51 protein-coding genes, 5 tRNA genes and 1 pseudogene (2 of these 57 only partly in view) are annotated in these 55,998 nt (G+C 69.7%); 34 read left to right on the top strand and 23 right to left on the bottom strand.

What is annotated here, in order from left to right; all coding sequences use genetic code 11:
* On the bottom strand, positions 1-519 hold the 5' end (the start) of the coding sequence (gene nadB, locus BM272_RS01855; protein ID WP_093427048.1) for an L-aspartate oxidase. 1,125 nt of this gene lie to the left of the window's left edge; only the first 519 of its 1,644 coding nucleotides appear in the window; the start codon lies at positions 517-519; the stop codon falls past the left edge of the window.
* 160 nt (positions 520-679) lie between these two features.
* Between nadB and rpoE the strand changes: the two genes are divergently transcribed.
* The 15 genes from rpoE (at position 680) to BM272_RS01930 (ending at position 13,322) form a co-directional block, all read left to right on the top strand.
* Positions 680-1,255 (top strand): RNA polymerase sigma factor RpoE, encoded by a 576-nt coding sequence (gene rpoE / locus BM272_RS01860; protein ID WP_093427049.1) that lies wholly within the window; start codon positions 680-682, stop codon positions 1,253-1,255.
* A gap of 51 nt (positions 1,256-1,306) precedes the next feature.
* Complete coding sequence (locus BM272_RS01865) at positions 1,307-1,915, top strand: sigma-E factor negative regulatory protein (RefSeq protein ID WP_159432989.1); 609 nt, start codon at positions 1,307-1,309, stop codon at positions 1,913-1,915.
* Entirely contained in the window at positions 1,902-2,891 is a 990-nt protein-coding gene (locus tag BM272_RS01870; protein WP_093427051.1) for a MucB/RseB C-terminal domain-containing protein, read from the top strand. Before BM272_RS01865 ends, BM272_RS01870 begins: the two co-directional genes overlap by 14 nt.
* Positions 2,888-3,358, top strand: coding sequence for a SoxR reducing system RseC family protein (locus BM272_RS01875; protein ID WP_093427052.1), 471 nt, complete (start codon positions 2,888-2,890; stop codon positions 3,356-3,358). The genes BM272_RS01870 and BM272_RS01875 overlap by 4 nt, the downstream gene beginning before the upstream one ends.
* A 4-nt stretch (positions 3,359-3,362) precedes the next feature.
* Positions 3,363-4,802, top strand: a complete 1,440-nt coding sequence (locus tag BM272_RS01880) for a DegQ family serine endoprotease (RefSeq protein WP_240307974.1) — start codon at positions 3,363-3,365, stop codon at positions 4,800-4,802.
* Positions 4,799-5,050 (top strand): glutaredoxin family protein, encoded by a 252-nt coding sequence (locus BM272_RS01885; protein ID WP_093427054.1) that lies wholly within the window; start codon positions 4,799-4,801, stop codon positions 5,048-5,050. The genes BM272_RS01880 and BM272_RS01885 overlap by 4 nt, the downstream gene beginning before the upstream one ends.
* Positions 5,051-5,093: 43 nt before the next feature.
* The gene (gene lepA / locus BM272_RS01890; RefSeq protein ID WP_093427055.1) at positions 5,094-6,905 is read left to right on the top strand and encodes a translation elongation factor 4; all 1,812 of its coding nucleotides are present in this window, start codon (positions 5,094-5,096) and stop codon (positions 6,903-6,905) included.
* Complete coding sequence (gene lepB / locus BM272_RS01895; RefSeq protein ID WP_093427056.1) at positions 6,902-7,726, top strand: signal peptidase I; 825 nt, start codon at positions 6,902-6,904, stop codon at positions 7,724-7,726. Before lepA ends, lepB begins: the two co-directional genes overlap by 4 nt.
* Positions 7,727-8,401, top strand: a complete 675-nt coding sequence (gene rnc / locus BM272_RS01900) for a ribonuclease III (RefSeq protein ID WP_093427057.1) — start codon at positions 7,727-7,729, stop codon at positions 8,399-8,401.
* Positions 8,398-9,300, top strand: a complete 903-nt coding sequence (gene era / locus BM272_RS01905) for a GTPase Era (RefSeq protein WP_093427058.1) — start codon at positions 8,398-8,400, stop codon at positions 9,298-9,300. Before rnc ends, era begins: the two co-directional genes overlap by 4 nt.
* The gene (recO, locus tag BM272_RS01910; RefSeq protein WP_093427059.1) at positions 9,293-10,009 is read left to right on the top strand and encodes a DNA repair protein RecO; all 717 of its coding nucleotides are present in this window, start codon (positions 9,293-9,295) and stop codon (positions 10,007-10,009) included. Before era ends, recO begins: the two co-directional genes overlap by 8 nt.
* Positions 10,009-10,743 (top strand): pyridoxine 5'-phosphate synthase, encoded by a 735-nt coding sequence (gene pdxJ / locus BM272_RS01915; RefSeq protein ID WP_093427060.1) that lies wholly within the window; start codon positions 10,009-10,011, stop codon positions 10,741-10,743. Before recO ends, pdxJ begins: the two co-directional genes overlap by 1 nt.
* Positions 10,740-11,117: a holo-ACP synthase gene (acpS, locus tag BM272_RS01920; RefSeq protein ID WP_093427061.1), complete on the top strand. Its 378-nt coding sequence runs from the start codon at positions 10,740-10,742 to the stop codon at positions 11,115-11,117. The genes pdxJ and acpS overlap by 4 nt, the downstream gene beginning before the upstream one ends.
* 93 nt (positions 11,118-11,210) lie before the next feature.
* Positions 11,211-13,043: a sensor domain-containing diguanylate cyclase gene (locus tag BM272_RS01925; protein WP_143613102.1), complete on the top strand. Its 1,833-nt coding sequence runs from the start codon at positions 11,211-11,213 to the stop codon at positions 13,041-13,043.
* Positions 13,044-13,070: 27 nt separating this feature from the next.
* Entirely contained in the window at positions 13,071-13,322 is a 252-nt protein-coding gene (locus tag BM272_RS01930) for a hypothetical protein (RefSeq protein WP_143613104.1), read from the top strand.
* A gap of 22 nt (positions 13,323-13,344) precedes the next feature.
* Here the strand turns inward: BM272_RS01930 and BM272_RS01935 are convergent, their stop codons facing one another.
* Together BM272_RS01935 and BM272_RS01940 are read right to left on the bottom strand one after the other, a co-directional pair.
* A complete protein-coding gene (locus tag BM272_RS01935) occupies positions 13,345-13,701 on the bottom strand; it encodes an H-NS histone family protein (protein WP_093427064.1) in 357 nt (118 codons plus the stop codon).
* A gap of 414 nt (positions 13,702-14,115) precedes the next feature.
* Positions 14,116-14,190: transfer RNA gene (locus BM272_RS01940), tRNA-Val, on the bottom strand.
* 107 nt (positions 14,191-14,297) lie between these two features.
* Between BM272_RS01940 and BM272_RS01945 the strand changes: the two genes are divergently transcribed.
* From BM272_RS01945 to BM272_RS01970, 6 genes are all read left to right on the top strand, one after another.
* Positions 14,298-14,696 carry a hypothetical protein gene (locus BM272_RS01945; protein ID WP_093427065.1) on the top strand — a complete coding sequence of 133 codons (399 nt, stop codon included), beginning with the start codon at positions 14,298-14,300 and terminating at the stop codon, positions 14,694-14,696.
* 59 nt (positions 14,697-14,755) lie between these two features.
* The gene (gene gltX / locus BM272_RS01950; protein ID WP_093427066.1) at positions 14,756-16,165 is read left to right on the top strand and encodes a glutamate--tRNA ligase; all 1,410 of its coding nucleotides are present in this window, start codon (positions 14,756-14,758) and stop codon (positions 16,163-16,165) included.
* Between the two features lie 51 nt (positions 16,166-16,216).
* A tRNA-Ala gene (locus BM272_RS01955) sits at positions 16,217-16,292 on the top strand.
* A gap of 73 nt (positions 16,293-16,365) precedes the next feature.
* The gene (locus BM272_RS01960) at positions 16,366-16,554 is read left to right on the top strand and encodes a hypothetical protein (protein WP_143613106.1); all 189 of its coding nucleotides are present in this window, start codon (positions 16,366-16,368) and stop codon (positions 16,552-16,554) included.
* A gap of 18 nt (positions 16,555-16,572) precedes the next feature.
* A tRNA-Glu gene (locus BM272_RS01965) sits at positions 16,573-16,648 on the top strand.
* A gap of 217 nt (positions 16,649-16,865) precedes the next feature.
* Entirely contained in the window at positions 16,866-19,985 is a 3,120-nt protein-coding gene (locus tag BM272_RS01970) for a bifunctional diguanylate cyclase/phosphodiesterase (protein ID WP_159432990.1), read from the top strand.
* A 10-nt stretch (positions 19,986-19,995) separates the two neighbouring features.
* Here BM272_RS01970 and BM272_RS01975 read toward each other — a convergent pair whose 3' ends face one another.
* Positions 19,996-21,357, bottom strand: a complete 1,362-nt coding sequence (locus BM272_RS01975; RefSeq protein WP_093427069.1) for a glycoside hydrolase 100 family protein — start codon at positions 21,355-21,357, stop codon at positions 19,996-19,998.
* Positions 21,358-21,493: 136 nt separating this feature from the next.
* Between BM272_RS01975 and BM272_RS01980 the strand changes: the two genes are divergently transcribed.
* Together BM272_RS01980 and BM272_RS01985 are read left to right on the top strand one after the other, a co-directional pair.
* Positions 21,494-22,372 carry a PfkB family carbohydrate kinase gene (locus BM272_RS01980; RefSeq protein ID WP_093427070.1) on the top strand — a complete coding sequence of 293 codons (879 nt, stop codon included), beginning with the start codon at positions 21,494-21,496 and terminating at the stop codon, positions 22,370-22,372.
* Complete coding sequence (locus BM272_RS01985) at positions 22,369-24,549, top strand: HAD-IIB family hydrolase (protein ID WP_093427071.1); 2,181 nt, start codon at positions 22,369-22,371, stop codon at positions 24,547-24,549. Before BM272_RS01980 ends, BM272_RS01985 begins: the two co-directional genes overlap by 4 nt.
* 7 nt (positions 24,550-24,556) lie before the next feature.
* Here BM272_RS01985 and BM272_RS01990 read toward each other — a convergent pair whose 3' ends face one another.
* Positions 24,557-25,555, bottom strand: a complete 999-nt coding sequence (locus BM272_RS01990) for a ChaN family lipoprotein (protein ID WP_205407726.1) — start codon at positions 25,553-25,555, stop codon at positions 24,557-24,559.
* Here BM272_RS01990 and BM272_RS01995 point away from each other — a divergent pair.
* Both BM272_RS01995 and BM272_RS02000 read left to right on the top strand, forming a co-directional pair.
* Positions 25,554-25,937, top strand: coding sequence for a DUF6394 family protein (locus BM272_RS01995; protein ID WP_093427434.1), 384 nt, complete (start codon positions 25,554-25,556; stop codon positions 25,935-25,937). The genes BM272_RS01990 and BM272_RS01995 overlap by 2 nt on opposite strands.
* A gap of 4 nt (positions 25,938-25,941) precedes the next feature.
* The gene (locus BM272_RS02000) at positions 25,942-27,648 is read left to right on the top strand and encodes a potassium channel family protein (RefSeq protein WP_093427073.1); all 1,707 of its coding nucleotides are present in this window, start codon (positions 25,942-25,944) and stop codon (positions 27,646-27,648) included.
* Here the strand turns inward: BM272_RS02000 and BM272_RS02005 are convergent.
* The gene (locus BM272_RS02005) at positions 27,635-28,132 is read right to left on the bottom strand and encodes a DsrE family protein (RefSeq protein WP_159432992.1); all 498 of its coding nucleotides are present in this window, start codon (positions 28,130-28,132) and stop codon (positions 27,635-27,637) included. The genes BM272_RS02000 and BM272_RS02005 overlap by 14 nt on opposite strands.
* Before the next feature lie 205 nt (positions 28,133-28,337).
* Between BM272_RS02005 and BM272_RS02010 the strand changes: the two genes are divergently transcribed.
* Positions 28,338-28,661, top strand: coding sequence for a hypothetical protein (locus tag BM272_RS02010; RefSeq protein WP_240307975.1), 324 nt, complete (start codon positions 28,338-28,340; stop codon positions 28,659-28,661).
* Between the two features lie 44 nt (positions 28,662-28,705).
* Here BM272_RS02010 and BM272_RS02015 read toward each other — a convergent pair whose 3' ends face one another.
* On the bottom strand, positions 28,706-29,392 hold the full coding sequence (locus BM272_RS02015) for a BamJ family beta-barrel-assembly machinery protein (protein ID WP_159432993.1): 687 nt from the start codon (positions 29,390-29,392) through the stop codon (positions 28,706-28,708).
* 124 nt (positions 29,393-29,516) lie between these two features.
* On the opposite strand from BM272_RS02015, the gene BM272_RS02020 reads away from it, so the two are divergent.
* Complete coding sequence (locus BM272_RS02020) at positions 29,517-31,340, top strand: cation:proton antiporter (RefSeq protein ID WP_093427436.1); 1,824 nt, start codon at positions 29,517-29,519, stop codon at positions 31,338-31,340.
* Here BM272_RS02020 and BM272_RS02025 read toward each other — a convergent pair.
* From BM272_RS02025 to BM272_RS02060, 8 genes and pseudogenes are all read right to left on the bottom strand, one after another.
* The gene (locus BM272_RS02025) at positions 31,285-32,091 is read right to left on the bottom strand and encodes a M90 family metallopeptidase (RefSeq protein ID WP_093427076.1); all 807 of its coding nucleotides are present in this window, start codon (positions 32,089-32,091) and stop codon (positions 31,285-31,287) included. The two genes, BM272_RS02020 and BM272_RS02025, sit on opposite strands and share 56 nt — an antisense overlap.
* 38 nt (positions 32,092-32,129) lie before the next feature.
* Positions 32,130-32,216: transfer RNA gene (locus BM272_RS02030), tRNA-Leu, on the bottom strand.
* 25 nt (positions 32,217-32,241) lie between these two features.
* Positions 32,242-32,326 (bottom strand) — tRNA-Leu (locus BM272_RS02035).
* 74 nt (positions 32,327-32,400) lie between these two features.
* Positions 32,401-33,204: a biofilm regulation diguanylate cyclase SiaD gene (gene siaD / locus BM272_RS02040; RefSeq protein ID WP_093427077.1), complete on the bottom strand. Its 804-nt coding sequence runs from the start codon at positions 33,202-33,204 to the stop codon at positions 32,401-32,403.
* Positions 33,201-33,587, bottom strand: a complete 387-nt coding sequence (siaC, locus tag BM272_RS02045) for a biofilm regulation phosphoprotein SiaC (protein WP_093427078.1) — start codon at positions 33,585-33,587, stop codon at positions 33,201-33,203. Before siaC ends, siaD begins: the two co-directional genes overlap by 4 nt.
* 11 nt (positions 33,588-33,598) lie before the next feature.
* A complete protein-coding gene (siaB, locus tag BM272_RS02050) occupies positions 33,599-34,159 on the bottom strand; it encodes a biofilm regulation protein kinase SiaB (RefSeq protein ID WP_093427079.1) in 561 nt (186 codons plus the stop codon).
* A 22-nt stretch (positions 34,160-34,181) separates the two neighbouring features.
* Positions 34,182-36,088, bottom strand: a pseudogene (gene siaA / locus BM272_RS02055) (biofilm regulation protein phosphatase SiaA).
* Positions 36,089-36,148: 60 nt separating this feature from the next.
* Positions 36,149-37,672: a R3H domain-containing nucleic acid-binding protein gene (locus BM272_RS02060; protein ID WP_093427080.1), complete on the bottom strand. Its 1,524-nt coding sequence runs from the start codon at positions 37,670-37,672 to the stop codon at positions 36,149-36,151.
* A 104-nt stretch (positions 37,673-37,776) separates the two neighbouring features.
* Here BM272_RS02060 and BM272_RS02065 point away from each other — a divergent pair, with 104 nt between their 5' ends.
* Entirely contained in the window at positions 37,777-38,181 is a 405-nt protein-coding gene (locus tag BM272_RS02065) for a DnaJ family domain-containing protein (RefSeq protein ID WP_093427081.1), read from the top strand.
* A 251-nt stretch (positions 38,182-38,432) separates the two neighbouring features.
* The gene (locus BM272_RS02070) at positions 38,433-39,218 is read left to right on the top strand and encodes a UDP-2,3-diacylglucosamine diphosphatase (protein WP_159432994.1); all 786 of its coding nucleotides are present in this window, start codon (positions 38,433-38,435) and stop codon (positions 39,216-39,218) included.
* A 42-nt stretch (positions 39,219-39,260) separates the two neighbouring features.
* Here BM272_RS02070 and BM272_RS02075 read toward each other — a convergent pair whose 3' ends face one another.
* The 3 genes from BM272_RS02075 to BM272_RS02085 all read right to left on the bottom strand — a co-directional run bounded on the left by BM272_RS02075 (position 39,261) and on the right by BM272_RS02085 (position 45,402).
* Complete coding sequence (locus tag BM272_RS02075; protein ID WP_093427083.1) at positions 39,261-39,842, bottom strand: thioredoxin family protein; 582 nt, start codon at positions 39,840-39,842, stop codon at positions 39,261-39,263.
* Between the two features lie 80 nt (positions 39,843-39,922).
* Entirely contained in the window at positions 39,923-43,648 is a 3,726-nt protein-coding gene (locus tag BM272_RS02080) for a translocation/assembly module TamB domain-containing protein (protein ID WP_093427084.1), read from the bottom strand.
* Positions 43,648-45,402 carry an autotransporter assembly complex protein TamA gene (locus BM272_RS02085; protein WP_093427085.1) on the bottom strand — a complete coding sequence of 585 codons (1,755 nt, stop codon included), beginning with the start codon at positions 45,400-45,402 and terminating at the stop codon, positions 43,648-43,650. The genes BM272_RS02080 and BM272_RS02085 overlap by 1 nt, the downstream gene beginning before the upstream one ends.
* A gap of 174 nt (positions 45,403-45,576) precedes the next feature.
* Here BM272_RS02085 and BM272_RS02090 point away from each other — a divergent pair, with 174 nt between their 5' ends.
* Positions 45,577-46,089 (top strand): type 1 glutamine amidotransferase domain-containing protein, encoded by a 513-nt coding sequence (locus BM272_RS02090; RefSeq protein ID WP_093427086.1) that lies wholly within the window; start codon positions 45,577-45,579, stop codon positions 46,087-46,089.
* A 57-nt stretch (positions 46,090-46,146) separates the two neighbouring features.
* Here the strand turns inward: BM272_RS02090 and ispG are convergent, their stop codons facing one another.
* Positions 46,147-47,379 carry a flavodoxin-dependent (E)-4-hydroxy-3-methylbut-2-enyl-diphosphate synthase gene (gene ispG, locus BM272_RS02095; RefSeq protein ID WP_093427087.1) on the bottom strand — a complete coding sequence of 411 codons (1,233 nt, stop codon included), beginning with the start codon at positions 47,377-47,379 and terminating at the stop codon, positions 46,147-46,149.
* 112 nt (positions 47,380-47,491) lie between these two features.
* Complete coding sequence (locus BM272_RS02100) at positions 47,492-48,850, bottom strand: sigma-54 interaction domain-containing protein (protein WP_093427088.1); 1,359 nt, start codon at positions 48,848-48,850, stop codon at positions 47,492-47,494.
* Positions 48,851-49,007: 157 nt separating this feature from the next.
* Here BM272_RS02100 and BM272_RS02105 point away from each other — a divergent pair, with 157 nt between their 5' ends.
* From BM272_RS02105 to BM272_RS02120, 4 genes are all read left to right on the top strand, one after another.
* Positions 49,008-49,694, top strand: a complete 687-nt coding sequence (locus tag BM272_RS02105) for an MBL fold metallo-hydrolase (protein WP_093427089.1) — start codon at positions 49,008-49,010, stop codon at positions 49,692-49,694.
* Positions 49,695-49,739: 45 nt separating this feature from the next.
* Positions 49,740-50,315, top strand: coding sequence for a Tll0287-like domain-containing protein (locus BM272_RS02110; protein WP_093427090.1), 576 nt, complete (start codon positions 49,740-49,742; stop codon positions 50,313-50,315).
* Between the two features lie 96 nt (positions 50,316-50,411).
* On the top strand, positions 50,412-51,689 hold the full coding sequence (locus BM272_RS02115) for an NAD(P)/FAD-dependent oxidoreductase (protein WP_093427091.1): 1,278 nt from the start codon (positions 50,412-50,414) through the stop codon (positions 51,687-51,689).
* A gap of 86 nt (positions 51,690-51,775) precedes the next feature.
* Positions 51,776-52,096: a hypothetical protein gene (locus BM272_RS02120; RefSeq protein WP_093427092.1), complete on the top strand. Its 321-nt coding sequence runs from the start codon at positions 51,776-51,778 to the stop codon at positions 52,094-52,096.
* Here the strand turns inward: BM272_RS02120 and BM272_RS02125 are convergent.
* From BM272_RS02125 to BM272_RS02135, 3 genes are all read right to left on the bottom strand, one after another.
* Positions 52,084-53,328, bottom strand: a complete 1,245-nt coding sequence (locus BM272_RS02125) for a malic enzyme-like NAD(P)-binding protein (RefSeq protein ID WP_093427093.1) — start codon at positions 53,326-53,328, stop codon at positions 52,084-52,086. The two genes, BM272_RS02120 and BM272_RS02125, sit on opposite strands and share 13 nt — an antisense overlap.
* Positions 53,329-53,556: 228 nt before the next feature.
* On the bottom strand, positions 53,557-54,738 hold the full coding sequence (locus BM272_RS02130; protein WP_159432995.1) for a cupin domain-containing protein: 1,182 nt from the start codon (positions 54,736-54,738) through the stop codon (positions 53,557-53,559).
* A gap of 55 nt (positions 54,739-54,793) precedes the next feature.
* Positions 54,794-55,998: the 3' portion of a sensor domain-containing protein gene (locus BM272_RS02135; RefSeq protein ID WP_159432996.1), read on the bottom strand. 1,405 nt of this gene lie beyond the right edge of the window; the window shows 1,205 of its 2,610 coding nt (coding positions 1,406-2,610); its start codon lies beyond the right edge, outside the window — the gene reads right to left on this strand; it ends in the stop codon at positions 54,794-54,796.

Raw genomic sequence — 55,998 nt, forward strand, 5'->3', positions numbered from 1 at the left:
ACCGGGTTCGCCGCCGCAACGGTGGTGGGTGATGAGGTCCACCGCCATGGCATGCTCGTGGATCTCGATGTTCGGCGCCGCGCGGACGCGGTCTTCCAGGGTGGTCTCGATGGCCCGGCCGGTGGCATCGGCGGCGTGGAGGATCCGCCGGCGGCTGTGCCCACCCTCGCGGGTGAGGTGGTAGGTGTTGCCGTCGTCGCCTACGGTGGTAAAGGGAACCCCCTGGTCGATGAGCCAGCGCACCGCCTCGGGGCCGTGTTCCACCACGCGTTGCACCGTGGCGGGATTGCACAGGCCGGCCCCGGCGGTGAGGGTGTCCTCGATGTGCTGCTCGGCCGAGTCGTCCTCCGCCAGGACGGCGGCGATGCCCCCCTGGGCCCAGAGGGTGCTGCCCTCCGCCAGGTCGGCCTTGGCGAGTACGCCCACCCGGAGTTCGGTCGGCAGACGCAGGGCGGTTGTGAGCCCGGCGGCCCCGCTGCCGATGATCAGGACGTCGTAACTGGACTGCGGGCTCTGCATGTTGGCGGATGACCCCTCTGCCGCGGCTGCGCTATGATGGGCATTTCGGAATTCCGTGCCCACCAGGGGTCCCAGAGTAGCCGAATGGCCGTGTCCGACGCGAATATCATCGCCCGCTTGTCCTGCGCCGCCCGTGGAGCGCGCCGGGGAGGGCCGGGCCATGTCTGAGGCCCGGAGCGATGCCGAGCTGGTGGAGCGCGCCCGCAACGGAGACACGGCGGCCTTCGACGCCCTGGTGCGCAAGTACCAGCACAAGATCACCAAGCTCGTGGGCCGCTATGTGGATGACCACGCCGAGGTCCTGGATGTTACCCAGGACGCCTTCATCAAGGCCTATCGCGCCCTGGACCGCTTCCGGGGCGACAGCGCCTTCTACACCTGGCTCTACCGCATCGCCATCAATACCGCCAAGAACCACCTGGTGGCCCAGGGGCGGCGTCCGCCGGGCAGCGATGTGGACGTGGACGACGCCGAGCAGATCGCCGGCTACGGCTCCTTCAGCGACAGCGGGACGCCGGAACGCATGGCCCTGCGCGACGAGATCGAGCAGACCGTCTTTGATGCCATCGAGGCGCTGCCGGAGGACCTGCGGACCGCCATCACCCTGCGTGAACTGGAGGGGATGAGCTACGAGGAGATAGCCGCGGCCATGGATTGCCCCATCGGAACCGTCCGTTCCCGGATCTTCCGGGCGCGGGAGGCCATCGAGAACCGACTGAAACCTTTGTTGTCGTAGAAGATGACGGGTAGAGAGAGGGTCGTCGAGCGCGACCGGGAAGGTAACCGCATGATACAGGACAAGGGCGAAGCGATTTCGGCGCTGGTGGATGACGAGGTCACCTCGCGCGAGGGGGGTTCAGCGGTGGACGCGCTCCTGGCTGACGAGGAGATGGCGGGGCGCTGGGAGCGCTACCACCTCATCCGGGATGCCATGCATCACAATCTCCCGGAGCATCCGGAGACGGAACTGGCTGCCCGGATCCGGCAGCAGCTGGAGGCCGAACCGACACCACTGCGCCCGCGCCGGCGGCCCGACTGGAGTCACGTGGGGCGCCAGGCCGCCGGCCTGGCGGTGGCCGCTTCGGTGACGGTAGCGGTCTTCCTGGGCTTCTGGCAGGGGCCGGGGCCGGCGAATCCCGGCGGCGAACCGCCGCTTTCCGCCGAGGTCGGCACCGGCGCGGGGTCCGGTGTGGCGGACCCGGGCTTCTCCCGGGTCGCCAGTGGCTCGACGGCAGAGACCACCGCGGAGGCCACCCGGGAGAGGGCCGGCGCGAGCCTGGAGCGCTACCTGGTCAATCACAGCGAATTCGCGGGCTCCAGCAGCATGCACGGCATGCTCCCCTATACCCGCGTCGTGGGCGGTGGTGAGGTCCGGGCGGTCCATGAGGGGCGCTGAGTACTTTTCCCGGGCGGGGCGCGGCCTGCTGGCCGCGCTGTTGCTTGCAGGTGCTGGTCCGGCGGTGGCCGAGGAGGGCGCTGGCCTCTGGCTGGAACGGATGTCGGATGCCCTGCACGAACTCCGCTACGAGGGGGTCTTCGTCTACCAGCACGGTGACCGCCTGCGCGCCATGCGGATCCTCCACGATACCGACAGTACCGGGGAGCGGGAGCGACTGGTGGCCCTGGACGGCGTCCAGCGGGAGGTCATCCGCAACGATGACCAGGTTACCTGCATCCTGCCCGACCGGACCTCCTTCGTACTGGAGCGCCGCGCTCCCGGGCGCACCTTCCCCCCGGTCATGCCCCATCGCGATGCCCAGCTGGATCGCCACTACGCCTTCGAACTGGGGGAGCAGGGGCGGATAGCCGGACGCACCACCCAGGAGGTGCGCCTGGAGCCGCGGGATGACTTCCGTTACGGCTACCGCTTCCATCTCGATGACGCCACCGGGATGCTCCTGCAGTCCGAACTGGTGGACGGCGACGGCGAGGTGGTGGAGCGGTTGATGTTCACCTCCATCGAGTTCCGCGACCGGATCGACCCCACTGCGCTGGAGCCGGGAATCGAGGGGGAAGAGTTCATGTGGTACCAGCACGGCCGGGAGGGGGCTCCCTCCTTCCCCGGTGAGCCGCGCTGGGAGGCCACCTCCCTGCCGCCGGGTTTCGAGCGCGAGGACTATCGGCGCCACCGGGCCGGGGAGGCGGGGACGCCGGTGGAGCAGCTGGTCTTTTCCGATGGTCTGGCCTCGGTTTCCGTCTTCATGGAGCCGGCTGGCGCCGTGTCAGCGCCGTTGCGTGGCCACTCCAGCCGGGGCGCCGTGAATGCCTATGGCCGTGGCGTGGGGGATACCCGTATCACCGTGGTCGGCGAGGTGCCGCGCGCCGCCGTGGAGCGCATCGCCAGGGGCATGCAGCGCCGGGAGGATCCATGATCGAGGAGCAGGCGCGAGTGGTGGGCCGCGAGGACCAGCGCATCCGGGTAGAGGTGGAGCGCCAGTCCACCTGTGGGCAGTGCTCGGCCCGCCACGGGTGTGGTACCGAGGTGCTCAGCCGCTATCTCGGTCGCCGTCCGGTCCAGCTGGAGCTGGAGGACACTACCGGGGCCCAGCCGGGGGACCGCGTGGTCCTGGGTATCGCCGAGGCGGCCCTGGTGAGCGGCTCGGCGGCGGTCTACCTCGCTCCGCTGGCCGCGCTGGCCGCCGGTGGACTGGCCGGCGAGAGCCTGGGGGGCGAGGTCGGCTCCATCGTCGGTGGCCTCGCCGGGCTCACCGCCGGCCTGTTGTGGCTGCGACGCCACGGCCAGCGCCTCGCGCGCGACCAGCGTCTGATGCCGGTGGTCCTGCGGCGCCTGCCCGCCGGGGAGGCGCCGGTCCAATTCCATTCCATGAATCGGGGCTGATGCCATGTCGATGAACGCACGGATCCTCCGGGTGGCGGCCCTGGCGCTGGTCACCCTCTTCCTGGTGGGCACTGCCGCCGCCCGCTCCGGCCTCCCGGACTTTACCGAGCTGGTAAAGGAGCAGAAGGACGCCGTGGTGAACATCTCCACCACGCAGAAGGTCGAGGGCGGCATCCCCGGCATGCCGCCGGGGATGGAACTCCCCGAGGGCGGCCCCTGGGACGACCTCTTCCGCCGCTTCTTCGGCGAGAACGGGGCGCCGCGGCGGGAGTTCGAGACCACCTCGCTGGGCTCCGGCTTCATCATCAGCGCCGACGGCTACGTCCTCACCAACCACCACGTGATCGCGGAGGCGGAGAGCATCCGCGTCCGCATGAGTGACCGCAGCGAGTACGAGGCCGAGGTGGTGGGCTCCGACCCGCGCAGTGATATCGCCCTGCTCAAGGTGGACGCCGAGGGGCTGCCCACCGTGGAGATGGACGACAGCGGCACGGTGGAGGTCGGCGAGTGGGTGATGGCCATCGGCACCCCCTTCGGCTTCGAGCACTCGGTCTCCGTGGGCGTGGTGAGCGCCCTGGGACGCAGCCTCCCCAACGACGCCTACGTCCCCTTCATCCAGACCGACGTGGCCATCAACCCCGGTAACTCCGGTGGGCCGCTCTTCAACCTGGACGGCGAGGTCATCGGGATAAACTCCCAGATCTACAGCCGCACCGGCGGCTACCAGGGGGTCTCCTTCGCCATCCCGGCCGACGTCGCCATGGAGGTGGTCCGGGACCTGCGCGAGGACGGGCGGGTGACCCGCGGCTGGCTCGGGGTCCTGGTCCAGGATGTGGATCGCGAACTCGCGGAATCCTTTGGCATGGAGCAGGCCGCGGGCGCCCTGGTCGCCCAGGTGGTCCCGGAGGGGCCCGCCGCCGAGGCGGGCCTGAAGCCGGGGGATGTGATCACCGAGTTCAACGGCGAGCCGCTGCCCGAGTCCGGCTCCCTGCCGCCCCTGGTGGGTCGGTCCGCACCCGATGAGGAGGCGACGCTCACCGTGCTGCGCAATGGCGAGGAGCGGGAGATCGAGGTGACCCTGGGCGAACTCCCCGAGGAGAAGGAGATGGCGCGCGCCCACGGGGGCGGGTCGGGCAAGCCGGATTCGGCCTCCAAGGGGGCCGACCGCCTGGGTCTGCGGGTGGAACCGGTCCCGGGGCAGCTGCGCCAACGGCTGGAGATCGAGGGCGGTGTGGTCATCGCCGATGTCGAACGCGGCCCGGCCGCCCGCATCGGTCTGCGCCGCGGCGATGTCATCTCCATGATCGCCGGCGAGCGGATCCGGGGCGTGGACCATTTCCACGAGGTGGTCACGGGACTGGAGGCCGGCCGGCAGGTGCCGGTGCTGGTCCACCGCGGGCAGGGGCCGCGCTTCATGGCCCTGGAGGTACCCGAGGCGGAATGAGCGAACTCCTCTTCTACAGCCGCAACGGCTGCCACCTCTGCGAGGCCGTGGAGGCGGAGATAGCCGGCCACGCCGCGGCGGCCGGCCTGACCTTTCGCAAGGTGGACGTGGATACCGACGCCGCGCTCATGGAGCAGTTCGGGGTGCGCGTGCCGGTGGTGGTCCACGGCGAGACAGTGGTGGACGAGGGCCGGGTGGAGCCGGCCCGGGTGCGGGATTATCTGGCGACGGCCGTTGGGTTAGAATGATCGTTTCCATTCCGCCGGCCGGCGGACGCAATCCGGTAGTCCCATGACCGCACAGTCGCACATCCGCAACTTCTCCATCATCGCCCACATCGACCACGGGAAATCGACCCTCTCGGATCGGATCATCCAGCTCTGCGAGGGTCTCACCGAGCGGGAGATGCGCGAGCAGGTCCTGGACTCCATGGACCTGGAGCGCGAGCGCGGCATTACCATCAAGGCGCAGAGCGTCACGCTGGACTACACCGCCGCCGACGGCGAGACCTACCGCCTGAACTTCATCGATACCCCCGGCCACGTGGACTTCTCCTACGAGGTCAGCCGTTCCCTCTACGCCTGCGAGGGCGCGCTCCTGGTGGTGGATGCCTCCCAGGGCGTGGAGGCGCAGAGCGTCGCCAACTGCTACACCGCCATCGACCTCGACCTGGAGGTCATCCCGGTGCTCAACAAGATCGACCTCCCGGCGGCGGATGCCGATCGGGTGGCCCAAGAGATCGAGGAGGTCATCGGGATCGAGGCGGCGGATGCCCCCCAGGTCTCCGCCAAGACCGGCATCGGCATGGAGGAACTCATGGAGCGGCTGGTGCGGGACATCCCGCCGCCGGCCGGTGACCGCGAGGCGCCGCTCAAGGCGCTCATCGTCGACTCCTGGTTCGACAACTACCTCGGCGTGGTCTCCCTGGTCCGGGTCAAGGAGGGCCGGCTGCGCAAGGGCGACAAGATCACTGTCATGTCCACCGGGCGCAGCCACCAGGCCGACCGCATCGGGATCTTCGCCCCGCGCATGAAGGATACCGAGGTCCTGGAGGCGGGCGACGCCGGATTCGTCATCGCCGGCATCAAGGACATCGACGGCGCCCCGGTGGGCGATACCATCACCCATACCTCGCGCCCCGCCGAGGAGCGCATCCCCGGCTTCCAGGAGGTCAAGCCGCGGGTCTTCGCCGGCCTCTTCCCGGTGACCACCGACCAGTACGAGGAGCTGCGCGACGCCCTGGGCAAGCTGCGGCTCAACGACGCCGCGCTCTTCTACGAGCCGGAGGTCTCCGACGCCCTGGGCTTCGGCTTCCGCTGCGGCTTCCTGGGCATGCTCCACATGGAGATCATCCAGGCCCGGCTGGAGCGGGAGTACGACATCGACCTCATCACCACCGCACCCACGGTGGTCTTCGAGGTGGAGACCCTGGAGGAGGAGGTCATCTACATCTCCAACCCCTCCGACCTGCCGCCGGCGAACCAGATCCTGGAGATCCGCGAACCCATCATCGAGGCGACCATCCTGGTGCCCCAGGAGCACGTGGGCGCGGTGATCACCCTCTGCGTGGAGAAACGCGGGGTGCAGAAGAACATGCTCTACCTGGGCAACCAGGTCCAGATGGTCTACGAGATGCCGCTCAACGAGGTGGTCCTGGACTTCTTCGACCGGCTCAAGTCGGCCAGCAAGGGCTACGCCTCCTTCGAATACGACTTCCGCCGCTTCCAGGCCGCCGACCTGGTGAAGACCGACATCCTCATCAACAACGAGCGGGTGGATGCCCTGTCCACCATCGTCCATCGGGACCAGGCGGAGAGCCGGGGCCGGGCGGTGGCCGAGCGCATGAAGGACCTCATCCCGCGGCAGATGTTCGAGATCCCCATCCAGGCCGCCATCGGCAGCAAGATCATCGCCCGGACCACGGTGAAGGCCATGCGCAAGAACGTCACCGCCAAGTGCTACGGGGGGGACGTCAGTCGCAAGCGCAAGCTCCTGGAGAAACAGAAGGAAGGCAAGAAGCGGATGAAGAGCGTCGGGAGTGTGGATATCCCCCAGGAGGCCTTCCTGGCCGTGCTGGACACGGGAGGCTCCAAGGACTCATGAGCCTCGATTTCCCGACCCTGCTGGTCCTGGCCACCGCCGTCACCGGTGCCATCTGGGCCATGGATGCCGCCTGGTGGGGGCCGGCCCGCCGGGCGCGCGCCGAGGAGGCCGCCCGGGCCGGCAGCGATGCCGGGACGGTACAGCGCATCCAGCGCCAGTCCACGGTGGTGGAGTACGCCCGCTCCTTCTTCCCGGTGATCCTGGCGGTGCTGGTCCTGCGCTCCTTCGTGGTGGAGCCCTTCCGCATCCCCTCCGGCTCCATGATGCCGACGCTGGTCACCGGCGACTTCATCCTGGTGAACAAGTATACCTACGGCCTGCGCCTGCCGGTCCTGCATACCGAGATCGCGGATTTCGGGGACCCCGGGCGCGGGGACGTCATGGTCTTCCGCTATCCCGAGGACCCCAGCGTGGACTACATCAAGCGGGTGGTCGGCGTCCCCGGGGATACCATCGAGTATCGCGAGCGCCGCCTCTACATCAACGGCGAGCGCGTGGAGATGGACTACCAGGGTCGCTATGACGAGGGTGGGGCGGGCAGCTCCATGACCGGTGCCCGGGTCTACCGGGAGCAGTACGGTGAGGGGCTGGACCACGAGATCCTGCTCGAGGAGATCGGCAATAACCGCGAGGTCCGGACCCGGGTGCCGGAGGGGCACTACTTCGTCATGGGGGACAACCGGGACAACAGCCGGGACAGCCGCTACTGGGGGTTCGTGCCGGACGATCACGTCGTGGGACGGGCCTTCCTCATCTGGATGAACTGGGATTCCGTGGACGGCTCCATCCGCCTGGAGCGGATCGGGGGAGGGATCCAGTAGATGGCCGCTGACGTCGCCACCCTGGCCCGGCGGCTGGGCCACGAATTCACCGATACGGCGCTACTGGAGCGGGCCCTGACCCATCGCAGCAGTGGCAGCGCCAACAACGAGCGCCTGGAGTTCCTGGGCGATTCGGTACTCAACTTCGTCATGAGCTGCGAGCTCTACGAGCGCTTCCCCGAGGCCAACGAGGGCGAGCTCTCGCGCTTGCGTGCCCTGCTGGTCAAGGGCGACACCCTGGCGCGCCTCGCCCACGGACTGGGCCTGGGGGACTACCTGCGCCTGGGGTCCGGCGAGCGCAAGAGCGGCGGCCAGCGGCGCAATTCCATCCTTGCCGACACCGTGGAGGCCATCATCGGCGCCATCTATCTCGACGCAGGCCTGGAGCGGGCGAGCCAGGTCATCCATGCCCTCTACGACGGGGAACTGGACGAACTCCCACCGCTTTCCCGCCTCAAGGACCCCAAGACCCGGCTGCAGGAATATCTCCAGGCCCGCGGCCAGGAACGGCCGAGCTACGAGGTGGTCCGGACCAATGGCAGCCACCACGAACAGAACTTCGAGGTCGCGTGCCGCGCGGCCTCGCTGGCGGAGCCGGCCATCGGAACCGGCGCCAGCCGGCGCAAGGCGGAGCAGGCGGCGGCCGAGGCGGCCCTGGAGAGGCTGGAGGGATGAGCGAAGAGAGCTTCCGTACCGGCTTCGTCGCCCTGGTGGGACGGCCCAACACCGGCAAGTCCACGCTGCTGAACCACCTCATCGGGGAGAAGATCTCCATTACCTCCTCGCGCGCCCAGACCACGCGCCACCGCCTCACCGGGGTCAAGAGCACCGACGAGGCGCAGCTCCTCTACGTCGATACCCCCGGCATGCACAGCGGCGGCAAGAAGGCCGTGAACCGCTACATGAACCGGGTGGCGCGCAATGCCGTGCGCGACGTCGACGTGGTGGTCTGGGTTGTGGAGGCCCTGCGCCTTACCGAGGAGGACGAGGCGGTGCTGGAGGCGCTCAAGCACGCCGAGGTCCCCGTGGTGCTCGCCGTGAACAAGGTCGATCGGGTCCGCGACAAGCCCCGACTCCTGCCCTTCATGCAGGATCTCACAGCGCGCCGAGAATTCGCTGCCGTGGTCCCGATCTCCGCGGAGAGCGGCGAGAATGTCGACGCCCTGGAGGCGGAGATCGCGGCCCAGCTGCCGGAGGGGCCGCCGCTCTTCCCCACCGACCAGCTCACCGACGCCACCGAGCGCTTCCTCGCCGCCGAGCTGATCCGGGAGAAGCTCACCCGGCGGCTGGAGCAGGAGCTGCCCTACGTCCTCACCGTGGCCATCGACGAATTCCGCGAGGAAGAAGAGCGGCTGAACATCTCGGCCACCATCTGGGTGGAGCGGGAGAGCCACAAGGGCATCGTCATCGGCCGCGGCGGCACCGTGCTCAAGGAGGTGGGCCAACGGGCACGCAAGGACATGGAGCGCCTGTTCGACGACCGGGTCCACCTGGAGCTGTGGGTGAAGGTGCGCGAGGGCTGGTCCGACGACGAGCGGGCCCTGAAGAGCCTCGGCTACCGCGACGATGACTGACCGGGCGGCGCTGGAGCCGGTCTTCGTCCTCCACCGCCGCCCCTGGGGCAACACCAGCCTCATCGTCGAACTCTTCAGCCGCCACCAGGGCCGCCTGGGTGCCGTGGTCCGGGGTGCGCGGCGCGGCCGCAGCCCGCGGGCCGCTCTGTTGCAGCCCTTCCATCCCCTGCTGGCCAGCTGGTCCGGTCAGGGCGACCTGGCCACCCTGGGCACGGTGGAGGCGGCAGGGCGCGGTCTCGGACTGGCGGGGGAGGCGAGCCTCATGGGACTCTACCTCAACGAACTCACCGTCCGGCTCACCCATCGCCACGACCCCCACGAGGCGCTCTTCGACGACTACCTGGCGGCCCTGGCCGGACTGGCCGAGACCCCGGGAGAGGCGGTCCTGCGCCGGTACGAGTACCGGCTCCTGATCCACCTGGGCTACGCCCCGCCGCTCACCGTAGAGGCCGATACCGGGGCCGACGTCCAGCCCGGGGCCGAGTACTGGTACCATCCGGGGCAGGGGCCGCGGCGCATCGCCAGCGGTGGCCCGCGGGTACCCGGGGCGGCCCTGCTGGCGCTGGCCGCCGACGACCTCGACGACCCGGACCATCTGCGTGCCCTCAAGCCGCTCATGCGCGCGCTCCTCGCGGAGCATCTGGGGGACCGCCCGCTGGCCAGCCGGGAACTCTTTCGTCGCCGACCGCAAACGGGAGAAGGGGAGTAATGGAGACCGACATCCACCTGGGCGTGAATATCGACCACGTGGCCACCCTGCGCCAGTCCCGGGGGACGCGCTTCCCCGATCCGGTGCAGGCCGCCTTCGCGGCGGAGCAGGCGGGGGCCGACAGCATCACCGTTCACCTGCGCGAGGACCGGCGCCACATCCAGGAGCGGGACGTGGAGATCCTCGCCTCCACCCTGGCCACGCGCATGAACCTGGAGATGGCGGTCACCGAGGAGATGATTGCCATCGCCGAACGGATTCGGCCCGCAGATTGCTGCCTGGTTCCGGAACGTCGCCAGGAACTCACCACCGAGGGCGGACTGGATGTCGCCGGGCAGCCGGAGCGGATGGCGGACGCCTGCCGACGGCTGGCCGCCGCCGGCATCCGGGTGTCGCTGTTCATCGATCCGGAGCCGGAGCAGGTGGCCGCGGCGGCCGCAGCCGGGGCCCCGGCCGTGGAGATCCATACCGGCGCATGGGCGGACGCCCCGGATGCCGAGGCGGCCCGGCGCGAGTTCCAGCGCGTGGAGCGCGCCGTGGAGGCGGGGGCCGCGGCCGGGCTCGCCGTCCATGCCGGCCACGGTCTCAACTACCACAACATCGAGCCCATTGCCGCGCTGGACCCGGTCCGGGAGCTCAATATCGGCCACGCCATCATCGCCCGGGCGATCTTCACCGGCCTGGAAGCGGCGGTGGCGGAGATGAAACACCTCATGCGCGCGGCCCGGCCGTGATCTTCGGCGTCGGCACCGACCTGGTGGAGATCGCCCGGCTGGAGCAGGGGGTCGAGCGCTGGGGGCGACGTTTCGCCGAACGGATCCTTCACCCCTCCGAGTTCGAGGCCGTCGGTGAGCAGGACCCCTCCGGCCGTTTGCTGGCCAAGCGCTTCGCCGCCAAGGAGGCGGCCGTGAAGGCCCTGGGGACCGGCTTTACCGGCGGTATCGGGCCCTGCGACATCGCCGTGGAGCACCACCCTGGAGGACAGCCGCGCCTGGTCTTCCACGGCGTGGCCCGCCAGCGGCTGAAGCTGCGCCGTATCCGGCGCAGCCACCTCTCTCTCTCCGATGAGCGCACCCACGTCAGCGCCTTCGTGGTACTGGAGGGATAGCGGTTCATTCCGGGCCAGCTACTGCGCCCACGTGCCCCCTGAACAGATATATCTGTTATACCTTACAAGGATGTAGGGGATGGGGTGTACTGCGTGGCACGGGTAACCGGGGTCCGAAAGTATCTGGCTGTCTGCGGGATCGGCGCGGCCTTTGTCGCTCTGCTCTTCCTGCGTCCGTTCTCCGGCTTTGCCGCCGCGGGGACCCTGGCCCTGGGCGTGTTCATGTTCCTCCGGCAGTACCGGCAGCCCCGACCGGAGGGCGAGCTGCGCAAGGGCGTAACGGCCCTGCTTGCGGCCGTCCCCGAGGATGATCCCTACCGGCTGCTGTTCGAGCAGAGCGCGGACGGGATCCTGCTCCTGGCCGGCGGCCGCTTCATCGACTGCAATGCCGCCGCCGTGAGGCTGCTCGGCTATGCCGACAAGGACGAGCTCACCGGCCTCGAGCCGGACTCCCTCTCGCCGGTCTACCAGCCGGACGGCCGTTCCTCCAGGGAAAAGGCGGAGGCGATGATCCGGATCGCCCTGGCCGGGGGTAGCAACCGTTTCGAGTGGCAGCATGTTCGCGCCAACGGCCATTTGGTCTGGGTGGAGGTGCTGCTGACCCGGATCGTGCTGGGAGGGCGGCCGGTGATCCACACCGTCTGGCGGGACATCGATGCCCGCAAGCGGACCGAGGAGGAGGCGGCCCGGGCCCACGACTATCTCCAGTCGATCCTGGACAATTCCCCGGTGGGCATCGTCTTTCTTAATGGAGAGCGCCGTATCGAGCGCTTCAACCCGGCCTTTCAGCGGCTCTCCGGCTATTCGGCCAACGCGTTACAGGGGTTATCGACCGAGTCTCTCTACGCCCATCCGGAAGAATATGAGCGGGTGGGCAGGGAGGCCTATCCGGAGCTCCGCCGGGGCGGTGATTTCGTTACCAGCGTCACGCTGAAAAGGGCGGACGGGAGTCAGTTCACCGCGGCGCTCTTCGGCCGTGCCATCAATCCCCAGGCGCTTTCCGAGGGATTTATCTGGGTTATTCAGGATATCTCGGATTATGAACGCCTCGAGGCGGACCAGCGCCTCCTGGCGCGGGTATTCGAGTCCTCCCAGGCCATCATGATCACCGACGCCAACGAGATCATTGAACGGGTCAATCCCGCCTTTACCCGTATTACCGGCTACAGTCCGGAACAGGCCATCGGTCGAACGCCGCGCATCCTGAAATCGGGCCGCCACGGCGCGGCCTTCTATGCCGGGATCTTCCAGACCCTGCGACAGAAGGGCCATTGGGAGGGGGAGGTCTGGAATCGGCGGGCGAATGGCGAGGTGTTTCCGGTCTGGGAGACCATCAGCCGGGTCGAGGACGATTCGGGTCAGGTGACCGAACACTACATCTCCCTGTTCCGGGATATCAGCGAACAGAAGCGGCTGGAGGCCGAGCTGGAATACCAGGCGACCTTCGACCGTCTCACCGGCGCCTATAATCGTCAGGGCACGGAATCCTACCTGGAGCGGGAGCTGGAGCGGAGCCGCCGCCACGACCACGCCATGAGCGTCGCCATGCTCGATGTGGACCACTTCAAGGAGGTCAATGATCGGCACGGGCACGACGTCGGCGACCGGGTTCTGAAGGGTGTGATCCGGCGGACCCTGGAGGCGGTTCGGGAGACCGACCTGGTCGGGCGCTGGGGCGGTGAGGAATTCCTGCTGGTCCTGCCCGAGACCGAGGCCGAGGCGGCGGAGCGATTGGCCGAGCGGGTTCGCGGAACCGTGGGCGAGGAGTCGTACGAGGGAGTGGGCCGGATCAGTGTGAGCCTCGGCGTTGCGGAGCTGGCGACCGGAGAGACCGTCGAGGCCCTGGTCAAGCGGGCGGACGAGGCCCTCTACCGCGCCAAGCAGGGGGGGCGTGACCGGGTGGAGATGGACCCGTCCCTGTCCTGAACGGTATCAAGCCGGCAGAATAGGGGGATGGATGTACCGATCTGGGAATGTACGCTCACCGACACCGGACTGTGCCGATTGTTGAGCCTCGGCGGGAATACGCCCGAGCGGCGGGTGGTGGAGATCCCGTTCCGGGAAGAGGCGACAGCGGCCCGCGAGGCTGCTGCCCTGCTGTTCCTGCTGGAGGGAGCCGGCGACGCCGGCAATCGGGCGGGTGCCCACAAGGCCCCGGCGGAGCTCTGCGCTGCCGAGGCCGTGGAGTGCCGCCGGATCCAGTAGGAATACCGGCGGCACGCCGGGCTCAATCCTTGATGCGGGTCTCTTCCAGATCCCGGCCGGCGGCGAGCCATGCCTCCACCCACTTGGGCTTGCGGCCACGGCCGGTCCAGGTCTTGCCGCTCTGCGGATCGCGATACTTGGGCGCGACCTTGCCCTGGCGGCGGCCGCCCTTGGTGCTCCCCCCCTCGACCAGCGTCTCGAGGTCGAAGCCGTAGCGCTGGGCCACCTGCTTCAGCTCCTGCTGCGCCTCCTTGCGGGCCTCCCGCTCGCGCCGCTTCTCCTCGCGCTCGATCATGCGGGTCGCCTCACGGATCTCGTCCAGCGGCAGCTGCTGGATAGCCTCTTCGATGGTCTTCAGGGCCTGGCTGGAATCACTCATGGATATTCTCCTGATCGTCTCGTTTTCGTTTCACCTTCACCGCGCACCATTCGTCCCAAAGGGCACGCGGTCTTCGTTTCCGGCGCCGAGTATTATACAAATTGCACCGCAATTCAAAAACCGGTGATGGAAAAATTGCGCGAACGGGCGGTAAGGGAACCTGAATCAAGAAGGCCATTCCCCTTACCTCTGTTAATGCGTAGGGCAGGAAATGCTGATTGACAAGGCCCAGGGAAAATTGAATGGGCAGGCCGGGCGTTGACCGCAGCGGGAAAGGGGTGAAAACGGTATTCGGTCCGCGGGCCGGTGGTGCGGAGTGGAACCGGCGTTGAGAGGTACGGCAAGCAGACAAAAAAGAAGGGCCCGCCGAAATGGCCGGGCCCTTCTTCGATCCCCGGCGGCGCCGGAGTAATATGGTGGGCGGTGCTGGGATCGAACCAGCGACCCCTGCCGTGTGAAGGCAGTGCTCTCCCCCTGAGCTAACCGCCCGCTCGGGAAGTGACGTATTCTAGGGAGGCGGCCCGCGGTCGTCAAACCCTCAACGCGCCCGCCGGCCTCTGGTAGGCTCGGGCCATAATCACAGGAGGGTCGCAACCATGTCCGGGCACATCTTCCCCTTTGAGTACCTCCCGGCCTTCATCCGTCACGAGATCGGCGAGATCCAGCGCTACTTCGAGGAGCAGCGGCAGCTGACCGTGCTCTACTTCCACCTCGACCGGGATACCGAGGCCATCCATGCCGAGCTCGAGGGGGCGCTCCGCGAGTGTGATGCCATCTTCCACCGGAAGGGAGACTTCTTTCTCGTCCTCCCGGGCACCGACAAGGAAGGGGGGCTGCACGTGGGCGGCATGATGGCCGAGGCCTTCGACCGGCCGGTGAACGAGGTGGCGGCCACCTGGCCGGAGGACGGCAACGAGGAGCACGAGCTGATGTCGGCACTGGTCGAGTATGCCCGGCATCATCACGCCCTGGATCTGGAGGAGATCCGGCCGTAGCTCCACGGCGGCACGGCTTGGTAGAATCCGCGGATTCCCGACAGCGCCGGAACCAAGCCATGACCATTCGCACCCGCTTCGCCCCTAGCCCCACCGGTTATCTCCACATCGGCGGGGCGCGCACCGCGCTCTTCTCCTGGCTCTACGCCCGCAAGCACGGCGGCAGCTTCATCCTCCGGGTGGAGGATACCGACCGGGAACGCTCCACGCGGGAGTCGGTGAACGCAATCCTCGAGGGCATGGCCTGGCTGGGGCTGGACTACGACGAGGGGCCCTTCTTCCAGACCGAGCGCTTCCCGCGCTATCGGGAGGTCATCCAGCGGCTGCTGGATTCCGGCCACGCCTACCACTGCTACTGCACCCCGGAAGAGCTGGAGACCATGCGCGAGGAGCAGCGTGCCCGTGGGGAGAAGCCTCGCTACGATGGCCGCTGCCGCCACCGCACGGAACCGCGCGACGGCGTCGATCCGGTGGTCCGCTTCCGCAACCCGCTGGAGGGGGAGGTCCTGGTGGACGATGCCGTTCACGGCAGGACGCTCTTCGCCAACCGGGAGCTGGACGACCTCATCATCGCCCGGTCCGACGGCAGCCCCACCTACAACCTCACGGTGGTGGTCGACGACCTGGACATGGGGATCACCCACGTGGTGCGCGGCGATGACCACCTCAACAATACCCCGCGGCAGGTGAACATCCTCCGCGCCCTGGGGGCGGAACCGCCGCGCTACGCCCACGTACCCATGATCCTGGGCTCCGACGGCAAGCGGCTCTCCAAGCGCCACGGGGCGGTCTCGGTCATGCAGTACCGGGAGGAGGGCTATCTGCCGGAGGCGCTTTTGAATTACCTGGTCCGGCTGGGCTGGTCCCACGGCGACCAGGAGGTCTTCTCGCTGGACGAGATGACGCAGCTCTTCGATATCGATGCCGTCCACAAGGCCGCATCGGCCTTCAATCCGGACAAGCTGGTCTGGCTCAACCACCACTGGATCATGCACAGCGAGACGGCCCACGTGGCGAACCATCTCACCCACCACCTGGGGGAGCGGGGCATCGACCCGGCCGCCGGCGGGCCGGACCTCATGGCCGTGGTCGAGGCCCAGCGGGAGCGCTGCAAGAGCCTGGTGGAGATGGCCGACAAGAGCACCTTCTTCTACCGGGAGTTCGATGAATTCGACGAGAAGGCGGCACGCAAGAATCTGACCGGCGAGACCCGTCCAGCGCTGGCCGATCTGCGGGAACGGCTGGCCGGACTGAGCAGCTGGGAGGCCGAGGCGATCCATGGCGAGATCCTCGCCGTCGCCGAGGCCCACGATCTCAAGCTGGGCAAGGTAGCCCAGCCGGTTCGCGTAGCCGTTTCGGGGGGTACCGTATCCCCCCCCATCGATGCTACCTTGGAGCTTCTTGGGCAGGACGCCACCCTCGCGCGGTTGGACCGCGCAATCGCCCACATCGATGCGGCGAACGACTGAAAAGAGGGGTTGTCAGGGACGGCAGCGCTGCTATAATGCGCACTTCAATTCGGGGCCATAGCTCAGCTGGGAGAGCGCCTGCATGGCATGCAGGAGGTCGGCGGTTCGATCCCGCCTGGCTCCACCATTTTTCGACCGAGCCGGTTTTCATGACCGGCTCGGTTTGTAAGGGGCTCCGGTCCCTCGAGGTAGTTCGGGGCATGCACCTCGCTGGAACCATTCTGGTCTGGTTGAGCATCCTCCTCATCGTAGTGGGGATGGTCATTGGTTTCGGGGGGATGCTAGCCGGCGCCGGAGAAGAGCTGGTCAAGCTCATCGCGCTGGTCCCGTGGGGGTTCCTGCTCCTGATGACGGGAACTGCCATGGCCCAGCTCTCCCGGCGGCGGTAGTCTCGAAGACCCGTCCTCGTCCCCATCGTCTAGAGGCCTAGGACACCGCCCTTTCACGGCGGCGACAGGGGTTCAAATCCCCTTGGGGACGCCATATTTCCCTCCCGTAGGGCCTTTTCGGCCCTCGTCCCATCCTTCCGTCTTTTCGGGGCTCCAGTCGGGCCCCGGTACGGTTGCCGGGGCGCGCTTTTGTGTAGTCCCCGGCGTTCGGTTTTGGCACAATCACCCCCCTTGGCTGGTTCTCGCTCGGGATGAGCGGGCCTGGAGTGTCGATGGTGGTGGAATCGGGTCCTGAAGCGCGAGCGGGTGCCGTGGATGAAGCGCTGGAGCGAATCGCCTCCGAGCTGCGCGGCGAGCGCTCCGTCGAAGAGCGGCTGGATGCCGTGCTCGGGACGTTGCGTAGCGCCCTGGATGTGTCGCGGGTCTCGCTGTGGCTCCACTGCGACCGCGGCCTCTGCCGCCGCTGCCTGGTGACCGCGCCCACCCATGCCGGCGAACCCGGCCCCGATGTCCTCGCCCGGGACGACTGCCCCCACTACGAGAACGCCCTGCAACGGGACGGCTCCATCGTCGCCTCCTCCCTGGATGCCAGCCTCCTGACCGAGCTCTCTTCCCCCTATGTCGCGGAGACCGGCGTCCGGGCGCTCATGGACGCCCCGGTGGTCCAGGAGGGCGCCATCGGCGGGATCCTCTGCGCGGAGACTACCGAGGAGGCGCGAGACTGGTACGACTCCGAGCGCCGACTGCTGACGGTGACGGCCGAACTTGTCGCCGGGCTGCTGCAGGAGGAGCGCCACGCATGCACCGAGGAGCAGCTGGCCATCACCGTCTCCCGGCTGGAAGCGCTCACGGCGGCCATGACCGATGCCGTGATCATGGAGGACACGGAGCCGCGCGTGGTCTTCGTCAACGCCGCCGGCCGGGAGTTTCTGCGGCAGACCGGGATCAATGAGCCGATAGGCATGCACTGCTGCGACGTTGTCGCCCGGGTGGCCGGGCGGAGCGAGCAGGGCGAGGGCATGGTGGACTGGGCACGTGACCTGATCGAGCGCCGGGCGATGGAACGCGAGGTACCGCTGAGCCTGGTCGACGGGACCGAACTGGAGATCGACCACCTGCCCGTGGAGGGGGAGGCCGGCTTTGTCGGCCACCTCTGGCAGATCCGCGATGTGACCGAACGTCGCCGCACGGCCGCTGCCCTGGAGCGCCAGCGCAATCTCTATCACGCGCTCTCCACCATCAACCAGGCCGTGATCCGCGGGCATCGAAACGACGACCCGCATGCGCTGCTGGGGGAGCTCTGCCGGGTCGCGGTGGAGCATGCGGGGCTCTGCGTGGCCTGGATCGGGGAGGGCCAGGCGGACGGCTCCGTGGAGCGCCTCGCCGTCCAAGGCGAGCTCCAGGAATACCTGGCCGAACTGCGCATCCGTATGGAGGCCGAGTGCCCGGAAGGGCAGAGCCCCACCGGCCAGGCCCTGCGAACCGGGGAGCCGGTCATCGTCAACCACTTCCAGAGCAAGCCGGATCTCGGCCCCTGGGGCCGCCTTGCGGTCCAGTCTGGGGTGGATGCCGCAGCAGCCTTCCCCATCCCCATCTCCGGGACGATATTCGGCCCGCTCAGCCTGAGCGTCTACGCCCGGGAGGCGGACTTCTTCGACGACGTGGTCGTGGGCCTGCTCCAGGAACTGGTGGGCGATGTCGGCTTCGCCCTGAGCCAGATGGAGCGGGACCGCGCCTTCGACGCCGCCCGCGCCGAGCGCGATCTGCTCTCCGAGGTCGTGGAGTACACCCCGGACTATATCGGCATCACCGATACCCAGGGTTACGAGGTCTACCGCAACGCCACGGCCCGGGAATGGAGTCAGCTCTCCGGCAAGGCGACTCGCAGCATCCGGGATGCCCATCCGCACTGGGCCTGGGAGCGGGTGCGGGACGAGGGCCTGCCAACGGCCCGCCGGAGCGGGATCTGGCAGGGCGAGAGCGCCTTCCTGGACCAGGAGGGGCGCGAGATCCCGGTCTCCCAGATCATCATTGCCCACCAGGATGATGCCGGTTCCGTGCGACATCTCTCGACCGTCGCCCGCGACATCCGCGACCTGAAATCGGCCTATGCCGAGATCGAGCGCCAGGCCCACTTCGATCCGGTTACCGGTCTGCCCAATCGCCAGCTCCTGCGGCAGAGACTGGAGGCGCGACTGGATGCCACTCGTCGCAACGGCTCCGCCCGCTGCCTGCTCTACGTCGATCTCGACCGTTTCAAGGATGTGAATGACTCCCTGGGCCACGGCATCGGCGATCGCCTGCTCCGGACCATCGCACGCCGCCTCCAGCGCCGGGCAGGGCGAGGGGCCATGGTGGCGCGACAGGCCGCCGACGAGTTCGTCATCCTCCCGGAGAGCGAGTGGAGCGACCTCGAGACGGCCCGGGAAGAGAGTCTCGAGCTGGCCCGGCAACTCCATGAGTGGATCGCGCGGACACACCGCGTGGCCGGCCACGGCGTCTTCGTGGAGGCCAGTGTCGGTGTGACCTGCTTCTCCGGCCACGATGAAGAGGAGGCGGAGGCGCTGCTCACCCGGGCCGATGTCGCCATGTACCAGGCCAAGGGGGAGGGCGGTGGTGTCCGCCACTTCGAGCCCTGGATGCTCGACCGCGTGCATCGCCGCCACTGCCTGGAGAGCCGGCTCCGCCACGCCCTGGAGGCCGAGGAACTCTTCCTCCACTACCAGCCCCAGGTGGACCTGCGCGACGACAGCCTCATCGGCGGCGAGGCCCTGGTCCGCTGGCAGCCGCCGGGGGAGGATCCCATCTCCCCCGGGGAGTTCATCCCGGTGGCCGAGGAAAGCGGCCTGGTCCTGCCCCTGGGAGAACGGGTCCTCGACCTCGCCCTGGGAGAGCTGCGCGGCTGGCTGGACGCCGGCTGCGCCTGTCCCCATCACGGCATTGCGGTGAATGTCAGCCCCCACCAGTTCCGCCTGGCCGACTTCGTCCAGCGGGTGGAGGCGGCGCTGCAGCGTCACGGCGTCCCGGCCCGGGCCCTGACCCTGGAGATCACGGAGGGCGCCGTGGTCCGCGACCTGGGCGACACCATCGCCAAGATGCATGCCCTGCGGGAGCTGGGGGTGACCTTTGCCATGGATGACTTCGGGACCGGCTACTCCTCCCTGAGCCAGCTCCGGCAGCTCCCCCTGGACACCCTGAAGGTGGATCGCGCCTTCATCCGCGGCGTGAACGAACAGCCGCGCAGCGCCGCGCTGGTGGGAAGCATCCTCGACATGGCGCGGAACATGGAGCTCTACGCCATCGCCGAGGGAGTGGAGACGGCGGCGGAGCACGCCTTCGTCGCCGACCGCGGCTGCGAGGCCTACCAGGGCTTCCTCCACGCCCGCCCCATGGTCGGCGAGGAGTTCGCCCGCCGGCTACCGACCCGGTAGAGCCAGGGCCTCAGCGCGGGAAGAGGTAGAGGAGCTCGCTCCCCTCCAGGAACTGGTGGGAGACGATGAGGGAGGTGGCCGTCCAGACCTGGTTGAAGTTGGCGCGGCGGCCGATGAGCCGCCCGGCCCGGCCGTCGTAGTACTCCGCCCAGTGGTCCGATTCCAGCTTGTCCGCTGCCTGCTGGTAGGCGCGCTCGGCGAGGTCGCCGCGACCGCTGCGCAGGGTGGCGGCCACGAAGCCCCACAGCAGGGCCGGCCAGTTGCCGCCGTTCTGGTAGGACCAGGCGACGTTCTTGGGGTCCGACCCGGTCTGCACCTGCCACTCCAGCCCCTCCATGGCGGGGAAGCAGATCTTCAGCGGCACCGCCCCCACCAGGTCTCCCCAGCGCGCCTCGAACAGCCGCACCGTCCGCTCCGCCTGCTCGTCGGTGGCCAGACCGAAGAGGATGGAGAGCAGGTTGCCCAGGGCGAAGAAGCGGAAGTCCATGCGCGAGGGGCCGGTGTTGCCCACCAGGTAGCCCGCCTCCTCCGGCAGCCAGTCCACCACCCAGTCCGGGATGGACTCGGGGTAGATGTTGAGCATGTTGACGCTGTCGCTGCCGAACTCCTCGGTGGAGTAGCGGTGGATCTCGTTGAGCCGCCGCAGGTCGAGCCAGTAGAACAGCCGGACGTAGTTGCGCAGGGCCTGCTCCCGGGTGGTGGCCGACTCCAGCAGCGCCTCGTCCTCGGGGCCCCGGGGTTCGATGAGCTCGTGGACGCTGCGCAGGACGCCGTAGAAGAGCGCCTGGATCTCCAGCGGGTGGCCGTAGATCCCCAGCCGGCGGTCGATCATGGAGCAGCCGTCCGGCACCAGCAGCCCGGGGCTCACCTCGAAGGTATCCTTGAGGCAGAGGTGCAGGATCTGACGCATGGAGCTCTGGAAGTCCGGGCGCCGGGCCAGCTGGTAATCCCCGGTGTGGCGGGTGTAGATGTAGAGCAGGACGGTCCACCACATCATGGAGTCCACCGGCGCCACTCGGCCGATGGCGCGCTCGCCGAAGTCGGCCAGCAGATGCTCCTCGCCGGTCTCGTCGGTGTCGATGCGGAAGCTCGCCGGCATCACGCCGGGCTGGATCTCGTGGCCCGCCCGGCTGCGCTCCCGGGTGCGCAGGCTCTCCACCACCTCCAGGAAGTTGCGCACGATGTCGGTGCGGCCATCGTGGAGGAAGACCAGGGCGGAGGGGACGAAGTCCCGGACGAAGCACTCCTCGTAGTTCTCCGCCGCCGGCGCCTTGGGATCCAGGGCCGCGCGCGTACCCACCGGCTGCCCCCGGTAGTAGAGGATGGAATCCTCGAGCAGACGATAGGCGGAGGCGAGGCGCTCCTCGGACATGGACGGCTCCTGGTGGCGATGGGGGAAGGAACGGATTCAGTCTCGCGCAGAGCGGACGGCAAGACAACACGGGCATTCCGGGCCGGGATTGGGCTATGCTGGAACGAGACCCTCGCAACGGCAGGGAAAGACGGGAATGGAAGACGTCCGCACCGCCCCGACCATCTTTGGCGAGGTCCTCTTCGACGAGTTCGGCGACCACGCCGTCCTCGGCGGCGCGCCCTTTAATGTCGCCTGGCATCTGCGGGGGCTGGGCCAGCCGGCTCGGCTGGTGAGCCGCATGGGGGAGGACGACTACGGCCGGCGCATCCGCGAGGCCATGGCGCGCTGGGATCTCGATGACGCCGGCCTCCAGCGCGATACCGAGCATCCCACCGGCCGGGTCCGGGTTGAACTCGCGGCCGGCGAGCCCACCTACGAGATTGTCACCGGAGTCGCCTGGGATGCCATCAATGCCGAGGCGGCGGTAGCCGCGGTGGGCCATCCCGGGCTCCTCTACCACGGCACCCTGGCTGCGCGGGAGGGCCGGTCCCGTGCGGCCCTGGAGGCCCTGCGGGCCCGGGCTGACGGGATCTTCGTCGACGTGAACCTGCGCCCGCCCTGGTGGGAGAGACACCGTATGGCGGCGCTCCTGGACGGGGCCCGCTGGATCAAGCTCAACGGCGACGAACTGGCCGAACTCACCGGCGCCGATGACGCCGCGGCCGCCGAGACCCTGCGCCAGCGCCACGGGGCCACCGGGGTGCTGGTGACCCGGGGCGGCGAAGGGGCCGAGCTCTTCACCGAGTCGGGGGTGGAGCGGGCGGTCGCCGCGCCGGTGGCTCACTTCGAGGATGCCGTGGGGGCTGGCGACGCCCTGGCAGCGGTCTTCCTTCTGGGCGAGCTGGCCGGCTGGGAGGCCGGGATGCGGCTGCGGCGCGGCGTGGAGCTGGCCTCCGCCGTCTGCGGCCTGCGCGGGGCGGTCAGTGATGATCCCGATTTCTACGAACCCTTTCGCAAGCAGTGGCTGCCATGACTAGCGAAGACCGGGAGGCCTCCGGAGACGAGGGGGGGCTCTACATCCAGCTCATTAGTGTCCACGGCCTCATCCGGGGGCAAAACCTCGAACTCGGCCGGGACGCCGATACCGGCGGGCAGACCCTCTACGTGGTCGAGCTGGCCCGGGCTCTGGCCGAGCATCCACGGGTGGACCGGGTGGACCTGCTTACCCGCCAGGTCGTCGACGCCAAGGTGGACGACGACTACGCCGAGCCGGAAGAGCCGCTCTCCGACGGGGCCCGGATCGTCCGGCTGCCCTGCGGTCCGCGGCGCTACCTGCGCAAGGAGGCCCTCTGGCCCTACCTGGGGCAGTTCGCCGACCGGGCGCTCCAGCACATCCGCGAGGTGGGGCGGCTGCCGGACGTCGTCCACAGCCACTACGCCGACGCCGGCTTCGTCGGCGGCCGGCTTGCCGACCTGCTGGGCGTGCCGCTGGTCCACACCGGCCACTCCCTGGGCCGGGACAAGCGCGCCCGGCTGCTGCAGCGCGGGGTCAAGGAGTCCCGGCTGGAGGAGGTCTACAACATGGGACGCCGGATCGAGGCGGAGGAGGCGACCCTGGACCGCGCCTCCCTGGTCATCGCCTCCACCCGGCAGGAGGTGGACGAGCAGTACGCCGCTTACGACCACTACGAGCCCCGGCGCATGGAGGTCATTCCCCCAGGGGTCGACCTCTCGCGCTTCTGCCCGCCGGTGCCCGACGACCCCGAGCCGACCATCCGCCGGACCCTCAATCGCTTCCTGCGGGAGCCGGCCAAGCCGATAATCCTGGCCATGTCCCGCGCCGACGAGCGCAAGAACATGATCGCCCTGGTCAGGGCCTACGGGGAAAACAGGGACCTGCAGGAGATGGCCAACCTGGTCCTCATCGCCGGCACCCGGGACGATATCGAGGAGCTGGACAAGGGCTCGCGCAGCGTCCTCACCCAGCTGCTACTGGCCATCGACCGCTACGACCTCTACGGCAAGGTGGCCTATCCCAAGCAGCACCGCGCCTCGGACGTCCCCCACATCTATCGAACGGCGGCGCGCAGCCGCGGCGTCTTCGTCAATCCGGCGCTCACCGAGCCCTTCGGCCTGACCCTCATCGAGGCCGCGGCCAGCGGACTGCCCATCGTGGCCACCCGGGATGGCGGGCCGCGGGACATCATCGCCAACTGCCGCAACGGGGCGCTCATCGACCCGTACGACATCGACTCCATCGCCGACGGGCTGCGCCAGGCGCTGGGCAATCGTCGGCGGTGGCGCCGCTGGTCCCAGAACGGAGTGAGGGGTGCCCACGACCACTACTCCTGGCCGGGCCACGCCGAGAAGTACATCCGCGCCGTGGACCGGGTGCTCCAGCGCTTCGCCGGCCCCCAGGCGAGTCTGGCGCCGGCCAACCGCAGCCGCCTGCCCACCATCCAGCGGCTGGCCGTCACCGAGCTGGACAATACCCTGCTGGGGGACGACGAGGCCGCCGACGAGCTGGTGGCCGCGCTACGCGAGCAGGGGGAGAATACCGGCCTGGGCGTGGTTACCGGCCGGACGCTGAAGTCCACGCGAGAGGTCCTGGCGGAGCACGGGATCCCCACGCCGGATATCCTCATCACGGCCGCCGGCGCCGAGATCCACTACACCCATCGGGGTGGTCGCTGCGTCCCGGACCGCAGCTGGCGCAGCCACATCGACTACCGCTGGAACCCGAAGGCGGTGCGCGAGGCGCTGGGCAAGCTGCCCGGGCTCAAGCTCCAGCCCCGGCGGGAGCAGCACCCCTTCAAGGTGAGCTACTTCCTGGATGCCGAACGCGCCCCGGCCATCAAGACCATTCGCAAACACCTGCGCCAGCAGGGGATCCCGGCCACGGTGAACGCCGCCTACGGCAGCTACGTCGACATCCTGCCCATCCGCGCCTCCAAGGCGCAGGCGGTGCGCTGGGTCGCCTTCAAGTGGGGGCTGGACATGGACCAGGTACTGGTCGCCGGCGGCGCCGAGGACGACGAAGAGATGCTGCTGGGGGATACCCTGGCCATCGTTGTAGGCAGCCACGCCCCGGGCCTGGAGCGGCTGCCGGACCGACGCGAGGGGATCTACCTGGCGGCCGGCCATCACGCCCGCGGGATCCTCGAGGGGCTGCGGTACTATGGCGTCCTGCCGGATGAGGGAGGCGGGTAGGAACGGCCTACTCGGCCGGTCCGTGGTCGCCCATCGCCTCCAGCGCCTCACGGTAGGCGGCACAGGGGTCCGTGGGACCGCGCCGCTCGGTGAAGGCGATGAAATCCGCCGGCGGCCCGCCGGCCGCCGCCTCCCGAGCGCCCATCCCGGCCTCCGGGGTGGGGCGTAGCTGCAGGCTGACCGCCGAACCGTCGGCGCCCTGACGGCGCAGGTGGAAGGGGACTGCGTGGTCCGGGCGGACGTGGCCGGTGCCGGCGACGAGCAGCGTCCCGCCACCGGTATCAGCCGCCTGCAGCCGTCGGGCCATCCAGGCGTCCCGCAGGAACTGGACCCGCGCCTGGCGCCGGAAGAGGTTGGTGGTGCCGTGGCCGCAGTGGGCCTCCCGCACCTCGCCGCGGAGCGCCTCCATGACATCCCCCGGTGGCTCGTCCGCCAGGGCGAGCCGGGTGCGGATGTCAGCCCCCAGGGCGGTGAAGCCGTCGCGGTGGACATCCATGGTGGTCGCACGGTCCGGGTTCCCGGCGTAGAGCGGCCAGCCGGCCTCCAGGGCCGCGGCGAAGAGGGGCTCGTAGAGGGAGAAGTCGGGCCAGCCGCTCTCGTTCCAGGCCACCGCCTGTGCCACTGCCCCGACCTCCCGGGGTGGCTGGTTGCGCAGCCCCTTCAGGGCCGCCTCGTCCTCGGCATCGAACATCTCGGCCACCAGGGCGCGCCGCTGGCCCCGGCGGGCCAGCGCCTCCACCAGCCGGCCCTGGAGTGCATGGTGGCCGGGGTGGTCGTGCTGCTCCCCGACCAGGATGTGCTCGCGGTCGGCCAGCCGGTCCACCAGAGTCGGGAAGTCGATGAACTCGCCGGCCGCCACGTCCCAGTAGCGCCCCTCCAGGGCATCGCCCGCCGGCTGGTTCGGTCCACAGGCGACCAGCGGCACCAGGAGGAGGGCGAGCAGCAGTGGCCGCCGGGGCACGGCGGCGGTTACAGTGGCCCCAAAAGCGCCGGAGAATCGCCCCATGAATCTGGAAAAGGTTACCTTCGCCTTCTTCATCGTCTTCGCCCTTACCGTGAACTTCGGTTTCGTCTGGGGGGAGGTGGACGTCCCCGCCCATCATAGTGTCTACGAGCTCTACGCGGCCCTGGTGGTGAGCCTCATCGCCACTATCCTCAAGTTCGGCGACCGCACCCATATCGGCGCCGTGATGCTGGCCACCAGCCTGGTGGCCGACCTCCAGCTCATCGCCGCGGCGGTGGTCTGGGCGGTGGCGGAGCATGTTACCGGGACCGGAACCACGCCCACCGTGATGGCCCACGTGGTCTCCATCGCCGGCGGGGCTCTGCTGGCCAACCTCATGTCGGTGATCCTGCTGGTCATCGAGACCGTTACCGTCCGGCGGTAGGACCATGGTACGCCGGGTCCTGCCCATCCTGCTGCTGCGGCTGCGCACGCCGCTGGTGGCCCTGGTGGCGGTCTACGCCGTCACCATCCTCGGCTTCGTCCTCATACCGGGGGAGAACAATGCCGGCGAGCCCTGGCGCATGGACTTCTTCCACGCCTTCTACTTCGTCAGCTACATGGGCTCGACCATCGGCTTCGGCGAGATCCCGTACCCCTTCACGCCGGCGCAGCGATTGTGGGCGACGGTCTCCATCTACGCCACGGTCTTCACCTGGCTCTATACCATCGGTTCGCTCCTGGCGCACCTGCAGGATCCCGCCCTGCGGCGGCTGGTCCAGGAGGGGGCCTTCCGGCGGGACGTCCGCCGTCTGGGCGAGCCCTTCTATGTCGTCTGCGGTTATGGCGACACCGGCTCGGCCCTGGTCCGCGGGCTGGACGAACGCGGTCTGCAGAGCGTCGTGGTGGATATTGACGGCGAGCGCCGGGACGAGCTGGCCACGGATCTGCTCACTCGCCACGTGCCGGGGCTGGCCGGGGACGCGGCGGATCCCCGCGCCCTGGAGATGGCCGGCCTTTCGGCACCCCAGTGCCAGGGGGTCCTGGCCGTCACCAACGACGATCGGGCCAACCTGGCGGTCTGCGTCAGCGCCCGGGTTCTGCGGTCGGGGCTGATGACGGTGGGGCGGGCGGAGCGCGGGGAGACCGAGGAGAACATGCGCTCCTTCGGTACCGACCACGTCATCAATCCCTTCGAGACCTTCGCCGACCGCTTCACCACGGCGCTGCGCTCCCCCGGTATGTACCTGCTCTATGAGTGGCTGGCGACCACCGACGAGGGGCGACTGGCCGAGCCCGTCCTGCCACCGGCGGGGACCTGGGTCATCGCCGGGTACGGCCGGTTCGGCCGGGCCGTGGCGCGGTACCTGGAGTTCCACGGCCAGCCCTATCGCGCCATTGACCCGGAGCCGGCGCCGGACGAGATGGCGGAGGTCGTGGACGGTCGCGGGACCGATGCCGTGGCCCTGCGTGCCGCCGGGGTCGAGTCGGCCGTGGGCGTGGTGGCGGCCACCGACGATGACGCCGACAATCTCTCGGTCATCATGACGGCCCGGGAGCTCAATCCCGGGCTCTTCACTATCGCCCGCCAGACCCAGCGCCGCAACGACGACCTCTTCGCCGCCGCTGAGCTGGACATGGTCATGCAGCCCGGAACCATCATGGCCAGCCGCATCCTCAGCCTGGTGACCACGCCGCTGCTCACCGATTTCCTGCGCCATGCCCGGCATCAGGAGGCGGACTGGGCGAACCTGCTGGTGAGCCGTATCGCGGGCCTGCTGCCCGAGGGGGAGGCGCCGGAGGTCTGGGGCGTCCGTCTGGACGAGTACGATGCACCGGCGATCATCGGCTGGCTGGGGGAGGGGAGCGAGATCCCCCTGGGAACCCTCCTGCGGGACCCGCGGGAGGCCAGCAGGGGGCTGTGGGCACTGCCCCTGCTGCGGCAGCGGGCCGACGGCTCCGAGGAGCTGCTGCCCGACCTCGGAACCGCCCTGGTCGCCGGCGACCGGCTCCTCTTTGCCGGCCGGCACGGCATCCGCGCCCGCCAGCGCTGGATCCTGGACAACCGGAATGTGCTGGCCTATCTCCTGCGCGGGCGGGCGATGCCGGAGAGCCTTCTGTGGCGGCGGCTGGGCAGCCTCTTTACTGGACCTTGATGTACTGGAAACCGTCGCGCTGGAGTTCGGCCACGCGGACCACGCCGGAGGGGACCACGTCCACGTTGGCGTAGAGGTCCTCCTCCTCCAGTTTGCCGATGGTGCGAGTGATGTCGCAGAGCTCCAGCTTCACGTCGTGGACGTTGGCCAGGGTCTGCAACCGATCCCGGAACTCGGCGCGCCGGCTCTCGAAGGCCTCCGGCGTCTCGAAGGGGGTGCCCGCCATCTCCTCGTCGGTGACATAGCGCACCGCCTGGGAGATGAAGACCATGCGCACGTCGTACTCCAGCAGCTGTTCCTTGTAGTGCTTGACCATGTTGCGCACGTTGATGAGCGTGAGATTGAAACGATCGGGGTCAGCGAAATCGACGTGGAAGACGACCTTGCGGTCGACATCGTCATCGGGCTCGGCTGCGACCGGGGTGGTCACGCCGGTGATCAGCAGGGCTGCCAGGAAGAGAACGAGGTTGCGGATACGGGTCATGATGGGGAACTCCTGGTTCGAATGAGGCCAAATCGTATTACCAGCCGAGAAGGCTAGCACGGCCGTCCAGATCTGCCCGGGCAGACCGGGAGCGGGTCCCGTCGTGTGACCACGACCAGAGCCAAAAGTGCCTTGAAAAGCGGAGGCGGGGGTGCAAGAGTCAGGAAGGAGGCCAATCGGTCTCACGACGAGAGGAGGAGCCTGCATGGGACATTTCGCCAATGCCGAGGAGATCGGCGCTCTGGAAAAGGATCTGGAGGCCGAGCGTCCCGTCCCCAACAAGGATCCGGACCAGACCCACGTGGTCTACTGGCACGTCTTCCGTCGGCGGGAGGATGTCGTCGCTTTCGCCCGTTCGGTGATGCTCGAGTCCGGGGAAGAGCTGGTCGCCGGCCATTGCGAGGATGATCTCGGCCCGCTCTGGTGGCTTGGAGTCCGGGTGGATGACCTGTCGAAGTGGGGAAACCGGAGCGCCATCCACAAGATCGACGCCGGAGACGGGGAGAATCCCGGTTCCTCCATGCTCTGAGGGCAACGCCCGCGGGACCCGGAAGTCCCGCGGTCGAGGTGGTCCTACTCGGCGTCGGCCTCGAGGAGCTCGATCTCGAAGATCAGCGTCTCGCCGGGGCCTATGGCCGGGCCGGCGCCCTGCTCGCCATAGGCCATCTCCGGCGGGATGACCACCTGCCACTTGCCGCCTTCCTTCATCTTCGGCAGGACCTGCTGCCAGCCCTTGATGACGGAGTCGGTGGGGAAGGTCACCGGCTCGCCGCGCTCGCGGGAGCTGTCGAAGACCTCACCGTCGACGGTCTCGCCGTGGTAGTGGACGCGAACGGTATCGCCGGCCGCCGGACTGTCGCCATCACCGGCCTCCAGCACCTTCCAGGCGACGCCATCCTCGCTGACCTGGACGCCGTCCCCCGCCTTGAATTCCTCCAGATACTCGCCGCCGGCCTCGCGGTTGGACTCGGCCTCCTGACGCTGCTCGTCCATGCGCTTCTGCTGGGCGGCCTGCATGGCGGCCTGCATGGCCTCTTGGTCCAGGGCCGGGTCCTGGCCCTCCAGGGCGTCGCGGATGGCCGCGGCTACGGCGTTGCCATCCAGCTCCATGCCGCTGCGCTGGATGTTCTGGCCCACTTGCCAGCCCACGGCGTAGGAGTGTCGGGCCTCGTCGCTTTCCAGGTCGGGCTCGCTGCCGCCCCCGTTACAGCCGGCGAGGGCCATCAGGCCCGCGGGGAGCAGGATCGTCAGTCGGTTCACGGTGAAACTCCTCATGGGTGGACTACGCTTCGCATGTTCGCACAGGGGGCGAGAGCGCGGAAGGCGTTGTTTGTCCTGCCTCCCTTCGGTGTTACATTGTCGCGCTTGCTCGCGCGGGGGGCCCATGGGACACGAACTCACACTACTGTTCGGGCTGGTTCTCATCCTCGGGATGGCGGCGCAGTGGCTGGCGTGGGCGGCCCAGATCCCGGCCATCGTCCTTCTGGCCACCGCCGGGATCCTGGTGGGACCGGTCTTCGGCGTCATCGAGCCCTCGCAGGACCTGGGTGGGCTGCTGGAACCGCTGATCAAGCTGGGGGTCGCCATCATCCTCTTCGAGGGGGGACTGTCCCTGCAGTGGCACGAGCTGCGCCAGGCCGCCGCCGGCGTTCGCCGCCTGGTCAGTCTCAACGTCCTGTTCATGTTCGCCTTCGGCAGCACGGCCGCCTTCTATCTGGGGGGGCTGTCCCTCCCGGTGGCCATGGTCTTCGGGGCCATCGGGGTGGTCACCGGCCCCACGGTGATCCTGCCGCTCTTGCGCCATGCCCGCCTGCGCAAGCGTCCGGCCTCCTTCCTCAAGTGGGAGGGGATCATCAACGATCCCATCGGGGCCATCCTGGCGGTGGCCCTGTTCGAATACTTCACCTACACCGGCGGCGGCAACGGCGGCTGGCAGGAGATGGCCCTGCACCTGGCCATGGGCCTGGGGCTGGCCGTGGCCCTCGGCGTCGTCGGCGCCTGGCTCATGGCGGAAGGGCTGCGCCGCGGCCACATGCCGGAGTATCTCAAGGGGCCCATCGCTCTGGCCGGCGCCATCGCGGTCTACATCGCCGCGGACCTCTACATGGAGGAGCTGGGGCTCATGGCGGTGACCATCTTCGGCCTGGTCCTGGGGAACCGGAAGCTGGCGAGCATCAGCGAGCTGCGTCGGTTCAAGGAGTACATCGCAGTCATCCTGGTCTCGGCGGTCTTCATCCTCCTGACCGCCGACCTCAAGCCGGCCACCCTGATGGCGCTGGACTGGTCCACGCTGGCCCTGCTGGCCGCCATGATCTTCCTGGTGCGGCCGGCTAGCGTCTTCCTGGCCACCCTGGGCACCGACATGAGCTGGCAGGAGCGCACCCTGGTGGGCTGGATCGCGCCGCGCGGCATCGTGGCTGCCGCCGTGGCCGGCGTCTTCGGCCCCCGCATGGCCGAGCAGGGCTACGCCGGCGGCGAGCTGCTGCTGCCGCTGGTCTTCGGCCTGATCCTGGCCACCGTGGTCCTCCATGGCTTCACCCTGAGCGGGCTGGCGCGCTACCTGGGCCTCTCCGTCTCGCGCACCAACGGGGTGCTCATCGTCGGCGCCTCACCCTGGACGGTGGGCCTGGCCGAGGCGCTGCGCGAGGCGCGGGTGCCGGTGCTCATTGCCGACCCCTCGTGGTCGCGCCTGCGGCCGGTGCGCAACGCCGAGATTCCGGTCTTCCACGGCGAGGTCCTGTCGGAGCACGCCGAGCACACCCTGGAGTTCAACGAGGCGGGCTACCTCCTGGCCGCCACCGACAACGACGCCTACAACGCCCTGGTCTGCACCCGCTTTGCCGGGGAGTTCGGCCGGCATCGCGTCTTCCAGCTCCCGGCGCCGCAGAAGAGTGACGAGGGGGCGGTCCCCTATACGCCGGGGATGCGCGGGCAGGTAACGCCCAAGGCGGACGCCTGGTACGACGACCTGGTGGCGGATACCTACCGCGGCTACGTCTTCCACCGGACCCAGCTGACCGAGAAGTACCCCTACCGCCAGTGGCGGGCCGATGGGGGCGACCGGCTGCTCCCGGTAGCGCTGGTCCGGGAGGGGCGGCAGGTTCGCTTCTTCTCCCCCGATTCCGAGGTTAACCCTCGAGCCGGGGATACCCTCATCGCCTTTGGTCCGCCCGGTGCCCGGGATGATGCTCGGGGGCCCGGCGGCTGAGCGGGTCCTGGGCGAAGAAACGGCACAGCTGGTCGTAGACGGCCGGATAGGCCGCCTTCAGCTCCGCGGGCAGGACGAAGAAATACTCGCAGGCGACGGCGAAGAATTCCGCCGGGTCGGTGAGGGCGTAGGTGTCCATGGCGGGGTGGCCGGCCTCGTCGGCCGCCTCCAGGTCCGCCCAGGCCGCCTCGAAGGCGGCGGTCCAGCGGTGCGGGTCCATGTCGGGGCGCAGGGGCGGGAAGCCGTTGGCGACGCCGTTGGCGGCGTCGATCTTGTGCGCCGTCTCGTGGATGACCACATTGCCCTCGTCCGCCCGGGGATGGTCGGGGCGGGCATCCTCCCAGGCCAGGACCAGCGGTCCTCGATCCCACGCCTCGCCGGCCAGTTCCCGTTCTCCGACATGTTCCACCCCGGCCTCGTCCACCTCTGCGTGGTGGGCGACGAAGGTCCCGGGGTGGAGGATCACGGCATGCCAGCCATCGAGGTAGTGGGGATCGAGGTGGAGCAGGGGCAGGGCGGCCTGGATGGCCACGGAGACGGCCATCCCGGGAGTGACCTCCAGGCCACCACCCCCTTCCACCGCCTTGCGGTGGAGGAAGAGGCTGGCCACCTCCCACAGTTGCTGCTGTTCCGCGGGCGCGAGTTCGCCGGCGAGGGGGAAATCATCCAGCGCCGCGGACCACAGTCCGGGCTCGATGCCGTGACGACGGAGCAGGCGCCGCCTGTGCCAGGCGCGCAGATGCTGGAGCATCGTGAACTCGCGGAAATGGAACGGGGAGGAGAGGAAAATGGTGCGCGGGGCGAGACTTGAACTCGCACGGGGTTGCCCCCACTAGCCCCTCAAGCTAGCGTGTCTACCGATTTCACCACCCGCGCAGGGCTTCTTTCTGACTGTCTTGCCTGGTGGCGCCGGTGAGACTCGAACTCACACCTCAGAAGAGACCTGATTTTGAGTCAGGCGCGTCTACCGGTTCCGCCACGGCGCCGTCGAGAGGCAGAGAGGCTGCCGCCGTCGACAGGTGCGTACTCTACCACAACATCGGCGGAACGCCATACCCCCTCAGAGGGATGGTCCGCACACGCGATCACGCCCGGCCTCCTTGGCCACCAGCATCCGGCGGTCGGCCCGGTCGATGGCCGCGGAATAGCTCCCGTCCGGATCCTCTTCCGTCGTGCTGATCCCGATGCTGACGGTGATCCGGTCCACCGCCAGGTCCGCCGGCGTGGGTGTGTCACGGATGGTGCGCCGCAGCCGGTCGCAGATCGCCTTCGCCTCTTCGGCCGTGGTCTCGGGCAGGACGAGGACGAATTCCTCGCCGCCCCAGCGTCCGCAGAGGTCGTACTCCCGCAACTGGTCGGCGAGGAGGTCGCTGATATGGCAGAGGAGGCGATCGCCGCGCTCATGGCCCAGGCGGTCATTCACGGCCTTGAAGTAGTCGACATCCAGCACGCCGAGGCTCAGGGGCGCGCCGTTACGGCGGCACCGCTCCAGTTCCGCCTCGAGCCGTTCAACCAGGTAGCGGCGGTTGCCGAGGCCGGTGAGGGGGTCGTGCAGGGCCGCCTCGCGCAGGGACTCGCTGAGCTCCCGCAGGCTCTCCTGGTAGCGATCGGAGATCCGGACCAGCCGCTCCAGTCGCCGGAGGTGGGTGTCGCACTCCTCGGCCAGGCCGCGCTTCTCCTCGCGGGCGATCTCGTGGAAGCCGTCGGAGATCCGGATCAGCCGTTCCAGCCGCTCCCGTTGAGCGGTGGAGAGCTCCAGAAGACGGGCCAGCGGCTCCCGCAGGGGGTTGTGATCATGGGCCGGATCCCCGAGCAGCTCGGTGATGGTCTCCAGGAGCTGCTCCTCGTCGCGACCGCGTGTCACTCCACGGGCTCCTCGGGCAGGATCCGGAAGGGGAAGGTACAGTCCTCCTTGAACTCCCCGGCCAGCTCCGCCACCCGTTCATTGCGGGCATCGTAGAGCCACTCCACCACGACCTCGCGATTCCGGTTGTGGGCCTCCTCCAGGAGGTCGAAGATGTCCAGCATGGCCCGCACCGAGCTGGTGTTGAGATAGGCCAGGCGCAGCTCCAGCCGCAGGGGATCCTCCCGCTGGTCCAGGTACTCCTGCACCCATCGGACGATCTCGCCAAAGAATTCATAGGAATTCTCCGGGTAGGAGTCCCCCGTCATGGCGAGGAGGCCACGGGAGGCGTCGGCGACGATCTCCGGTGTGGAGGCGGTGCTCTCGCGTGTCAGTTCAGTCATGGGGTTCGCATTCACGTCTTGGGATGTTGCTGGATGACCGCCTGGAGGCTGAAGAACGCCCGGTCACCCGGGGCCTCCTCCAGCCGTGCCGACAGCGGTCGCGCGGACTTGCGGGCGATATCGATGAGTCCCAGGCCGGCCCCCGAATCGGCGCCTTCCTCTCGCGGTGCCCGCAGCTGGGTCTTGAACGCGGCCTTCAGCGCGGCCGCGTCCATGCCGGCCAGTTCGTCGATGCGGTCGACGAGGGCCCGGCCGTCCGCCGTCTCCACCAGGTTGCCGGCGACGACCACGTAGTGGCCCTCCCGGTCCCGGGCAACCACCACGGTCGCGGCGCTCTCGGTATCGGTGTAGCCCTGCCGGGCGGCGTAGTGGCGGATGTTCTGGGTCATCTCCACATAGGTGCCAAAGACGTCGCTCACGGCGGCGGGGGCGGTATCCTCCGCCTGGAGATAGTTTTTGAGCGCATTGCCTATCTCCTCGATGAGGCCGCGGGAGATGGGGCCATTGAAGGCCAGCAGGATGTCCTGGCGCTGGAAATGGTCGCGCAGGCCGAAGAGGTCGATATCGTGCATCCCCGGAACTCCGGTTGGTGCGTCAGGTGACGCGGAAGGCGAGGACGGTAATGTCGTCGCGTTGTTCGTGGTCGCCGCGATAGCTCGACAGGGCCTCCTCCAGGGCGGTCGCCTGCTCCGCCATGGGCCGGCGGGCATGGTCGCGCAGCAGCTCCCGGAAGCGCGTATTGCCGAAGCCGAACCCGTGGTCACCGCCGGCCTGGTCGAGATAGCCGTCGGTGACCAGGTAGTAGGTCATGCGGGGGTCCGTGGGGTGGCTCTGGTCGGTATATTCCCCCTGCCGCCGGTCGCACAGCGCGCGCCGTGCGGGGGCGAGTTCCTGGACCTCGGCGCCATCGCTGGCGTGGAGGGCGATGCGGGCGCCGGCGAAGCGGAGCCGGCCGGCCGTGCGATCGACGCAGACCAGGCCGGCGTCGAGATTGGTGGCGACGCTCTCCGGCATGGCCGACTGCCGGACCATCTCGCGCAGGGTCTCGTCCGCACGCCGGAGCAGGGCGGCGGGGGAATCGATCCCCAGGGTCGTCATGGCCTCGTCAAAGGCGGTCCGGGCGAGCATGGTCATCAATGCGCCGGGGACGCCGTGGCCGGCACAGTCCACCGCGCCCACCAGGAAGCGATCGCCGCCGGCCTCGCTGCGGAAGAGATAGAAGTCGCCGCCGACGCCGTCCCGCGGGTGCCACAGGATGAAGTGGTCCGGCCCCAGGGTCTCGGTGAGCCGGCCATCGGGGAGCAGGGCCCGCTGGATCAGCGCCGCGTAGTTGATGGAGTCCTGGATCCGCCGATTCGCCGTCTCCAGCTCCCGGGTCCGCTGGCGTACCCCCTCCTCGAGGCGGCTGGTGTGTTCCGCGACCTGCTCCGCCATGGAGCCGAAGGCCTGACCGAGGTCGCCGATCTCGTCGCGGCGGGACTCCGGGAGGGCCACGCGGTAGTCCCCCTCGGCCAGGGCCGTGGCGGAGTATTGCAGGGAGCGCAGGGGGCGCAGGATGAGCCGATCCACGCCCCAGGCGAAGCCACCCATCAGTACCAGCAGCGTGACGCCCCCGGCGAGGGCCGCGCTCTGCAACCACGGCCCCTCCAGGACCGTGGCGGCCTCCAGGTCCACCGCGCTGATGACGTACCAGTCCAGCGCCGGGACCGCGGTGACGGCGAGTCGCTGGGGGCGGCCGTCCAGGTTGGCGGTGATGACCGGGATGGCCCCCGCCCCGGCCCGTGCCATGGCCGCGGTCAGTGCCCCGGCATCGCCCTCCAGGGCGGCGTCCAGCGAGCCCTCGGATTCCTGGCCGGCGGATTCCAGGCCGGCGGCGGAGCCGTAGGCGATCCGGTCCGGGTCGGGGTGGGCCTGGATGGCGCCGTCGGCATCGACGATCAGGGGGTCCACCCCGGCCTCGTCGGCGCGGACGAACTCCTCCAGGAAGCGCGACAGATCCAGCCCCGTGCCGGCCAGCCCCACCGCCTCGCCGGCCCGACGGACGACGACGTTGACCCAGACGCGGGTGACGCCGAGTTCGGCGTCCGGATTGACGTTGACCACCAGGTCCCGCTCGCCCGCCATGATGTTGAAGAACCAGGCATCGTCCGGCTCGTCGCGGTGCAGGCGATAGCGGGCTCGTCACTGAAGTCGGTATCGGCGGCGTTGTGGAAGTAGCGGCCGTCGGCGTGGATGAGGAAGTAGTTGCCGTCGCGGAAGGAATCCCGGTAGCGCTCGGCCTCCCGGAAGAAGGCGGCGCGGGCAGCCGCGGAATCGGGCTGCTGCAGCCAGGTCCCCGTGAGCGTGGATTCGGCCAGTCGTCGCGCCAGGGCGACCTCCCGCTCCACTCGGGCCCGGATCCCCTGGAGGCCGAGAAACCCCACCGGGATCAGCGCCAGCAGGCAGGCGGCCAGCAGCGCCAGCATGGCCTTGGCTCGCAGACCGTATCCCCATCGGGCCATGGTTGGTTCCCGTTGTAACCGAGAGGGAGACTATGATCGGAGGGTCTGATTTTGGAACCTTTAGCCGGCATCCGGGGTTGATGGAAGAACTACGAGGTGGCGCTGGTTGCCGCTGCCCTGGCTCTCCGCCACCAGGCCGTGGCGCACCACGATCCGGTGCTGGAGCCGGCGGACGGCCCCCTGGGCGGGGGAGAGCGGCACCACCTCGCCCTCCTGGCGCACCCGGTTCACCGCCTCCTCCACCTCCCGGACCACGGCGCTGACGGTCTCGTCGTCCACGCCGTGGACCTGGTTCAGGGCGTCGGCGAGGGCGCGCCGGATCTGGGCGGTGGAGTTCTTCTTCACGGTCACCAGGGGGACCGCCGAGGTGTCCACCAGGCGCTGGAGGCGGGGATCGGCGGCGCGGCTGCGCAGGGCCAGCACCAGGTCGGTACGGCCCGGGTCGGGGACCGTCTCCGCCGGTAGCCCCTCGGTCCGGATGACGCGGTCGACGGAATCGCGGCTGACGCCGTAGGACAGGATGCGGGTGCGTCCCCGCGGGCCCACTTCCGGCGCTGAGGATTCGGCACCTTCCGGGAGGCCTGTCTCTTCGGCCGGTGGCGGCGCGCCGGCCCCGGATTCGGCGGCGGTGCGCATCTCACAGCGCGGGGCTCGGCCCGCCAGCAGGCGGTCCACCGAACGGGCGGTGGAGGGGTGCAGGCGCAGCTCCCCGCGCTGGACGATCTCCACCACGGCGGTGAAGGCCGGCGGGCCGCGCCGCTCCTGGACGGTCTTCTGGCCGCCCCGGGCCCGGGCCTCGTCGTCGCCGAGGATGACCGTCTGCACCCCGCCCACCAGGTCGTCCAGGACGGGATTGCGCAACAGGTTCTCCAGGGAGTGGCCGTGGGCGGTGGCCACCAGCTGGACGCCGCGCTCGGCGATGGTCCGGGCCGCCCGCGCCTCCGCCTCGGTCCCGATCTCGTCGACGATGATGACCTCCGGCATGTGGTTCTCCACCGCCTCGATCATCACCCGGTCCTGCTGGCGCGGGTCGGCCACCGGCATGCGTCGGGCGCTGCCGATGGCGGGGTGGGGGATGTCGCCGTCGCCGGCGATCTCTCCGGCGGTATCGATGATGACCACCCGGCGGTCGCACTCGTCGGCCAGGACGCGGGCCGTCTCCCGCAGGAGCGTGGTCTTGCCCACCCCGGGGCGGCCCAGGAGCAGCAGGCTCTCACCGGCAGCGACCACATCGTGGATGGGGTCGACGATGCCGTGGGCGGCCCGCCCTACGCGGAGGGTCAGGCCGATGATGCGGCCCTGCCGGTTGCGGATGGCGGCGATGCGGTGGAGGGTCCCCTCCACCCCGGCGCGATTGTCGGCGCTGAAGGCCCCCACGCGGCTGGCCACGGCGTCCAGGTCGGCCTGCTCCAGGGGCACGGAGGCGAGTTCGGCGCGGCCGTGGTCCAGTCGGGCCGTAGCCGGGCGGCCGCGGTCCAGGACGAACTCCACCACCTGCTCGGGATCCAGGGCGGCCGCGGCCGCGCGCAGGTCCGGCGGCAACAGATCCAGCAGGGCGGCCAGGTCGTCGGTCTGCTCTTCCATACCGTCAGCATATCAGGCCGGCGGGTGGGAGAGGGGTAGCCGCACGCTGCTAGAATGATTCGGGCGAAAAAGGTTCGCTCCTGTTCAGGGAGCGAGGAGGGAAAGTGAGCCTGCTGGACGAACTAGCCGAACAGCGCATTCGCGAGGCGGCCGAGCGCGGCGACTTCGAGGACCTGCCGGGGCAGGGCGAGCCCCTGGCCCTGGAGGATGACAGCCTGGTGCCCGAGGAACTACGCGCCGGCTACCGCCTGCTGAAGAATGCCGGCTTCGTCCCCCCGGAGCTGGAACAGCTCCGCGAACTCCGGGAGGTGGAGGCCCTCATCCGCCACGCCGAGGCGGAGGCGGACCGGGAGGCGCGGGAGGATGGTGGCCGGCGCCTGCGGATGGTCCTGCAGCGCCTCCACGGCGGTCGTACCCCCCGGGCCGTCCACGAATACGCCGAACGGCTGCGCGCCCACCTGGAGCGGCTGGAACAGGGCGGTCCGGCCGCCCCCTCCGGCGACGGGTAGGGCGAGTCAGGGACGGTCGGAGACGTCGAAGAGGTCGTCGCCGCCCCGGCGCTCCATGGTGCGATCGAGGATCATGGGCCTTCTCCTGCGAGAACCTGTCCCGACCATGCCCCGTCTCGGTTACACGGATATGTCCCACGCATGACACCGGCGTGACACGGATCCGGCGTCACGAGATGGTCACGGTTTCGAAACGTCACGGCAATCCGCGACCGCCATGCTCGGCTCTCCCCCGATATGTGGAGGAGAGCATGTACCATTCCGCCCCGTCATCCGTCCGCACCCTCTTCCTCTCCGATGTCCATCTCGGCACGCCCGATGCCCGGGCCGAGGAGCTCCTCACGTTCCTGGTGGGAGTGGAGTGCGAGACCATCTATCTGGTCGGCGACATCATCGACCTCCACGCCATGCAGCGCCGCGGCCCCGCCTGGCCGGAGAGCCACAACGCCGTCCTGCGCCACCTGTTCCGGCAGGCTCACGCCGGGGTGCGCGTCGTCTTCATCCCGGGCAACCACGACGAGGCCTTCCGCGACCTCACCGGCTCGGAGCTGGGCCGGATCGAGGTGGCGCAGGAGGCCGTTCACACCACGGCGGACGGTCGCCGGATGCTGGTGACCCACGGGGACGAGCTGGACAGCGCGGTCTGCTGCAATCGTCTGGTCTCCCTCGCCGGCGATGCCGGGTACGCCCTGCTGCTCGCCCTCAACCGCATGACCAACCGGATCCGGCGGCGCCTGGGGTGGCCCTACTGGTCCCTGGCGGGCCATATCAAGTCCCGGCTGGGGCGCGCCCAGGTCTATATCCGGCGGTTCGAGGATGCCGCCCTCCACCTGTCCCGGGAGCGCGGCTTCGACGGGGTGTTCTGCGGGCACATCCACCAGGCCTGCCTGCGCGAGGAGGACCAGGGGGTCTATGCCAACGACGGCGACTGGGTGGAGAGCTGCACGGCCCTGGTGGAGGAGCCGGACGGGACCCTGCGCCTGGTGGACGGACGGCCGGCGAACGTTGTCCCGCTGCCGTTGCGGCCGGCCGCCTGAGCCGCCGGCCTCCAGGGAAGAGAGCGCCGGTGAGGGCGCGGGTCAGCCGAAATAGTCGGGCTCGTGGCCCGGCTTCCACTTGATGTTGCAGCCCATGCTCGGCACCTGCTCCGCCGGGGCCGGTTCCCCGGCGAGGAGGGCGTCGGCGGCGGCGCGCAGGTCGGAGCCTGTCACCGGCTCCTCGTTGCCCGGCCGGGCGCGGTCGAACTGACCGCGGTAGAAGAGCCGCTGGTCGCCGTCGAAGAGGAAGAAATCGGGGGTGCAGGCGGCGCGGTAGGCCTTCGCTACGGACTGTTCCGCGTCGTAGAGGTAGGGAAAGGGATACTCGAAGGCGCGCGCCTCCTCGGCCATCTTGTCCGGGGCGTCATCCGGGTAGTTTTCCGCGTCGTTGCTGCTGATGGCGACGGTGGCGACACCCCGGGGGGCGTAGTCCCGCGCCCAGGCCATCAGGCCGTCCCGGAGGTGTTTCACGTAGGGGCAGTGGTTGCACATGAAGACCACCAGCAACCCCTTGGCGTCCGCGAAGTCGGCCAGCCGGACGGTCTCACCGGTGAGGGGCTCGGGGAGGGCGAAGTCCGGGGCCGGGGTTCCCAGCTCCAGCATGGTGGACGGGGTCAGGGACATGGTGACTCTCCTCTTCTGGTCTCCGGTGTTCGGATTGTAGCGCCGCGGCCGGCGGGGCGGCCATGCAGGGGCCGTGGGGGCTATCGCTCGATGGACCAGAGGAGGTCGATCCCACTGGCCTCACCGGTCTCGGCCTCCAGGGTCCACTGATCGTCCAGCAGGTAGCGGGTGCGCAGGGTGTTGATGTCCTCGGTGAGGCCGATGGCGTAGCGCACGTAGAGTCGCGGCGAGAGCCAGGTCCCCAGGACCAGGGCGGCGGAGTCTGCAGTGGTCCCGGAGGCGATGCCCACCTCGTCGATCCCGAAGCGATCCCCCAGCTGGGTGGCCAGGCGGTTGCCGCCGGCGAGCTGGAGGGCGGTGGCCGCGGCCGCCAGGCTCGCCCCCTCCTCGCCGCTGGCCGATTCCAGCGGGCGGCCCAGGACGACCCAGGAGAGGATCTCGCTATCCTCCATGGCCGGATCCGAGTAGAGCGCCAGGTTCGGGTCGCGCAGGCGGCCACCTACGTGGACGCCGGCGGTCACCGGCAGGCCGGGCCGTTCGGCCCGGAGGTCGAGGCCGGGGTTGTCCACCGGGGTATCGGCGAAGAGCAGCCGGCCGTTGTCGATGGTCAGCTCCTGCCCCCAGGCGCGGTAGTGGCCGTCCTGGATGACCAGCTCGCCGCGACCCCGGGGCGGGCTCCCCGGCTCCTGCAGCAGCCGCAGATCCCCTTCCAGCCGGCCGCGGAAGCCGTGGCCGCGCAGATAGATCCGGGGCCCCAGCAGCAGCCGGATGTCGGCCCGGACCGGCAGCCCCGCCTCCTCCTCCCCGGCCTCGCGGTAGACCACGTCGGGGGAGGGGGCGGCGCCCGAGGCACCGCCCCCCTCCGGCAGGACCAGGCGCGCCTCGGGAAGCCGGACCTCGCCGGTGAAGATCGCCTCCTCGGGGGTCAGCTCCAGCCGCAGGTCCGGCGAGGCCTGCACGCGCGCCTCGGGGAGGTCGACCACCTGCACCCCCTGGCCGGTGAGCCGGAGATCGGCGGTCATGGGCGGTCGCGGCTGGAACGTGCCGGCGAGGTCGAGGGTGCCGCCACCGCTTCGGGCCTGCGCCTCCAGCTGCAGCGGTTCGGCGCCATTGGCGCGGATGGTGGCGGTTACCGGGCGCAGGTCCAGGCCGGCATCGGCGACGCGAAGCCGCCCCTCGCGCCAGTGGATAGCACCCTGCGGCAGCGGCTCGCCCAGGGTGCCGGTGAGGGCGATATCGGCGGCCAGGTGGCCATCGGTGCGGATGAAGCCGGGCACCAGGGGGCCGATCCAGGCGACACCGACCCGATCCGCGTGCATCGCCCCCTCCAGGGGCTGGTCGGCGTCCACCGCTGCCCATCGCCATTCCGGGAGGTGGACCCGGCCGGCGAATTCGTCGCCCGGTTCGCCGGTGTGGAGGGTGGTCCCGGCGGTCAGTCCCGTCTCGGCGGTGTAATCGGCCCGCAGATCCAGCCGCTCCAGACGCGCGGCGATCTCGTCGTCCAGGCGCGGGTGGACCAGCTCCAGCCCCCGGGCCTCCGCGGCCAGCGCCAGTTCGTCGATGGCGTCGCTCCAGCGCAGCCGGGCCCGGCTGTCCAGCTGGCCGGCGTGCAGGCGGGTGCCGCCGGGGATCAGCCTTGCCAGCGGGGCCAGCTCCAGGCCGGCCAGTTCCAGTGCCGCCGTGCCTCCCTCAGCATCGCCGTGGGCCCCGGCGCACAGCCGCCCACCGGCATCGCCGAGCCAGCAGCCGCTCTCCAGCCCCCAGCCGTCGGCACCTTGTCGGGCCCGCAGATGGCCGGCGAGCTGCCAGTTCTCCCCGGCGGCGGTGGCCACCCCCGTGGTTGCCCGGAGCTCGCCGGCGGCCGGTTCCAGCGTCCCCGTCAAGGCCAGTCGAGGACGGCCTGCTGCCAGGGTCCAGTTCAGCCGTTCCGGTGGCCCTTCCAGTATGAGGCTCACAGCGCCGGCCTGTTGGTTGGCCACCTCGGCCGTGGGGAGGGTGAGCCCGGCGCGCAGATGCGCCGGGGAGCCCTCCGCCGAGACTTGCAGTTGCGGGATGGCGATCAGGTCTCCCCAGGCGAGGTCCGTGCCGGTGAGCCGGGCATCCCCCGAGCCGTCCGCCCAGCCGATCCGGCCCTCCAGCCGGCCGTGCAGCTCCGGGTGGAGGGCTTCGGGATCGGAGAGGTCCAGTCGGAGGTCGGCGGTGAGCGGGGTGGAGCCGCTGGCGTGGCCGGCGAGGTGGTTGGCCCCCACCGAGGCGTCCAGCCCGGCGACCCGCCAGCCGTCGGATGTCCAGGCCCCGCGTCCGTCCACCGCCAGGTCGTGGCCGCGCAGGTCGCCGGCCACATGCAGGTCCTTCATCGTGGCGGTGGGCCCCGTCAGGGTGCCGTGCAATCGGGTCTCGCCGGTGAGGGTCGCCGGCCAGTCGGGGAGCAGGCCGCCGGTCTCCACCCCCTCCCAGGCGAGATCGGCCTGCCAGGGGCGTTCCCCCTCGAGGGTGAGGGTGGCGCGGCCGTGGGCGCTCCCGCCCAGCGCCTCGAGTTCGCGCAGCTCGGTGTGGAGGGTCGCGCCGGCGCCGCGGGCCCGCAGGCGGGCAGAAGCCTCGGGCAGGTCGGCGGGGCGGGCGGCAACGGTGCCAGTGAGGTCCCAATGGCTCGGCGTACCGCCGGCCTGCAGCGCCAGCCCCTCCAGTCGGCCCAGGTCGCGGGGCAGGGCGAGGCCGTCGCTGGCCAGGGTGGCGGTGCCGCGCCCCTCGCCGAGGTGCCAGGCCCCGGAGCCGGTAACGGCCCCGCCGCCGGCATCGAGCCGCTCCAGCGCCAGTGCGGGGAGGTGGAGCCAGCCGTCGGCCCCGCGCCGTCCCTCGGCCTCCAGGGCCCAGAGGCCGTTCTCGGCCAGGTCCAGACGGGCGGCCAGTGTCATGGCCGGGGTTGCTGCGGGGCCGGTGACATCGGCCGTCACCCGCCCCAGCCAGGGGAAGCCCGCCCGCTCCTGAAGGGCGGGGCCGGGGCGATCGGCGCGCAGGGTCAGATCGAGGGTGGGGTCCTCCAGGAGGCTCCGCAGCCGGCCCTCCAGGCGAACCCGAGCCGGACCGGAGCCGCGGCCCTCCACCCGGAGCTCCTCGGTGTCGCCGGCCAGATCGAGATGGCCGGTGGCCGGCCCCAGCGGGCTGGGCGTGTCGATCTGCAGGCGGGCCTCCAGGGCCCGCTGGCGCCAGTCGCCCTCGCCGACGAGGGCCAGACGGGCGCCCCGGTGGCGCAGGGTGGCGTTCAGGTCCCGGAGCCGGGAACCGCCGGCCCGGGCCGCCAGGCGAAGGTGGAGGGGGCCTTCCAGGCCGGGCAGGCGGTTGGCGGCGACACGCGTGCCGGTGAGCTCCAGGGCGAAGGGCAGACCGGGCAGCTCCGGGAGGGCGCCCCCCGGGGTCTCCGTGGTCGGGCCTGGCTCGCCCCCGCGCACCGTGACGGTCAGGTCCTCTACGTGGAGCCGGTGGATGCGGACCCGCCCGACCAGGAGGTCCAGCGGGCGCCAGTCCAGGTCGAGGCCGGTGGCTCCGGCGGTCACTGCCTCGTCCTCCCAGCGAACGCCCTCCAGGCGCAGGGGGCCGGCCAGGCGCCCCTCGGCCTCCTCCACGGTGAGGCGGCCACCGGTGATCTCCCCGGCCCATCCGGCGACCCACCCCGGCGCGGCCGGGTGGTGGAGGAGGGTGACCAGGCCCACGCCGGCGGCCGCCAGCGCCAGGACCACGGCCAGCAGCAGGCCCTTCCCCGCCAGGACAGCGAGGCGCCGCAGCCGTGTGAGCAGAACGCCGGCCATCACGGATCGGGCCTCAGGTAGAGGTGGAAGCGCCAGCCGGCCTCGGTATCCACCGCCCGGGCGAAGTCCACGGCCAGGGTGCCGATGGGCAGGCGCCAGCGCAGTCCGGCCCCGGCGCTGCGCCGGAATTCGGCGGCGTCGGGGTCGTAGGCGTTGCCGGCATCGTGAAAGACTGCCAGGGAAAAGCTCTCCCCCAGGGCGTGCTCGTAGTCCACGCCCACCACGGCCAGGGCACTGCCGCCGGTGACGTCACCCTGGTCATCGGTGGGCCCCAGGCGCTGGTAGCCGAAGCCGCGCAGGGTGCGGTCGCCGCCGGCGAAGTAGCGCAGGGAGGCGGGGAGGTCCTCGGTCTGTGCCAGGGCGGTCCCGCCCAGGCGGCTGCGCAGGCGCAGGCGGTGGCGCTCGGTCACCGGGAGCACCCAACCGGCCTGGAGGTCACCGCGGACCAGGTCGGTATCCGAGACCACGGCCTCGCTGGCCCCGCGCAGGGAGAACTCGGCCCGCCAGCCGTGGGCCCGGCCTCCGGTGTAGTGGACCTGGGTCCGCTGCCACTGGATCCCCGGCATGAGCAGCAGGCTCTGGTCGCGCTCGTCGGCGACGCGGTAGCGTTCGCGCTCCAGCCCCAGGGAGATCGTTCGGGACCAGCGACCCGGTACCCGGGTGAGGGCGAGGCGGAGCTGTTCGCGGGTATGCTCCGAGGTGTCGGTGCGCGTCTCGTCCAGGCTGGCGCGGCCGGCCAGCTCTTCGCGCCGCGGATCGGCCAGGGGGATGCGGTACCAGGCGGCCGCCTCCCGGCTGATGGCCGAGACCTGCGCCTCCACGCCGGTGCGGTGGCCGGCGGCATTGAGGTAGCGGCGCTCGATCCCGCCCCGGACCCGGGGACCGGTATCGGTTCCGTAACCGCCGCCGGCCGTGTAGCGGGTGGGGAGGTTGTCCGTGAGCTCCACCTGGAGGTCGACCACCGGCTCATCCTCCCGGGGATGCGGGATGACCTCCACGCGGGAGAAGTAGTCGCTATCCAGGAGGGTCCGCTGGAGCTCGATGAGCTGGTCCCCGTGGTAGGGGTCGCCGGGGTCCATGGGGGCGAAGCGGCGGATGAGATCGGTTCCGAGGCTGCTACCCGAGAAGTCGAACGCCCCGAAGCGGTAGCGGGGGCCGGTCCGGTAGTGGAGGGCGATGTCCGCCGTGCCGGCCTCCCGATCCACCTCGATGCGCCGCTGCTCGAAGGCTCCCTCGAACAGGCCGAGCTCCCGGCCCAGGGCCTCCAGGCGGTCGCGGGCGGCATCGTGGGCGGCGTGGTCCAGGCGATCGCCGACGGCCAGCGGATAGGCCTCGCGCCATTCGACCAGCTCAGGGTGGTCGGCGGCAGGGCCGGTGAGCTCGATGGTGACCGAATGCACGCGCACCGGCTCGCCGGGATCCACGCGGTAGGTGGCGCGCCAGTCGTCGCCCTCCAGGGCCTCCAGGTCGCTGTCGATGGTCGGGTCGGTATAGCCGTAGGGTGCCAGCGCAGTGCGGATGGCCGCCGTTCCGCGTCCGTGGAGGTGGCGGATGTCGGCGGGCGACAGCCCGGGGTCATCGCGATAGCGCTGCAGCGGCAGCCGCGCGATGACGGCGTCGTGCAGCGTCGATTTCTCGAGTCCCTCCACGCGGATCTCCACGGCGGCGAGCCCGGGCTGCACCATGGCGATGACACCGACGCCGATGGCCAGGGTGCAGCAAAGGGTGGAGAGCGCGGGGCGGCGGCGTGACAAGGATTCGCTTCCGTAGGGGGACCTCCACGATAGCAGTCCCGCCGGCGGTGGCAAATTCTCCCCGCCCGAAGACCGCTCAACCGGGGGCCGGACTTGAAGGGCGGCGATGGCGCTCCCATCTCCCGACCGTACAGCCACCGCTATCCGACTCTATCCCCGACAAGGAGACTGCCCATGAAGGCCCTGATCCTGAGCGCCGACCAGTTCGAGGACGTAGAGCTCCTGGCTCCCCAGTACCGCCTCCTGGAGGCCGGCTACGAGGTCACGGTAGCGGCACCGGCGACCGACCCCATCACCGGCAAGAAGGGCTACGAGGTAGCCGTGGACCGGTCCGTGGCCGACGTGGACCCGGCCGGTTTCGAACTACTGGTCCTGCCGGGGGGCAAGGCGCCGGCGGCGCTGCGCGACGATCCCGCCGTCCAGGCGATCACGCAGCACTTCATGGATGCCGGCAAGCCGGTGGTGGCCATCTGCCACGGCCCGGAGATCCTCGTCTCCGCCGACCGCGTTCGCGGCCGGACACTTACGGGCCATGCCGATGTACGCGACGCGGTACCGGCGGCCGGCGGCGATTACGTGGACGAAGAGGTGGTGGTGGACGGCAACCTCGTTACCTCCCGGGTGCCGAAGGATATCCCCGCCTGGCTGCGGGAGATGATGGCCCTGGTGGAGTCTCACAAGAGCTAAGGTGTCGCTTGAAGATCCCCTTTCAACGTACTGATATAAAAGGGTATTTAGTCCGCCTTACCGGTCGCCGAAGCGGTAGTGGACGTACGCCTCCAGCCGCTGCTGGAACTCCTCGGCGATGCGTTCGCCCTTTAGGGTCACGGTCTTCTCGCCGTCCTCGTAGACCGGTGCCACCGGCGTCTCGCCGGTGCCGGGGAGGCTGATCCCGATATCGGCGTGGCGGCTCTCGCCGGGGCCGTTCACCACGCAGCCCATCACCGCCACGGTCATCCCCTCCACGCCGGGATATTCCTGCCGCCACTGCGGCATGCGCTCGCCCATGTAGGCCTCGATGTCCCGGGCCAGCTCCTGGAAGTAGGTGGAGGTGGTCCGCCCGCAGCCGGGGCAGGCCACCACGGCCGGGGCGAAGTTGCGCAGCTCCAGGCTCTGGAGGATCTGGCGCGCCACCTCCACCTCCTTGGTACGCGGCTCGCCGGGCTCCGGGGTCAGGGAGATCCGGATGGTGTCGCCGATCCCCTCCTGCAACAGCACCGACAGGGCCGTGGTGGAGGCGACGATCCCCTTGGTCCCCATCCCGGCCTCGGTGAGTCCCAGATGGAGCGGGTAGTCGCAGCGACTGGCCAGGTCGCGGTAGACGGCGATGAGGTCCTGCACGCCGCTCATCTTGCAGGAGAGGATGATCCGGTCGCCGCCCAGGCCCAGCTCCTCCGCCCGGGCGGCGCTCTCCACCGCCGAGGTGACCACGGCATCGCGCATCACCGCCTCCGGCGGTAGCGGCTCCGGGCGGGCGGCGTTGGCGTCCATGAGGCGCTCCAGGACCGTCGGGTCCAGGCTGCCCCAGTTGACCCCGATACGCACCGGCCGGTCGAAGTGGCAGGCGTGCTCGATGAAGCGGGCGAAGTTGTCATCCCGCCGGACGCCGCGGCCCACGTTGCCGGGGTTGATCCGGAACTTGTCCAGCGCCTCGCCGCAGGCCGGCTCCTGCTCCAGGAGCTTGTGGCCATTGAAGTGGAAGTCCCCCACCAGCGGGACCGTCACGCCCATCCGCTCCATCTCCTCGCGGATCCGCGGTACGGCGGCGGCCGCTTCCTCGGAGTTCACCGTGATGCGGACCAGCTCCGAACCGGCCTCGGCGAGCTGGCGCACCTGGATGGCGGTGGCCACCGGCTCGGCGGTGTCGGTATTGGTCATGGACTGGATGGCAACGGGGTGGCCGCCGCCGATGGTGACCCCGCCGACCCGAACGGCTCGGGTGGTCCTGCTGACGGGGCCGGGCACGGAATCGCTCATGACGTCTCTCTAGACAATGGTGGCTGGGCTGCGCGCGATGATAGCGCAGTGCCGGTTCGAGAACACCCGGCCGCCATCGAGGGCTCCCACCGCTCCGATCCCCGGAGCGGCGTCAGTCGGAGCCGCGGTCCAGCTGCTGGAGCTTGCGATAGAGGCTGCGTTCACTGATCCCCAGCTGCTGTGCCAGCTCCCGGCGCTCGCCGGGGAAGCGCGCCACCGCCCAGCGCAGATAGCGGGCCTCCGCCTCTTCCAGCGGGATAATGGCGTCATCCTGGCCCGGAGGAAGCTGTCCGGCGCCGCTGCAGGCGCACTCCGGCGGCAGGTCCTGGGGCCGGATGACGCCGTCGTCGGTGAGGACGCTGGCGCGCTCCAGAATATTGCGCAGCTCGCGGATGTTGCCGGGGAAGTCGTAGGCGGCCAGGCAGGCCGCTGCCTCGCCGGAGAGTTCGAACTCCGCCTCGGGGTCCAGGCGGCGCAGGAGGTGCTCGGCCAGCAGCGGGATATCGTCATGCCGTTCGCGCAGGCTGGGCAGATGGACCGGGAAGGCGCTGATCCGGTAGTAGAGGTCCTCGCGGAAGGTCCCCTCCCGGATCATCGAACGCAGGTCCCGGTGGGTGGCGCAGACCAGGCGGAAATCGGCCTTCTGGGGCTCCACCCCGCCCACGCGGCGGAAGGTGTTGGTCTCCAGCAGGCGCAGCAGCTTGACCTGGAGATCCAGCGGGATGTCGCCCACCTCGTCCAGGAAGAGGGTACCGCCCCGGGCCGACTCGACCAGGCCGGTCTTGCGGTACTGCGCGCCGGTGAAGGCGCCCTTTTCGTGGCCGAAGAGCTCCGATTCGAACAGGGTCTCGGTGAGCCCGGAACAGTCCACCGGCACGAAGGGCCCGCCGGCGCGATCGCTGCCGTCGTGGACCGCCCGCGCCGCCAGCTCCTTGCCGGTGCCCGACTCACCCAGGAGCAGGACCGTGGTCCGCCGTGGCGCCACGCGCTGGATGAGTTCCAGCATGTGGTTGAAGGGGCCCGATCGGCCGATCATCCCGTGGTCGCCGCCTGCCCGCGCACTGGCCGAGCGCGCCTGGTGCATCACCTCGACGAAGTAGTGGATCTCGCCGTCATCGCCGCGGATGGGGAAGAGTTCCACGTCCACGTGCTCGTCACCGCGCGGGGTGTGGTGGAGATGGAGGACCCGCTGGGCCGTACCCTCGTGCAGGCTGGACTTCAGCGGGCAGTTCTCGCCGGCCTGGTCGCAGGGCACCCGGTACTGGTGGGAGACCTCATAGCAGTGGCGCTCCTGGAGGGGGTGGCCGTCGCCGTAGGTGCGGCGGTAGGCCTGGTTCGCCGCGATGATCCGGTAGTCGAGGCCGAGCAGGATGGCCGGTTCCCGGAAGGTATCCAGCATTCCCGTGATCTCGGGGCGCAGGTGGCGCGGCGGGCGCGGGTCGGGCAGGGGCGTGGAGGCCGAAGTCGTCATGGCGTCATGCTATGTCGGGAATGTCAGTGGCTGCAAGGGAATGGCTGCCTTGTGTGACAGTCGTTGTGAGGGTAGTGCCGCCGCGGGCCCATGACAGCGCCCTTTCAAGGATGGCACTGCGTTTGCTTGCGTAGTAGCCAAAGCGGCAGGAGGCTCCATGATCTTCCGTCAGTGGCTGGACAGCGACAACGAGGGCGAACGTTGCGGCTATCTGCTGGCCGACCCGGTGACCCGGGCGGCCGCGGTGATCGATGCCCATGAGGCCATTGCCGAACGGTGCCTGGACGAGATCGAGCGGCTGGGGCTGGAACTCCACTACGCCTTCGAGACTCGCCTGCACATCGCTCATCGATCCGCGGCGGCCTGGATCCGGCGCGAGACCGGCGCCCTGGTAGTGGCCCACGAGGCCACCGGCATCGCCTGCGCCGATCACCATGCCGAGGAGGGCGATGGCTTCCATCTCGGAGAGGAGACCCTGACCTTCCTCCACCTGTCCGGGCTCTGCCCCGGTGCCAGTGCGCTGCTCTGGGGCGACCGCCTCTTCACCGGGGATAGCCTCTGGCCGGGCGGTACCGGGCCCATGGGCCCCGGGGGTGACCTGCGCACGCTGCGCTCGAACATCGAGGATCGGCTGTTCCGGTTCGCCGACGAGACGCTGGTCTTCCCCGGCGCCTGCCCGGACGGCCGGCGAGTCACCACCATCGGGGAGGAGCGAGCCGGGGCCGGCGAAGCGGACTGGCCCTGGAAGAGCCGCCGGGGCACCGATAACCAGGGGCTACGGCCCGACATCGCCGCCTTCAACCGGGAATGCAGTCAGCGGCCCCACGCCGGGCCCCCTGCCTGAAACCCCACTGTCGAAAACCGATTTACTCCAGCAGAGGAACGCGCCATGAAACGCACCATCCTGACCCTTACCTCCCTGGCCCTGGCGGGTACCGCCGCGGCGGCCAGCCTGGGCGAAAAGGTCGACCAGAACGTGGATGACAGCCGTGCCACCATCAAGCAGTTCGCCACCTCGCTGCAGGGCGAACTCAAGGCGGCCATGCAGGAGGGCGGCCCGACGCAGGGCATCAGCGTCTGCAACGAGGCCGCCCCCCGCATCGCCGCCGAGGCCTCGGAGTCCTACGGTGGCGATGTGAGCCGTACCAGCCTCAAGGTCCGCAATCCCGACAATGCGCCGGACGGCTGGGAGCGCGAGGTCCTCCAGCGCTTCGATCGCCTTGCGGAGCGGGGTGCCGACCCCAAGAAGCTGGACCATTTCGAGGTCCATCGCACCGAGGACGGTGGCCGCGAATTCCGCTACATGAAGGCCATCCCCACCGGCGAGGTCTGCCTGACCTGTCACGGGGAGAATATCCCGGCATCGGTTCAGGAAACCATCGATGACCACTATCCTGAGGATGAGGCCCGGGGCTTCGAGAAGGGTGACATCCGGGGCGCCTTTACCCTGACCCGGCCGCTCTAGCGGCGGGGGCGGTTCGAACCGCCCGTTCAACACCAACGAGGGGAGGCACCCGATCCGGGCTCGAGAACCTCCCCCACAACTGCAGGAGAACCACGCATGGCTCATATCGTCATCCTGGGGGCGGGCACCGGCGGCACGCCGGCGGCCTACGAGATGCGCGAGGCCCTCGGCCGCGAGCACAAGGTTACGCTCATCAACGCCTCCGAGACCTTCCAGTTCGTCCCCTCCAACCCCTGGGTTGCGGTCGGCTGGCGCGAGCGCGATGACACCACCTTCCCCCTCCGGCAGTACGTGGAGAAGAAGGGCATCAACTTCATCGCCGACCGGGTGGACAGGATCGACCCGGAGGCCAACCAGCTGACCCTGGCCGGCGGTGACACCGTCGACTACGACTACCTGGTGCTGACCACCGGCCCCATGCTCGCCTTCGACGAGGTCGAGGGTACCGGGCCCCATGACGGCTACACCCAGTCGGTCTGCACCATCGACCACGCCGAGACCGCGTACCAGAAGTACGAGGAATTCCTGAAGAACCCGGGCCCGGTGGTGGTCGGGGCCGTCCAGGGGGCCTCCTGCTTCGGGCCCGCCTACGAGTTCGCCATGATCCTCGATCGGGATCTGCGCAAGCGGAAGATGCGCGACCAGGTCCCGATCACCTTCGTTACCTCCGAGCCCTACATCGGCCACATGGGCCTGGGCGGCGTGGGTGACTCCAAGGGGCTGCTGGAGCACGAGCTGCGCGAACGCCACATCAACTGGATCACCAACGCCCGCACCGAGCGCGTGGAAGACGGCAAGATGTACGTCACCCAGCTGGACGAGAAGGGCGAGGTGCTGAAGGAGCACGAGCTCGACTTCAACTACTCCATGATGCTGCCGGCCTTCCGCGGCGTTCCGGCGGTGGCCGACGTCGAGGGGCTGTGCAACCCGCGCGGCTTCGTGAAGGTGGACGAGTGCCAGCGCAGCCCGGCCTATTCCAACATCTTCGCCGCCGGTGTCGGCATCGCCATTCCGCCGGTGGAGCAGACCACCGTGGCCACCGGCGCCCCCAAGACCGGCTACATGATCGAGTCCATGGTGACCGCCATCGTCGAGAACATCGCCGGCGAGGTGGAGGGGAAGGGCGGCTGCAACACCCAGGGCACCTGGTCCACCATCTGCCTCGCGGACCTCGGCGATACCGGGGCCGCCTTCGTGGCCCTGCCGCAGATCCCGCCGCGGAACGTCACCTGGTCCAAGAAGGGCAAGTGGGTCCACTACGCCAAGATCGCCTTCGAGAAGTACTTCATGCGCAAGATGAAGACGGGCCACTCCGAGCCCATCTACGAGAAGTACGTCCTGCGCATGCTGGGCATCAACCGGCTCAAGAAGTAGGCCCCTTCCCATCACCCCGCTGATGGCGGGGTGATGTCCTTCCCCGTTCGCGGTAGCCTGCGGCCATCCCCTGACTGGAGGCTGCCGTGCACATCCATCTCGATACCCCCGATCTCATGACCCGGGTCCGCCTGGAGTCGCGCTGGCGTACGGCCGGAGCGACGGTGAGCAGTGGCGCGGAGCCGGACGCTCGTCCCCATCGCATCGTCGTCGACCTGACCGGTTCCGGTCCGGAGGGCGTAACCGCCTGGCGGGAGCGCTTTCCCGAGGCCCGGATTACCGCCTTCGGACCCCACGTGGAGGGCGAGTCCCTGAAGGCGGCGAAGGCGGCCGGGGCGGACCAGGTCCTGCCCCGGGGCAAGGTCGGCGAGCGGATCGCCGAGGCGGTGGTGGATCAGGTCTGGTAGCGGGCGGGGAGCTCGACCCGGGCTACGCCGCTGTCCACGGCGGCCCGGGCGACGGCGGCCGGGACGCGCTCGCCCAGGCGGGGGTCGAAGGGCGTGGGGATGATGTAGTCCGGACCGAAGGCGAGATCGTCGCGACCGTAGGCGGTCAGTACCTCGGACGGCACCGGCTCCCGGGCCAGCTCGGCCAGGGCCCGAACGGCCGCCGTGGTCATGGGGACGTTGATGGCCGAGGCCCGCACGTCCAGGGCGCCCCGGAAGATGAAGGGGAAGCCGAGGACGTTGTTCACCTGGTTGGGGTAGTCGGTGCGCCCCGTGGCCAGGATCAGGTCGTCGCGAACCGCGCGCGCCACCTCCGGCCGGATCTCCGGATCGGGATTGGAGAGGGCGAAGACCACCGGGCCCGCGGCCATGCTCGCCACCATCTCCCGGGTGAGCAGATCGGGGCCGGAGACGCCGATGAAGACGTCGGCGCCGCTCAGGGCATCCTCCAGGGTCCGATCCGCGGTCTCCACGGCGAAGGCCGATTTCCACTGGTTGAGATCGTCGCGACCCGCGTGGATGACCCCCTTGCGGTCCACCAGCCGTAGATTCTCCGCCCGCGCGCCCAGGTTGAGCAGCAGATTCATGGAGGCGATCCCGGCAGCACCGGCGCCCAGGCAGACGATCCGGGCATCGGCCAGGGCCTTGCCCTGGAGCTCCAGGGCGTTGAGCAGGCCGGCGGCGACGATGACGGCGGTGCCGTGCTGGTCGTCGTGGAAGACCGGGATGTCCATGCGCTCGGCCAGGCGCCGCTCGATGTCGAAGCAGGCGGGGGCGGCGATATCCTCGAGGTTGATGCCGCCGAAGGTCGGACCCAGGCGGGCCACTGTCTCCACGAAGTCGTCCGGGTCCTCGGCCTCCACCTCGATGTCGAAGACGTCGATATCGGCGAACTGCTTGAACAGGACCGCCTTGCCCTCCATCACCGGCTTGCTCGCCAGCGGACCGGTATTGCCCAGCCCCAGCACGGCGGTCCCGTTGCTGATCACCCCCACGAGGTTGCCGCGGCCGGTGTAGCGGAAGGCATCCAGCGGCTCTTCGGCGATGGCGCGCACCGGCGCCGCGACCCCCGGCGTATAGGCCAGGGAGAGCTCGGCCTGGGTGGAGCAGGGCTTGGTCAGCGCCGTGGCCAGCTTCCCGGGCACCGGTTCGGCGTGGTAGCGCAGGGCGTCGCGGGTGAGGTCGTCGCTCATCGGGGCTCCTTGGGGGTGGGGACTTGCCGGGCCGGAATTGTCGCGCTTTTTGACCGACCTCGCCAGAACCGCGGGCTCGCTCGGGGCGGGTGGTACAGGTCCCTGCTGCCAGGTACGCCGTGAAGACATCCCTGTCGGCTCGACGGCAGCATCCCTGCTGCCGACGACCTGGCAGCAGGGACCTGCACCACCCGCCAGGCCTTTTCGGGTAGAAGACGGGCGTCCTGCCTACGCCTCCTCGGGGAAATAGAGGGCGCCGGCATTCACCAGCTCGGTGAGCAGGGCGGGGAATCCGTCCACCTGCAGCCATTCGGCCAGCTCCGCGGCGGGATAGCGCCGATGCCGGCAGAGGAAGGCGGCGGCGGGGGCCAGCACTCCGCCCAGCCAGTGTTCGTGGCCATCCACGAACAACCGGGCGCCACTGTCCTCCTCGTAGAAGGCGAAGCGGCTGAATTCGCTGCGCCAGACCGGCTCGTCCGCCTGGATCCGGGAACGGATCGCCGATTCGGAGAGGGGCGGTTCCGGGCGCAGGTCCTGGTCGTGGTCGGGGGTGGTCACGAAGCGGCCGAAAAAGGCATCCAGCACGGCATCCTCGTCCAGCGCCCGGCGCAGGGTATCCCGGACCCGAGCGCGGCTGGCCGCGTCCAGCGCCCCCGGGTTCTCCGGCTCCGCCCGGCCGGGGTCGGCAAACCGCCCCTCGGCCGGCAGGCGTTCGGCCACCTCCTCCAGAAAGGCCGTGACCAGGTCGGCGTGGCCCGGGGCGCGGAACCCCACCGACAGCGTCTGGCACGGCTCCAGCGCCTCGCCGTGATGGGGAATGCCCGGCGGCAGGTAGAGCATGTCCCCGGGCTCCAGGACCCAGACGTGATCGGGGTCGAAGTCGCGCAGGATGCGCAACGGGATATCGGGCAGGAGGTCGTCGTCCCCGCAGGGGGCATTGCCGATGGACCAGCGCCGCCGGCCCTGTCCCTGGAGGAGGAAGACGTCGTACTGATCGGTATGCGGGCCGACGCTGCCGCCCTCGGGGGCATAACTCACCATGACGTCATCGACCCGCCAGTCGGGGATGAAGCGGAAGGACTCCAGCAGGTCGGCCAGTTCGGGGACGTGGCGGTTGGCGCCCTGGACCAGCAGCGTCCAGTGGGTAGGCGGCAGGTCGGCAAAGCGGTCCTCGGGGAAGGGGCCGTGCTCCAGGGACCACCAGGGCGGGCCGTCCAGCTCGCGGATCAGGCGCGATTCCACATCCTCCTGGAGGGCAAGACCGGCCAGCTCCTCCGGGCTCACCGGCGAACGGAAACCGGGCAGGGCGCCCCGGATGAGCAGGGGGCGCTGCTGCCAGTAGTCCCGGAGGAAGGTAGCGGCGTCGAGATCACCCAGCAGGGTCTCGGGGATAGCGGGAGTACGGGCCATGGGGAACCGAATGATGCGGTGGATCCTCGGAAGTGTGCCGCTGCCAGGCCGGCTGTCAAGGAAGGAGGGCCGCCACCTCCGCCGGAGGGAGTGGCCGCGCCCAGAGGAAACCCTGCCCGGCATCACAGTTCCGGCTCCGCAGGAAATCGGCCTGGGCCTCGGTCTCGACTCCCTCGGCGATGACGTCGAGCCCCAGATGGCTGGCCATGGCCAGCACGGCCTCGATGATCCCCTCGCCGGCGTCCCCGTCCCCGATGCGCTGGACGAAAGAGCGGTCAATCTTGACGTAGTCCAGGGGGAGTTCCTGGAGATAGGCCAGCGAGGAGTATCCGGTGCCGAAATCGTCCAGCGCGAAGCAGATCCCCTCGGCTCGCAGGCGGGCGAGCTTGTCGGCGGCGGTCGCCAGGTTCTCCATGAGCAGGCTCTCGGTCACCTCCAGCTTGAGGCGGTCTCCGGCGACGCCGAACCTCCGCAGCCGCTCGTGGATCCCCGCCTCCCAATCCAGCGCCGCAAACTGCCGGGGGCTGATATTCACCGCTACCCCCATGGGCGGGATGGCATATCCGGCGGCCTCCCACTCCCGGAGCTGCGTCAGAACCTGTTCCAGCACGCTGTCACCCAGGCGATTGATGAGCCCGCTACGCTCGGCCAGGGGCACGAATTCCGCCGGGGAGATCGCGCCGCGTTCCGGGTGCTCCCAGCGGGCCAGGGCCTCCATGCCCACCATGCGGCCGCTGGCCAGGTCCCACTGGGGCTGGTAGACGACCTGGATATCGCCACCATCCAGGGCGTCGGCCAGCGCCTGTTCGAGTTCCAGCTCCCGCTGCGTGGTCGCCAGCATTCCCGGCTGGAAGAAGGCGATGTCGTCACCGCCCCGGGCCTTCACGGGGTCCAGGGCGATATCCGTCTCCCGGAGGAGCTGGTCCGGGTCGTGGTCGGCACGCGGGAAGAGCGTGATCCCGAAGCTGGCCTTTAGCCGGTGCCGCCGCCCCTCGACCTTGAGCGGGATGGAGAATTCCTCCCGCATGCGCTCGGCCAGGCGATCCGCCGCGGTAGCAGCGGCCTCCGGGGTCCCTTCCAGGTCGAGCAGGAGGACCACGAACTCGTCCGCCCCGATATGGGCCACGACATCCTCGGTCCGGACCTGGCCGCGCAGGCGCAGGCCCACGGCACACAGCACCCCGTCACCCACCTCGGTTCCGAGGGTATCGTTGATCCCCTTGAAGCCATCGAGGTCGAGGTGGACCACGGCCCCCTGGC

Origin of the sequence: Thiohalospira halophila DSM 15071 (assembly GCF_900112605.1) — a bacterium.
GTDB classification, from domain to species: domain Bacteria; phylum Pseudomonadota; class Gammaproteobacteria; order Thiohalospirales; family Thiohalospiraceae; genus Thiohalospira; species Thiohalospira halophila.

What these genes read in the sequence shown, in the direction of transcription:
- rpoE (WP_093427049.1), top strand. Translation starts at nt 680, where the DNA reads ATGTCTGAGGCCCGGAGCGATGCCGAGCTGGTGGAGCGCGCCCGCAAC.
- BM272_RS01865 (WP_159432989.1), top strand. Translation starts at nt 1,307, where the DNA reads ATGATACAGGACAAGGGCGAAGCGATTTCGGCGCTGGTGGATGACGAG.
- BM272_RS01870 (WP_093427051.1), top strand. Translation starts at nt 1,902, where the DNA reads ATGAGGGGCGCTGAGTACTTTTCCCGGGCGGGGCGCGGCCTGCTGGCC.
- BM272_RS01875 (WP_093427052.1), top strand. Translation starts at nt 2,888, where the DNA reads ATGATCGAGGAGCAGGCGCGAGTGGTGGGCCGCGAGGACCAGCGCATC.
- BM272_RS01880 (WP_240307974.1), top strand. Translation starts at nt 3,363, where the DNA reads ATGTCGATGAACGCACGGATCCTCCGGGTGGCGGCCCTGGCGCTGGTC.
- BM272_RS01885 (WP_093427054.1), top strand. Translation starts at nt 4,799, where the DNA reads ATGAGCGAACTCCTCTTCTACAGCCGCAACGGCTGCCACCTCTGCGAG.
- lepA (WP_093427055.1), top strand. Translation starts at nt 5,094, where the DNA reads ATGACCGCACAGTCGCACATCCGCAACTTCTCCATCATCGCCCACATC.
- lepB (WP_093427056.1), top strand. Translation starts at nt 6,902, where the DNA reads ATGAGCCTCGATTTCCCGACCCTGCTGGTCCTGGCCACCGCCGTCACC.
- rnc (WP_093427057.1), top strand. Translation starts at nt 7,727, where the DNA reads ATGGCCGCTGACGTCGCCACCCTGGCCCGGCGGCTGGGCCACGAATTC.
- era (WP_093427058.1), top strand. Translation starts at nt 8,398, where the DNA reads ATGAGCGAAGAGAGCTTCCGTACCGGCTTCGTCGCCCTGGTGGGACGG.
- recO (WP_093427059.1), top strand. Translation starts at nt 9,293, where the DNA reads ATGACTGACCGGGCGGCGCTGGAGCCGGTCTTCGTCCTCCACCGCCGC.
- pdxJ (WP_093427060.1), top strand. Translation starts at nt 10,009, where the DNA reads ATGGAGACCGACATCCACCTGGGCGTGAATATCGACCACGTGGCCACC.
- BM272_RS01930 (WP_143613104.1), top strand. Translation starts at nt 13,071, where the DNA reads ATGGATGTACCGATCTGGGAATGTACGCTCACCGACACCGGACTGTGC.
- BM272_RS01935 (WP_093427064.1), bottom strand. Translation starts at nt 13,701, where the DNA reads ATGAGTGATTCCAGCCAGGCCCTGAAGACCATCGAAGAGGCTATCCAG.
- BM272_RS01945 (WP_093427065.1), top strand. Translation starts at nt 14,298, where the DNA reads ATGTCCGGGCACATCTTCCCCTTTGAGTACCTCCCGGCCTTCATCCGT.
- gltX (WP_093427066.1), top strand. Translation starts at nt 14,756, where the DNA reads ATGACCATTCGCACCCGCTTCGCCCCTAGCCCCACCGGTTATCTCCAC.
- BM272_RS01960 (WP_143613106.1), top strand. Translation starts at nt 16,366, where the DNA reads ATGCACCTCGCTGGAACCATTCTGGTCTGGTTGAGCATCCTCCTCATC.
- BM272_RS01975 (WP_093427069.1), bottom strand. Translation starts at nt 21,357, where the DNA reads ATGTCCGAGGAGCGCCTCGCCTCCGCCTATCGTCTGCTCGAGGATTCC.
- BM272_RS01980 (WP_093427070.1), top strand. Translation starts at nt 21,494, where the DNA reads ATGGAAGACGTCCGCACCGCCCCGACCATCTTTGGCGAGGTCCTCTTC.
- BM272_RS01985 (WP_093427071.1), top strand. Translation starts at nt 22,369, where the DNA reads ATGACTAGCGAAGACCGGGAGGCCTCCGGAGACGAGGGGGGGCTCTAC.
- BM272_RS01995 (WP_093427434.1), top strand. Translation starts at nt 25,554, where the DNA reads ATGAATCTGGAAAAGGTTACCTTCGCCTTCTTCATCGTCTTCGCCCTT.
- BM272_RS01990 (WP_205407726.1), bottom strand. Translation starts at nt 25,555, where the DNA reads ATGGGGCGATTCTCCGGCGCTTTTGGGGCCACTGTAACCGCCGCCGTG.
- BM272_RS02000 (WP_093427073.1), top strand. Translation starts at nt 25,942, where the DNA reads ATGGTACGCCGGGTCCTGCCCATCCTGCTGCTGCGGCTGCGCACGCCG.
- BM272_RS02005 (WP_159432992.1), bottom strand. Translation starts at nt 28,132, where the DNA reads ATGACCCGTATCCGCAACCTCGTTCTCTTCCTGGCAGCCCTGCTGATC.
- BM272_RS02010 (WP_240307975.1), top strand. Translation starts at nt 28,338, where the DNA reads ATGGGACATTTCGCCAATGCCGAGGAGATCGGCGCTCTGGAAAAGGAT.
- BM272_RS02020 (WP_093427436.1), top strand. Translation starts at nt 29,517, where the DNA reads ATGGGACACGAACTCACACTACTGTTCGGGCTGGTTCTCATCCTCGGG.
- BM272_RS02025 (WP_093427076.1), bottom strand. Translation starts at nt 32,091, where the DNA reads ATGCTCCAGCATCTGCGCGCCTGGCACAGGCGGCGCCTGCTCCGTCGT.
- siaC (WP_093427078.1), bottom strand. Translation starts at nt 33,587, where the DNA reads ATGACTGAACTGACACGCGAGAGCACCGCCTCCACACCGGAGATCGTC.
- siaB (WP_093427079.1), bottom strand. Translation starts at nt 34,159, where the DNA reads ATGCACGATATCGACCTCTTCGGCCTGCGCGACCATTTCCAGCGCCAG.
- BM272_RS02060 (WP_093427080.1), bottom strand. Translation starts at nt 37,672, where the DNA reads ATGGAAGAGCAGACCGACGACCTGGCCGCCCTGCTGGATCTGTTGCCG.
- BM272_RS02070 (WP_159432994.1), top strand. Translation starts at nt 38,433, where the DNA reads ATGTACCATTCCGCCCCGTCATCCGTCCGCACCCTCTTCCTCTCCGAT.
- BM272_RS02075 (WP_093427083.1), bottom strand. Translation starts at nt 39,842, where the DNA reads ATGTCCCTGACCCCGTCCACCATGCTGGAGCTGGGAACCCCGGCCCCG.
- BM272_RS02080 (WP_093427084.1), bottom strand. Translation starts at nt 43,648, where the DNA reads ATGGCCGGCGTTCTGCTCACACGGCTGCGGCGCCTCGCTGTCCTGGCG.
- BM272_RS02090 (WP_093427086.1), top strand. Translation starts at nt 45,577, where the DNA reads ATGAAGGCCCTGATCCTGAGCGCCGACCAGTTCGAGGACGTAGAGCTC.
- ispG (WP_093427087.1), bottom strand. Translation starts at nt 47,379, where the DNA reads ATGAGCGATTCCGTGCCCGGCCCCGTCAGCAGGACCACCCGAGCCGTT.
- BM272_RS02100 (WP_093427088.1), bottom strand. Translation starts at nt 48,850, where the DNA reads ATGACGACTTCGGCCTCCACGCCCCTGCCCGACCCGCGCCCGCCGCGC.
- BM272_RS02105 (WP_093427089.1), top strand. Translation starts at nt 49,008, where the DNA reads ATGATCTTCCGTCAGTGGCTGGACAGCGACAACGAGGGCGAACGTTGC.
- BM272_RS02110 (WP_093427090.1), top strand. Translation starts at nt 49,740, where the DNA reads ATGAAACGCACCATCCTGACCCTTACCTCCCTGGCCCTGGCGGGTACC.
- BM272_RS02115 (WP_093427091.1), top strand. Translation starts at nt 50,412, where the DNA reads ATGGCTCATATCGTCATCCTGGGGGCGGGCACCGGCGGCACGCCGGCG.
- BM272_RS02125 (WP_093427093.1), bottom strand. Translation starts at nt 53,328, where the DNA reads ATGAGCGACGACCTCACCCGCGACGCCCTGCGCTACCACGCCGAACCG.
- BM272_RS02130 (WP_159432995.1), bottom strand. Translation starts at nt 54,738, where the DNA reads ATGGCCCGTACTCCCGCTATCCCCGAGACCCTGCTGGGTGATCTCGAC.